Below are 56,171 nucleotides of genomic sequence, written 5' to 3' on the forward strand. Positions count from 1 at the left end.
CCCCCCCCCCCCCCCCCCCCCCCCCCCCCCCCCCGGCACGATCCGTGGTCGGGAGCCTGCACCGAATCAGCACACTGTCGTCACGACACGCCCACGAACCGGTGGTGGGATGGACGGATGAGCCAGCTCACGAGTGCGGACCGGATCGCCTACCTGGACACGGCCGCGACCACCCCGATCGGGCGTGACTACAAGAGGCGTGCCGTCGACGCGCTCGACCTACGGCCGGGGCACCGCGTGATGGACGTCGGCTGCGGGCCCGGCACTGACCTGAGGCGACTGGCCGACGTGGTCCGCGCCGACGGCCTGGTGGTCGGGGTCGACCGTGACCCGGGGATGCTCGCCGAGGCAGGTCGGCGGGTGGCCGGCCGGCCGGGGGTCGAGCTGCGTCTGGGCGACGTCCACGCGCTTCCGCTGGACGACGACAGCATGGACCGGGCCCGGATCGACCGGGTCCTGATGCATGTGGCGGATCCTGCGGCGGCGTTGGTGGAGGTGCGCCGGGTGCTGCGCCCGGCGGGTGTGCTGGTGGTGACCGAACCGGACTGGGACACCCTGGCCGTCGCCGACGAGGACGTGGCGACGAGCCGCCGTTTCGCCCGGTTCGTGGCCGGTCGGGTGCGGAATCCGACCATCGGGCGGGAGCTGGTCCGGTTGTCGGGGCGGGCCGGCCTGCGGGTGCGGTCGGTCGAGGCGATCGCCGTCGTCTTCGACGATTTCGACACGGCCGATCGGATCCTGGGGCTGCGGCGCAACTCCGCCCGTGCGGTGGCGGCCGGCGAGCTGACCGACGCGGACGTCCAGCCCTGGCTGCGACGTCTTACCGCCGGCCCGCTGTTGGCGAGCGTCACCCTCTACCTGGTCACGGCCGGGGCCTGAGGGCCCCGCCGGCACACGCCGGCTTTCGCCGGGAACCAGCCCGGACGTGCCGTCGAAGCTGGCAGGCTGGGCTGGCTGACCCGCGCCGACGACCACCGCCCGAAGTGGCGACGACGAGCGCCTCCCGGCCGCGAAGGAGTACCCGTGCCCGCTCAACCGGAGGACTTCGACCTGCTCGTCGTGGGCGGCGGCAAGGCCGGCAAGACGCTGAGCATGGACCTTGCCCGCGCCGGACGCCGGGTGGCGATGGTGGAGCGCGGCATGATCGGCGGGAGCTGCATCAACGTCGCGTGCATCCCCACCAAGGCGCTGGTGACGAGCGCGCGGGCGGCTCACCAGCTACGGCAGGCCGCCGCGCTCGGCCTCTCCGTCGACGGCGCCCGGGTCGACGTGGACCTGCTGCGGGCGCACAAGCAGGACGTGGTCGAGCAGATGGTGGCCGCCAACCGGCAACAGTTCCTCGACTCGGGTCTGCACCTGGTGATCGGCTCGGCCCGGTTCGTCGCCGCCCGGACCGTGCGGGTGACCCTTGCCGACGGGGGTGAACGGCTGCTGCGCGGCGCCGACGTGGTGATCAACACGGGCACCCGCCCGCATCTGCCGTCCGTGCCCGGGATGACCGAGGCGGGCGTGCTGACCAGCAACGACCTGCTCCGGCTGGAGCGACTGCCGGCACGGCTGGTGGTGCTCGGCGGCGGGACCGTCGGGGTCGAGTTCGCGCAGATGTTCGCCTCGTTCGGCAGCGCGGTGACGGTGGTCGAGGGCGGCCCGCAGCTGCTCAGCCGCGAGGACCCGGACGTCGCCGACGCGCTGATGCGGGTCTTCCTCGCCGACGGCATCGACGTCCGCGTCGGCGTGGCCGTCGCCCGGGTCGACCGGGACCCGGACGGGACGCTCCGGGTCGCCCTCGACGACGGCAGCGTGGTGACCGGTGACGAGGTCCTGGTGGCGGCCGGCCGGGCGCCGGTCACCGACGGGCTCGGGCTGGACGCGGCCGGCGTCCGGCTCGACGAGCGCGGCTTCGTGCTGGTCGACGAGTACCTGCGCACCAGCGCCGAACGGACCTGGGCGGCCGGGGACGTCGCGGGCAGCCCGCAGTTCACGCACGTCTCGCTCGACGACTACCGGATCATCCGGGCCAACCTGACCGGTGAGCGGCGCAGCACCTCCGGACGGCTCATCCCGTACACCGTCTTCACCACCCCGGAGCTGGCCCGGGTCGGTCTCAGCGAGAGCGACGCGCGCCGCGCCGGGTACGACCTCGAGGTGGCCCACCTTCCGGTCGCCGCGATCCCCCGCGCCCGCACGCTGCGTGACACCCGGGGCATGTGGAAGGCGGTGATCGACACGCGCACCGACCTGATCCTGGGTGCGTCGCTGCTCGGCCCGGAGTCGGGCGAGGTGATCACCTCGGTGCAGTTGGCCATGCTGGCGCGGATGCCGTGGACCGCGCTGCGGGACGCGATCATCACCCATCCGACCATGGCCGAGGGGCTCAACCTGCTCTTCGCCTCGCTCCAACCCCGACCGGTGCGCTGAGCACCGGTCAACCGGCGATCTCGGCGCGTACCCGTTGCTGGAAGGCGCGGGCCTCGGGGCCGGTGGGCGGCGGGCCGCCGTGCCGGGCGGCGATGGCCCGGCGGATCACCTCGGCCGGGTCGCCGCCGTCGACGAGCCGCTGACCGGCGGCCACCTTGGACAGCCAGACGCCGTCGCGGTGCCGTACCAGCGAGCGGCAGGCGCCGAGCACGGCGTCCTCGGCGCCGGGCGCGGGACCGTCGTCCGGCGGCGTCGGTAGGGCCAGCCACCAGGTCAGCGCCTCGACCAGCAGGCGACGCAGGTCGGTCGGGGCGAGGTCGGTGAAGACCTCCGCCGCCGGCGGACCGAGCAGCGACAATCCGCTCTGGTGCAGGATGCTGCGGTCCAGCCCGTACCAGAACCGGCCGTCGGCGCCCGGCCGGTCGGCCGGGTCGAGGGTACGGCGGAACGGCATCGCGCGGCCGGTGTTCAGCTCGACCTCGAAGCCGGGTTCGGGGCTGCCGGCCGCCGCCACGGCCCGCTGGTAGACGACCAGCTCCAACCCGCGCGCCGGGCAGGGCAGCGCCTCGTGTCGCAGTCGCGCCACCAGTGACCGCTTGACGACCTCGGTGAGCGGACCGGCGCAGACCAGCGCCACGTCCACGTCGCTGCGCCCGGCCTGGTACGCGCCGAGCCCCACCGAACCGGCCGCGTACGCGCCGACGAGATCGTCGCCGAGCACGTCCCGGGCGGTGTCCACGAGATCGTCGAGGTAGCGCTTCAGAGCAGAGTCCACGCCACCATCCTCGCCTGCGGGCGCGGACGGCAGACTGCCGGCCGGCGGACACCACATTGAGCGTGATGCCTCTGAGTCATCTTGATGACGCAGAGGCATCACGCTCAAGGGAGCGGGCGGCTCCGATCCGGCCGGAGCACGGGCCCGCGAGCGGCGGGCGACCAGCGACCGGCTTCGAGCTTTGACAACGGCCTAACCGGCGTAGAGCAGCAGCAGACCGGCGATGGTGTAGGCGACCATCAGCGCGAGCAGCGGGAGCTGACCGGCGACCGCCCGCGCCCGGGGGAACAGGTACAGGGCGCGGTCGTGGGCGAGCAGCGTGCCGAGCAGGTGCCCCACGATGATGACGGTGATCTGGAGGTTGGCCACCCCGGACGGGGTCACCAGCGCGGTCTGCGGTTCCCAGCCCGCGGTGCCGAAGACGTCCGCACCGGTGTCCCGGGGGTCGGACAGCAGGGCGAGGGTGCGTTGACCCTCCAGGATCAGCAGCGAGTAGTAATGCGCCACCACGTAGCCCACCGCGATGGGCACGATCGAGTGCGCGATCTCAGCCGCCACCCGCCACCCCGCGTCCGCGTCGCCGTCCGTCCGCCCGGTACGGCCGACCCGGGCCGCGACGCCGGTGGCGGCCAGGTACGCCACGGCGACGGCCCCGATGACCAGGACCAGTCCGGCGCTGCCGGTGACCACTGGCGGCAGCCCGTTCTCCTGGGCGAAGCGCAGCCAGGCCGGCGCGTTCGAAAGGCTGTCGAACATCGTGGAGCCAAGCAGCACGACCACCACGGCGACCAGGCCGGGGCGCGGCCGCAGCCCGGCGATGCCGTCGAGCGGGTTGCGCCACACCAGCACACCGTCGGCGGCCCGGCCGACCGGGGCGAGCTGACCGACGAGCCCGCTGTAGACCTCGAACGGGTCGGCCCGGTCGAACCAGCCCGCACCGAACAGCACGGCGCCGGCCAGCATCACCACGGCGTACCCGGCCAGCCACGCGGTGATGACCCGCAGGGTGGCCCGGTCCGGCGCGACAAGTTCGAGCCAGACGAAGCCGAAGAGGGTGAGCGCGGCGGGCCAGAGGCCCAGACCGGCCGGCAGTGCGCGGACCCCGCGCGTCGGGTCGCGCCGGGCCGCCAGCGCGCCGAGCAGATGGACGGTGCGCAGCGGGTTGACCGCCCGCCAGACGGGACCGAACAGCAGCGAGACGGGCACCAGGCCGACCCAGACGAGCACGTAGAGCACACCGGCCGTCGGGTTCTCCGGGGTGTCCGGACCGGCGAGCAGGCCCACGCAGAACCAGCCGGCCGCCAGCAGGCCCAGGCCGCGCAGCGCCCACCGGAACGCGGAGGCGTCGACGAGGCGGGCCAGCCGATCCGGCACCGGCCGACCACCTGCGGCGTCCCGGTCCAGGCGCGGCTCGCGCCAGAGCAGGCCCAGCGCGACGAACGTGACGACCAGGGTCAGGGCGGCGGCCACGACGAGCTCGGGCAGCGTGATCGGGAGGTCCTGCCGGCCGCCGACGCCGTGCGCCAGCGGCGTGGGTACGGCGGGCATCCCGGTCAGCGGACGACGAGCTGGAACAGCACCAGCTCGGTCTCGTGCGTCTCGACCTCGAACAGCCCGGTCTTGTCGGCCCGGAACTGCACCGAGCCCGGTGTGCCGGCGGGCAGCCGGGCGCCCAGGTCGTAGCCGTGTACGTGCAGCTCGTCGGCGACGTCCGAGGTGACCGTGATCCGCACCGACTGGCCCTTGGTCACGGTCACCCGGCCGGTCGGCGGGGTGATCCGTCGCTTGGCGACGGTCACGGTGATCTCCCGGTCGACCGTGGGCGTGCTGGCCGTGGCGGCCGGGGTGGGATCGCCGGTCGCGGTGGCCGCGGCCGAGGTGGTCGGCGCGGCGGCGGAGGTCGGGGCCGTCGAGGGGGTGGCCACGGACGGGTCGTCGTCCTGGCCGCAGCCGGTGGCGAGCAGGGCGGTGAGCAGACCGGTGACCAGCAGGGCGGCGGAGCGGGCGGTGGGGCGCGAACCGGGGACGGGCACGGGTGGACTCCGAACGACGCGAGGGGACGGGGTGTCGAGGTGATCGTCGGAGGGTGAACTCTACGTCTTGTTCGGCGACGGGGAAATGACCATGATGAACGAATGCGATCGAGGCTGGTCACTGTCGGTAACATCGCGCGTCGCGCCCTGGTGGGGGTGGCGGCGCTGGTGGTGGCGTCCCTGGCGCTGCCCACCGCCCCGGCGTCGGCGCACGGCCAGTTGGCGACCTCCACCCCGCTGACCGGCACGGTGGTGCGGCAGCCCCTGGAGCGGGTCGGGTTGTACTTCACCGAGAAACCCGCCGCCAACGCGCACTTCACCCTCACCGGTCCGGACGGGTCGCGGGTGGACAGCGGCTGGTCGTACGGCGAGCCGAAGCGGTTGGACAAGCCGGTCCAGGAGTACTTCATGGTCAACGGCACCTTCGAGCCACGGCTGTACCACACCGGTTTCCCCGCGATGGTGTCCGTCGCGCACTGGCCGGCGAAGGGCCGCTACACCGCCAGTTACCTCACGGTCGCGTCCGACGGCGAGGCGGTGCGCGGCACCGTCACCTTCGACTACCAGGGGCCGAGCACGGCGGCTCCGGCGGGTTGGACGGCGCCGACGAACGGTCCCGATCCCGCCCTGCTCGCCCAGGCCGAGGGCACCGCGTCGGCGTCCGCGGTGCCGGCTGCGACACTCGACCCGGCGATCACCCCCGCCGCCGCGCCGCCGGCGTCTCCACCGGAGCGTGGCATGCCGTCGTGGGTGATCCCCGCCGCCATCGTCGCCGTGGTGGGCACGCTCATCGTGGTGGCGGCCCGCCGTCGCCCGGCGGCGCGGCCGTCCACGGGCGCGACCCGCCAACGCGGCGGCGCGACACGTCCACAGGGCGGCGGCGCTCCCCGCCCGCGTGGCGGAGCGAACCGCCGGCCGGCCCGTCGCGGCCGCCGCTGAGACCCTGGTAGCCGGCCACATCCCCGGACATTCAGGGATCAGTGCCGCGAACTTTCGCAGAGACATCGGGAACTTTTGATGCATCGATGCAAAGGCATGGACACCTCGATCGAAACACCTTAATGTCTCGACCCATCAACCCGGTGTTTCCGGATCGTCACTCGTCGGCGTCGAGGACGTTACGGACCGGGCCGGCGGCCACCACCTCACCATGCTGCACGCCGGCCGTCGGTCACTCCTCATCCTCGTTGGAGGAACGATGGGTACACGGCTGCCTCGCCGATTCCGCAGTCCCGTCCTGGGCGCGCTCGCGCTCGTCCTCACCGTCGGCCTCTGGGCCGCCCCGGCCGACGCCGCTCCCGAACAGGAGCCGGGCGTCACCCTGCGCGTCTACGACGTCCAGGTGCCGCTCTCGGAGATCTGTACGCTCAAGCCGGCGCAGACGCCCAACGTGGACAAGCTCATGTCCACGATCAACTGGACGTCGGCGGCCGACTTCGGCTTCGACGACAACTTCGTCTCGCAGGTCCTCGGCAACATCACCGTCACCCAGGCCGGCAGCTACACCTTCCGGCTCAGCAGCGACGACGGGTCCAGGCTGACGATCGACAACACCGTCGTCGTGAACCACGACGGCCTGCACGGCGCCACCCCGCCCAAGGAGGGCACGGTCACCCTCGCCGCCGGCCTGCACCCGCTGCGCATCGACCACTTCGAGCGCGGTGGCGACCAGCAGATCACCCTCGAGTGGCGTACGCCCGGCTCGTCGTCCTTCGTGGTCGTACCGAACTCGGCGTTGAGCACCGACGCCGGTGTCGTACGGGTCACCGCGCCGGGGCGCAAGGAGTGCGAGGGCGTCAGCGACACGCCCGGCGACGGCCTGCCGCTGACCGGCGTGCACCCCGGTTACACGCTCACGAACCTGCGACCCGGCAGCTTCCAACCGAAGGTCACCGGGATGGACTGGCTGCCCGACGGGCGGCTTGTCATCTGCACCTGGGGTGGCAGCGACCAGTCCGGCACGTCCCAGGACGGCGAGGTGTACGTCATGGGCGGCACCGGCGGCACGACCGGTCCGGGCTCGGTGACCACCAAGAAGATCGCCGGCGGCCTCAAGGAGCCGATGGGGCTCAAGGTCGTCGACGGCGTGGTCTACGTGTCGGAGAAGCAGCGGTTGACCCGGCTCGTGGACACCAACGGCGACGAGGTGGCCGACCGTCTCGACACCGTCGCCACCTGGCCGTACGGCGGCAAGTTCCACGAGTTCGCGTTCGGCCTGCTCTACCGGGACGGGTTCTTCTACCTGAACCTGTCGGTGTCGATCGACTACGGTGGCGCGACCACCGTGCCGCAGCCGGCCGCCAACCGGGGCACCACCATCAAGGTCAACAAGGACACCGGCGCGGTCAGCTACGTCGCGGGCGGCCTGCGCACCCCGCACGGCATCGGCTGGGGCCCGGAGGGCGGCATCTTCGTCACCGACAACCAGGGCGGCTGGCTGCCCTCGTCCAAGCTGGTGCACATCAAGCAGGGCCGGTTCTTCAACCACTACACGACCCCGGTCGGCCCGTTCGACAGGGCCCTGGTCACCCCGCCGGTGCTGTGGATGCCGCAGAACGAGATCGCCAACTCCCCCAGCACGCCGCTCTACCTGACCAGCGGCCGCTACGCCGGCCAGTTCGTCATCGGCGACGTGACGTACGGCGGCCTGCAACGGGCCAGTGTGGAGAAGGTCAACGGCGAGTACCAGGGCGCGTTGTTCCGGCTCACCCAGGGCCTGGAGGCGGGCGTCTCCGAGGTCAACCTCGGCCCGGACGGCGCGATCTACGTCGGTGGGCTCGGCGCGGGCGGCAACTGGGGCCAGACCGGCAAGCTGACGTACGGGTTGCAGAAGCTCACCCCGAACAGCGCCAGCACCTTCGAGATGCTCGCGATGCGCGCCACCACGACCGGCTTCGAGGTGGAGTACACCCAGCCCGTCTCGGCGACGACCGCCGCCAACCTCGCGTCCCACTACAAGCTCAAGCAATGGCGGTACCAGCCGACGTCGGCCTACGGCGGGCCGAAGGTCGACGAGGAGACGTTGACCGTCACCTCGGCCACCCTGTCGGCGGACGGGAAGACGGTCAGCCTCGTGGTGGCGGGTCGTAAGGCCGGTCGGGTGGTGCACCTGCGCTCGCCGCGCCCGTTCACCTCCACCAGCGGCCAGTCACTGTGGAGCACCGAGGCGTGGTACACGCTCAACTCGATCCCGGGCAGCCCGCCACCGCCCGTCGGCGGCACCATCACCGGCGTCGGCGGCAAGTGTCTGGACGTCGACAACTCCGGTTTCGCCGACGGCACGAAGATCCAACTCTGGACCTGCAACGGCACCGCCGCGCAGTCCTGGACGCGGGTCGGCGACACGTACCGGGTGCTGGGCAAGTGCCTGGACGTGGACAACGCCGGTACCGCGAACGGCACGAAGATCCAGCTCTGGACCTGCAACGGCACCGGCGCGCAGATCTGGCAGCCGCAGAGCGACGGGTCGATCCGCAACCCGCAGTCCGGCAAGATCATGGAGGCCGCCGGCGGTAACACCGGCGACGGCACCCAGATCCAGCTCGGCACGTACGCGGGCGGCGCCCACCAGAAGTGGGTGGTCAGTAGCGGGGTAACCGGCTGACCTCGGACGAGGGGGCGTGGTCTGACCGGCGGGTCAGGCCACGCCCCGGGTGGTCAGGGGCCGTGCGGCAGCGGCTGCGCCAGCGCCCGCAGGTCCGCCGGGAGCTGGGACAGGGCATCGGAGAACTCCCGGTGCCCGACCACTCGGTGCATCGTCTCCAGGACCGCCCGTACGCCCCGCTCGGCTCCGGCCCGGTCCGTGCCGGCGCGGTCGGCGACGCGGCGCAGGAACTCGTCGTACCCGAATGTCTCGGGCGGTTCGGCGGCCTTGACCAGCAGCGGACTCAGCTCGTCGGCCACGTGCGGGGTGAGCGCGGTGGCCTCTCCCCCGCTGAGGCGCTCGGTGAGCGTCCGCAGCACGGCCTCGGTCAGCGGGCGTGCCTCGGCCGGCGGAATACCCGCCCGGGCCGCCACCTTGTCGACGAACGCCAGTTCGGCCATGGACCCGCCCCTTCCTCGCCGGAACGCGTGGCTACCCGGGCCGGCTGACGGCAAACCCGGACAGCCCCGAGTGGCGGTTCTGCCGGTTGCGCCGCGCCCCACCCGCCGCGTCTCGTACCGTGGGGTCGGACCGGGACCACGGTGGCCGCCCGACGGCGGCCCGTGCCGCAGGAGGAGCAGATGGCGGTCGACCTGCCCGACGTGATCGACCGGTACTTCCGGGCCGTCGGTGACGGCGACCTGGACGCGTTCGTGGCCTGCTTCGCGGACACCGCGAGCGTGGCCGACGAGGACCGGCTGTACGACGGCCGGCCTGCCATCCGCTCCTGGCGGCAGCGGACGATGGCGGAGTACTCGTACACCGCCGAACCGGTGCAGGTCACGCCCCAGGCCGGCGACTCGTACCTGGTCCGCACCCGGGTGTCGGGCGACTTCCCCGGCAGCCCGGCCGAGCTGCGGTACCGGTTCACCCTGCGCGACGACCTGATCGGCGCCCTGGACATCCGCCCGTAGCGACCGCCCGCGACCGCCAGGAGGAATGCCGTGCCGCGAGTCTGGCTCGTCACCGGCTGTTCGCGAGGGCTCGGCCGGGCGCTCGCCGAGGCGGTGCTGGCCGACGGCGACCAGCTCGTCGCCACCGCCCGCAATCCCGCGCAGCTCGCCGACCTCACCGACCGGTACGGCGACCAGGTCCGGGCGATCGCGCTCGACGTCACCGATCCGGCCGCCGCCCGGGCGGCCGTAGGCGCGGCGGTGGACGCGTTCGGCGCCCTGGACGTCCTGGTCAACAACGCCGGGTACGCCGACGTCGGTGCGATCGAGGACATGTCCGAGGACGCTTTCCGGGCGCAGATCGAGGCCAACTTCTTCGGCGTGGTCAACCTGACCCGCGCCGCCCTGCCGGTGTTGCGGGAGCAGGGGCGCGGGCACATCGTCCAGGTCTCCAGCGTCGGCGACCGGGTCGCCAGCACCGGCCTGGGCGCGTACCAGTCCGCCAAGTGGGCGGTCGCCGGCTTCTCGGCGGTACTCGCCACCGAGGTCTCCTCGTTCGGGATCCGGATCACCACGGTCGAACCCGGCGCGCTGCGCACCGACTGGGCGGGCGCCTCGATGAGCATGTTGCCGACCACCGAGGCGTACCGGCCGGTGATCGAGCCGGTCGTCGAGCGGATGCGCCGCACCAGCGGCAACCAGCCGGGCGATCCGGCCCGGGCGGCGCGGGCGATCATCGAGATCACCCTCGTCGAGGACCCGCCCGCACGGCTGCTCCTGGGCGCCGACGCCGTGGCGGCCGCCGCGACGGTCGCCGACGCGCTCGCCGCGTCGGACGCGCGGTGGCGCGAGCTGAGCGAGTCCGTCGCGTTCGACGCGGGTTCCTGACCCGTCGCCGCCGCACAGTGGCCGCGTCTTCTTGATCAACCACCGAACGGAGGACACGGCCGGTGGGCCGTCGGATGACATGATGTCCCGACAACGGCTGACGCGACGAGGAAGGGTGCTGCTGTCCGATGGCGCACTTCGAGGCCCGCACGTCCACGACACCCGGGCGGATCGTGGTCACGCTGACCGGTGAGTGCGACCTGGCGGCCCAGCCCGAGCTGACGACCGTGCTGTCCGCGGCGGTACGCGCCGCCCCGGTGGTGGTGGTCGACGTCGGCGGGCTGCGGTTCCTCGACTCCACCGGTCTGCACGGCCTGGTGACCGCCCACCAGGCGGCCCGCGCGACCGGCCGGCAGCTGTACGCGGTGAACGCCGCGGGCCCGGTCGCGGCCGTCCTCGACATCACCGGCGTCGGCAACCTGCTGCGTCCGTCCGCCGACGACCCGCGGCTGGCGGGCTGATGGCGGCCGACCGACGCGAGACCCACACGGTGGCCGAGGAGCCTCCGTCCACCCCCGGCACCGACACCATGGCGTACGAGGTGGCGGCCGACCTGCGGGCGTTGCGCGCGTTCGTCTGCGACGGCGCCACCGCGCGGGGCCTGTCGGCCGAGCGGGCCGAGCTGCTGGTGCTCGCGGTCAGCGAGCTGGCGACCAACACGTTGCAGCACACCACGGGCGGCGGCCGGGTGCGCCTCTGGGCCGAAGGTGACCAGGTGTTCTGCGACGTCGTCGACCAGGGACCGGCCCGGGTGCTCGGCCGGGACATGCCCGCCGCGAACGCGGTACGCGGTCGTGGGCTGGCCATCGTCGAGCAGGTCTGCGACGAGGTACGGGTGCTCACCACCGGTGCGGGCACGGTGGTCCGGATCCGGCTCTCGCGGTGAGCGGGGCGCGGCTCAGGGCAGTACGCGCACGGCCAGGGTGCAGGTGTCGTCGTCCGGGCTGGGCTGGTGCAGCAGGTTCCGCAGCCGGGTGAGGGTCTGCTCCCCCGGCGTCGCGCTGAGCGCGGACAGCGTGGCGCGTACCTGAGGTGACCGGTCCTGCTCGGGTTCCCGCCGTTCGACCAGCCCGTCGGTGTAGAACAGCACCAGGTCGTCGGGGCGCAGTCGCGGGGTGAGCACCGGGTACGTCGAGTCGGCGACGGCGCCCAGCAGCAGACCCGGCGGGCGTTCGAGCGGTTCGGTCCGACCGGCGCGGGACAACAGCGGCGCCAGGTGCCCGGCGCGGCCCCAGCAGAGCGTCCGGGCCGCCGGGTCGTACACGGCGACCACGGCGGTCGCGGTGATCGAGAGTTGGCCGCAGAGCCGGTTCAGGTGCCCGAGCAGCACCGACGGGTCCCCGATGCCGATCGACAGCCAGGACACCAGGGCGAAGCGCAGGTGCGCCATCCCGCTCGCCGCGTCCAGGCCGTGACCGGCGACGTCGCCGACGGCGAGCACGACGGTGCCGTCGGGCAATGCCTGCGCGTGGTACCAGTCGCCGCCGACCTGCGCGGTGCTCTCGGCGGGCAGGTAGTTGACCACCGCCTCGATGCCGGGCAGGGCGAACTTCTCCCGGGGCACCGGCTGGATGAGGTTCTGCAACTGCCCGGCGAGCCGGTGCTCGGCCAGCGCGGTCAGCTCCCGCGTCCGCAACTGGTCGCTGAGCCGTTCGATGGCGGTACGCGAGTCGACCCGGGCGGTCACGTCCTGCACCACGGCGTGGATCTTCAGCGGTACGCCGTTCGCGTCCCGGGAGACGTCCGAGAGGATCCGCAGGTGCCGCAGCCCGCTGGTCGTCCGGAACCGGACCGTCACGTCGGAGGACTCCCCGCTGTCCAACGTCTGCCACGCCGCCTCGCGCAGCATGTAGTCGTCGGGGAGCAGGGCGGCGGCCTGCTCGGCGCGGGACATCGGCCCGAGGGCGGGATCCCGCTCGAAGATGCGGTACATCCCCGGTGACCACTGGCTCACCCCGCTGGCCAGGTCGTACTCGGCCCAGCCGAGGCTGCCCAGCCGCTCGGTGCGGTCCAGGCGGCGACGGTCCTCGTCGAGCCGCTGCCAGGACACCAGCAGGCCGCCGAGGACGCGGTGCACCTCGACGTCGAACAGCGAGTCGGCGACGACACCGGTCCGTCGCTCCACGTACCGGAAGTCGGCCAGGCGGCCGGCCGACCCGGTATCGAAGACCTCTTCGTAGAGCTGCCACAGCGGCCCGCCGACCATGCTGGGGTACAACTCGCTGAGGCGGGCGCCCACCCGGTCGATGCCCCGACCGTAGATGTCCTGGCTCTGCCCACTGGTCGCCGCGATCCGCCAGTCGGCGACGGCCCGCTGGTCGTCGGGCACCGGCACCAGCCACGTGCACCCGGCCGGGACCACCGCGAGGATCTCCCGGACGACCGCTTCGACCGGTCGCGTCGCGTCGACGGCGTGCGTGCCCGGACGGTCCTGGTCCGCCATGGCACGAAGCCTAGTAGCAGCGCCTGCGGCTAGCCCATGGTGGCGCGGGCGGCGGTGTCGATGAGCTCGGCGACCGGGCCGGGTTGCGAGACCGCCACGGCGTGCGACGCGTCGACCTCGACCACGGTGGACCCGGCCCGCTGGGCCATGAACCGTTGCAGCTCCGGCGGGATGCCCTGGTCCTGGGTGCTGATCAGGGTCCACGACGGGATGCTCTTCCAGGCCGTTCTGGTCACGGACCCGGTCTGGGCCTGCTCCGATGCCGGTCGCTGGGTGACCGCCATCAGCTCGGCGAGGTCGGGGTCGACGTCGGCGGCGAACACGGCCGGGAACCTGTCCTGCTTGATGTACTGATCCATCGCCGTCCCACCGCCGGGTAGCGGGAAGGGCACCATCTTGACCGAGGTGACGAGTTGACTGCCCGGGTACTTCATGACCAGGTCGACCACGCTCTCGCCGACGTCCGGGCTGATGCTGGCGACGTACACCAGGGCCTTGACGTTCGCGGCACCGTCCGCGGCCTCGGTCATCACCGCTCCGCCGTACGAGTGCGCGACCATCACGACCGGACCGTCGACGCTGTCCACGACGGAGCGGGCGTAGGCCGCGTCCTCCTGCACCCCGCGCAGCGGGTTGGCCACCGCGATGGCCGGATAGCCCCGCCGCTTGAGGTGGGCGATCACCCCGTTCCAGCTCGACGAGTCGGCGAAAGCCCCGTGCACGAGCACCACGGTGGGAAGCCCGGACTGCTGGCCGGACGGGTCAGAAGCACTCATGCGATATCACCTTTCGCGGCATAGAGCCATTATTCGGTACGAATGAGGCTCCCGTCGGCGATTCCCGGGACGAGCGGGCGTGCCGCCACGCCGATGCGCCCCCGTCCGAACCGCGGGGACTGCCACAATGCGGTCAGTCCGGACGGGTGACGCCGGCGCGGAAGACCAGGAGGACGGCACCATGCCGGACAGCGCACGCGAGGCGGAGCTGCTCGACGCCGAACGCACCCTGCAGGCCGCCCAGCGGGCCGGCGACGTCGCGGCCCTGGACCAGTTGCTGGTCGACCAACTGATCGCGATCGGCCCCGACGGCCGCCGGTACACCAAGGCGGAGGACCTCGCCGCGCACCGGGACCGGACCTCGGTCGTCGAGGACCTGGTCGAGGAGGAGTTGGACCTGCTCGTCCTCGGGTCGACCGGCGTGACGTTCTGCCTGGCCCGGGTGGCCGGGACCTTCGACGGCACCCCCTTCGCCGCGCGCCTGCGCTACACCCGCACCTGGGTACACGACGACCCGCACGGTTGGCGCGTCCTCGCCGCGCACATCAGCCCGGCCTGAACGGCGGTCAGCTCACGGTGGCGTCGACCGGGCCGACGCGCAGCACGCCGTCGTGCAGGGGCGTGCAGCGGACGCCGCCCGTGGTCCGCAGCGCCTTCCACGCGCCCGGGCCGACCGTGACGTCCATCCAGGCGCACGGGCGGGCGGCCCGGTTCACCCGCAGGCCGACCGGACCGTCGCCGGAGTCGAGGACCAGCACCCGGCCGATCAGCTCGTCCACGGCCAGGCCGGTGGTGAGGATGTTGCGGCGGACCTGCGCCAGGCCGATGCCCGCCGGCAGCGACTCCTGGGCGATCACCGTGATGCTGGCGTCGCGGTGCGCCGGCTTGCCGAAGTAGCGGTCGCCGACGATGCCGAGGCCGGCCCGGATCTCGACGGTGTCCACCAGCTCTCCGGGTGGCGCGGGCGCCGGGCCGTCACTGGGTCGGCCCAGGAAGCGGTGCACGGGCGAGGCCAGCAACTCGACGATCTGCGCCATGGCACGGATTCTACGAACCGGACCGCGCCCGGCGGGCCGGCTCGGCCGGCGCAGTGGTGAGGGCCGGCTCGGCCGGCGTAGCCGTGGGGGACGGCGACCACCGCCCCCCACGAGCCTCAGGCCGGCGTACCCGTGACGGTGAGATGGCGCAGTCGGCCCACGTTGTCGAACGAGCCGAAGCCCACCCGACCCGAGCCGAAGGTGCTGTCCTTCGCGGTCAGCAGCGGGTCCCGGTGTCCGTCGACGTAGACGGCGATCTCACCGGTCGCCGGCAGGTGCACGACGCGTACCCGGTGCCAGGCGGCGTCGGTGATCGCCGGGTCGGCGCCCCGGGAGCGGCCGTTCCACTGGTGGTCGATGCGCTCGCGGTCGGCGTTGTTCACCTTGAAGATGCCGTTGTGCGGATAGATCGTGTTGTCGGTGGAGAGGTGGGCGTAGTAGAACTCGGTGTCCGAGCGCCAGCCGAACACGATGATCACGTCCCGGTTGCTGACGTCGACCGGGGTGTCGAGGCGTACCCGGGCGTCGACCTGCACCGACGACCAGGCCGGGCCGGCGGTCAGCACGGCGTACTCGAAGGGCCGACGCGGGCCCGGCCGGCTCTCGCCGGCCTCGGCGAGGATGACCTCGTCGCGGGTGAACTGCCACTTCGTGGGCGTCACCGGCGCCCAGTTCGCCGCGCCGGCGGTGTGCCGCAAGGTGGTGCGGCCGACGTCGCCGCCGGCGAACTCCCGGGTGCCGGTCACCTTCCAGATCGTGCCGTTGGCCTTGGCGACCAGGTACAGCTCGCCGGCCGCGTCGGTGCCGAAGCGCAGGTCGACCCGGTTGGGGTCGCCGGGTGCACCCGGCCCGGAGAGGTCCCGCATCCGCACCGGGGAGCCGGCGGCGTCGAAGAGCGCGAGCTGGTGGATCGGGGCGAGACCGTGACCCCGGCGCATCTCGCTGGCCTCGGTGTAGAGCACCCGGCCGTCGACCAGGTCACCGAAGACGTACTTGCCGCGCAGCGCCGGGACCGCGCGTCCGCGGTAGACGAAACCGCCGGCCACCGCGACGCCGACGTCCGCGGTGCAGTTCCAGTCCGCGGCCGGATCATGGTCGTACGCGGCGACCGGGTAGGTGTAGCCGAAGCGCTCGTCGTCGGCCGGCAGGGGGAACAGCCGGTCGCACGGGTTGGTGGCCGCCTTGTCGAACACGAACGAGCCCTCGCGCTCGCTCCAGCCGAAGTTGTCGCCCGCGCGGACCTCGTAGATCGCCTCGACGGCGTGTTCACCGATGTGCCCGAGGTACATCCGGCCGGTCGCCCGGTCCCAACTGAACCGGTGCGGGTCGCGGAAGCCCACGGCGTAGATCTCGCCGAGCGCCCCGTCCCGGTCGACGAACGGGTTGTCGACGGGGATGCCGTACCGGCCGTTGGCGGAGGTGGTGCCCCGGGGGTCGATGCGCAGCAGCTTGCCGTGCGGCAGGCCCAGGTTCTGCGGGTCGGTGTTGCGCACGCCCAGGCCACCGTCGCCGACGGCGAGGTAGAGCAGGCCGTAGTCACGGTCGTGGCGCTTCGCCGTGGGATTGAAGTTGATCTCCTGGATGCCGTGCACCTGTCCACCGAAGCCGATGCGCAGCACCTCACGTCGGGTGCCGGCGAAGGTGTCGGCGGCCGGGTCGGCGGCCGTCCACTCGGTGATGACGCCGTGGTAGATCGTGCCGGCCTGGGCGTAGTCGGGTGGGGTGGTCGCCGCCGACGCCAACTCGGTGTGGATGGTGTAGAACCGGCCGTTGACGCCGAACTCGGGGTGGAAGGCGACGTAGCCGAAGCCCTGGCCCAGCCCTCGTCCGGAGAAGAACTGCGGCGCGAACGTCGCGGCCATGTCCAGGTAGACGTGCGGCACGCCGTTTTCGACCAGGTAGAGGTTGCCGTTCAGGTCGGGCACCGCGCGCCGGCCGGAGCCGTCGGGCAGCTCCATGATGGTGTTGATCCGGGCGGTCCGCATGAGCCGCTGGTCGGTCGGCGCGGGGGTCGGGTACGACTGCGGGAAGGTCGCGTACCGGTCGAGGACCAGCCCGAGGCGGGACTGGCTCGGCATCGCGGGGATCGGGTCGTAGACCGCGCCGTCGGCCCGGGCGGGCAGGGCGAACAGGGTGGACAGCACCAGGACGAGGGCGGTGAGGCCGGCCCGCAGAGTGGGTCGGTGGTGGACGGTGCGCACGCGTGTCTCCTTCTCGGTGGGACGGTGCCGAGGGTGGTCAGCGGGCCAGGTGCCGGTACTGCCGGCGCACGTCGGACGCGGGGACGACGCTGTCGAGGAACAGCAGGCCGTCCATCCGGCAGTCGCAGGGGTTACGTTCTAGCGTGTTCTGCGGGAAGCTCCCGCCGATCTTGATGCCCCGGGGATCGGAGGCGGTGGTCAGGTGCGGGCCGGGCCCCGCCACCAGCCACGGGTCGTCGGCGCGGGTGTAGAAGCCCTCGACGGGTTCGCCGTCGCGGTAGAGGGCCAACGCGCCGGTGCCGAAGTCGAAGGTCGCGGCGAGGTGCACCCACTGCCCCGCCGGCAGCAGCTCGCGCCAGTCCTGCCGGGCCGCGAACGTCTGCGAGTTGCCCCCGTCGAGGCGGCGGCCGAGCGCGACGAGGCGCAGTTCGCCGTCGACGTCGATCAGCTCCAGCAGGGCCCGGACGCCGTGCCCGTCGGAGTCGCCGGTGAGCAGGCCGGCGAGGCCGATCGCGTTGTACCGGTCGGTCGGATCGGCGGTGGTGGAGTTGAGCGCCGGGAGGTCCATGTCCAGCTTGAACCAGCCCATGATGGTGGTGCCACCGGTGGCGCTGAACGCGCGCAGCGTCCGTACCCCGCTGGCCGACCAGGTGCCGGCCTTCCAGTCGTCGTTGCCGGCGACGGTCGGGGCGACCTGCCGGGTCTGCACGGCGTTGCCGCTGCCCCGGTACGCGTGGTCGGGCACCCGCATCGCCGCACCGCCGTTGACCAGCTCGATCTCGGTGCCGGAGCGGCCCTGGTCACGTTCGAGCGCCGGGTCACCCGGCACCGGATGGTCGAAGTCGTACGCGGCGACCAGGTGCGCCCGCAGCGCCGGGTGCACGTCGTGCGCGATGTTCCGGTCCGCCTGGGCCGGCGGTACGCCGAGGCCGGTCAGCACGCCGACCACCAGGAGCGAGACGGCGACGATTCGGGCTCTGGACATCGTTCACCTCGTTTCGCGGCACGCGCCGGTGACGGCTACGTAAGCGCTTACGTACCCTAGGCTTCGACGATCGTCACTGGCAATAGATCGGGTCCCATGGATGCCCCGAGGGAGGTGCGCATGCCCAGAGCCGGCCAGCGGCCGCGCCTCGTGGAGGTGGCCGAACGCGCGGGCGTCTCACTGGCCACCGCCTCCCGGGCCCTGGCCGGCCGCGACGGGGTCAGCACCGAGGTGGCCGACCGGATCCGGCTGATCGCCCAGGAGCTGGGCTACGTCGCCAACCCGTACGCCCGCACGCTGGCCGGGGGCGCCCGGTCCACCGTCGGACTCGTCGTCCACCAGGTCGACGACCCGTACTTCGCCGAGATCGCCGCCGGGGTGATCCAGCTCGCCGCCGAAGAGGGCCTGCTGGTGCAGATCTGCCAGTCCGGCCGGGACCCGGCCTACGAGCTGCGGCAACTGCGTCATCTGATCGCCCAGCGGGTCGGCGTCATCCTGATCAGCGGCTCGGGGTTCGACGACCCGGGGGTGGAGGCCGAGGCCCGCGCCGAACTGGCCGCCTTCCAGGAGCACGGTGGCCGGGTCGCCGCCATCGGGCGGCACGCGCTCGGCGTCGACGCCGTCCTGCCGGACAACGAGGCCGGTGGCCACGCGCTCGCCGCGCACCTGCTGGACCTCGGTCACCGGCACATCGCGGTCGCCGCCGGCAGCGCCGGCCTCACCACGGTCGCCGACCGGCTCGCCGGCGTGCGGTCCGCGCTGCGCGAGCGCGGACTGTCCCCCGCCGACCTGGCGGTCGTGCACGGTGACTTCACCCGGGACGGCGGGCGGGCCGCCACCGAACGGATCCTCAACGAACACCCGCGGACCACGGCGATCGTCGCGCTGAACGACGCCATGGCGATGGGCGTGCTGTCCACGCTGCGCTCGCGCCGGGTGCCGGTGCCGGCGCGGATCTCCGTGGTCGGCTTCGACGACGTCTCCGTCGCCGCCGACCTCGCGCCCAGCCTCACCACCATCCGGCTGCCGCTGACCGAGATGGGCCGCACCGCGCTCGTCCTGGCCCTCAGGCCCCGCGCGGCGCGACCCCGCCGCCGCGCCACCGGCCACCTGCTGGTGGTGCGCGACTCGACCGGTCCCGCGCCGACGACCTGACCGGTCGCCGCTCAGACCGCCAGGGCCGCCCGGACCTCCCGCTCCGCCGTGACTCCCCCGTCGCCGTGCGACGTGACCCGGCCGGATTCCAGGACGTGATAGCGGTTCGCCACCCGCAGCGCGAACCCGAGGTGCTGTTCGACGAGCAGCACGCTGAAGCCGGACTGCCGGGTCAGCTCGACGATCCGCTCCTGGATCTCGGCCACCACCGACGGCTGGATGCCCTCGGTCGGCTCGTCGAGCATGAGCAGCCGCGGCCGCGTGATCAACGCGCGGGCGAGGGCGAGTTGCTGCCGCTGGCCGCCGGAGAGCAGCCCGGCCCGCCGCCGCAGCAGCGGGCGCAGCGCCGGGAACAGGTCCAGCACCTCCGCGGTGGCCACCGCGCCGTCGCGCCGGCCGTCGGCGACCAGGCGCAGGTTCTCCGCCGCCGTCAGGTGCGGGAAGCACTGCTGGCCCTGCGGCACGTACGCCATCCCGCGCGCCACCCGCTCGTGCGGCGCGAGCCGGGTGACATCCTCGCCGTCCAACTCGACAGTGCCGGCGCTCGGGCGCAGCAGGCCCGCCGCGACCCGCAGCAGGGTGCTCTTGCCGGCGCCGTTGTGCCCGAGCACCGCGGCCACCCCGTCGGGCGGTACGGCGAGGTCCACCCCGTGCAGCACCCGGGACCGCCCGTAACCGGCGTGCACCCCACGCAGGGTCAGCATCATGCCTCCAGAGAACTGGGCACCGACCCGGCGTCGACCGGGTGGCCAAGGTAGACCTCCTGCACGCGCGGGTCCGCCTGGACCTGCGCCACCGTGCCCTCGCTGAGCACCTTCCCCGCGTGCAGCACGGTGACGCTGCGCGCGAAGCGGCGCAGGAAGTCCATGTCGTGCTCGATCACCACGACCGTGCGGTCGCGGCTCACCGTCTCCAACAGGGCGCCCGTGGCGTCGCGCTCCTCGTGGCTCATCCCGGCGACCGGCTCGTCGAGCAGCAGCAGCCGCGCGTCCTGCACCAGCAGCATGCCGATCTCCAACCACTGCTTCTGCCCGTGCGCGAGCGTGCCGGCGAGCTGGTCGGACCGGTCGGTCAACCCGATGGTCTCCAGCGCGGCGCCCACCTCGTCGGGGATGCCCCGCCGACGCCGGGCCAGGGTGGCCCAGCTCCGCCGGGCGCCCGCCGCGATGTCGAGGTTCTGCACCACCGACAGCTCCTCGAAGATCGTCGACGTCTGGAACGTCCGGCCGACACCGAGGCGGCTGATCCGGTGCACCGGTCGACCCAGCAGCTCCTGGTCGCCGAAGCAGACCGAGCCGGTGGCCCGCACCAGGCCGGTGATCGCGTCCACCAGGGTGGTCTTGCCCGCGCCGTTCGGCCCGATCAGGAACCGGATGTCCCCGGCGGGCACCTCCAGCGAGACGCCGTCGACCGCGGTGAACCCGTCGAAGCTGACCCGCACGTCCCGGACGGACAACCCGTCCAGTCGGTCCTCGCTCATGGGGCCGCCACCTCCGCCCGCTCGGCGCGTCGCCGGGCCAGCGCCGACCACCAGCGCCGGCTCGACGCGGGGTCCGCGTCGCGGCGGCGGGCCAGCGCCCAGAGCGACGCCAGGCCACCGGGAAGGAACGCCACCACCACCACGAAGAGCAACCCCTGGAGGTACGTCCAGGTGCCCGGGAACCGTTCGGAGAGGGCGGTACGCGCCCAGGCCACCGCGACCGCGCCGAGCACCGGCCCGAGCAGCGTGGCCCGACCGCCGACCGCGACCCCGATGACGAACTCGATCGACGGGACGATGCCGATGAGGGCGGGCGAGATGATGCCCACCGCCGGCACGAACAGCGCACCGGCCAGGCCCGCCATCCCGGCCGCCACCACGTACGCGACGAGCTTGACCGACGCCGGGTCGTAGCCGAGGAAGCGGACCCGCTCCTCGCTGTCGCGCACCGCCACCAGCAGCTCGCCGTAGCGGCTGTGGATGAGCTGGCGGGCCAGGGCGAGCAGCGCCAGCAGCACACCGGCGATGATGAAGTAGACCATCCGCTGGTTGACCGGGTCGTCGAGGTCGTACCCGAAGAAGCCCTGGATGTCGGTGAGACCGTTGGTGCCGCCCGTGGTTCCCTGCTGGCCGACCAGCAGGATCACCATGGCGGCGGCGAGGGCCTGGCTGAGGATGGCGAAGTACGCGCCCCGCACGCGGCGGCGGAACACCAGCGAGCCGAGCCCGAAGGCGACGGCCATCGGGAGCAGCACGGTGGCCGGCAGCGCGAACCACGGACTGGCGAACGGCCGCCACCACAGGGGTAGTTCGTCGAGCTGCCCGTACAGCTGCATGAAGTCGGGCATCCCACCGGGACCCGCGTCGGCGAGCTTGAGATGCATGGCCATCGCGTAGCCGCCGAGGCCGAAGAAGACGCCCTGACCGAGGGTGAGCATGCCGCCGCGCCCCCAGGCGATGCCGATGCCGACCGCCACCATGGCGACGCAGAGGTACTTGGCGAGCAGGGCCAGCCGGAAGTCCGACAACGCCAGCGGCGCGACGGCGAACAGCAGCGCCGCGCCGAACGCGAAGCCGGCCGCCGCGCGCAGCCGCGAACGGCCACCGGGCCGCTTCGGTGGCGGGGCGTCGGCCGGGGCCGGTGGTACGGCGGTGCTCGGCGGCGCGGGTGTCACGGCGGTCATGCGAGGCTCCTGGTCCGCAGGGTGAACAGGCCCTGTGGCCGCCACTGGAGGAACGCGACGATCGCCACGAACACGATCACCTTGGCGACGCTGAGGGTGGTGAGGTACTCCCCGGTGGCCTGGAGCACGCCGAGGGCGAAGGCGACGATCACGCTGCCCTTGAGCTGGCCGATCCCGCCGACCACGACGACCAGGAAGGCGTCGATGATCAGGTTGGTGCCCATGGTCGGGCCGATCGGGCCGAGCAGGGTGAGCGCCACCCCGGCGAGCCCGGCCAGGCCGGAGCCGATGAAGAACGTCGTCCGGTCGACCCGGGCGGTGGGGATGCCGGACACCGCGGCGAGGTCGCGGTTCTGCACCACCGCGCGGATCCGCCGTCCCAGCGGGGTGAGCCGCAGCGCCAGGGTCAGCGCGGCGACGGCGGCCAGGGCCAGGGCCAGGATGAACAGCCGGTTGTTGGCGACGGTCAGCCCGCCGGGCAACGCCACGTTGCCGGTGAGCAGGTCCGGCGCGCGGGTCTGCACGTTCGGGCTGCCGAACACGTCGCGGGCGAGCTGCTGCAACATCAGGGACACGCCCCAGGTGACCAGCAGGGTGTCCAGCGGGCGGGCGTAGAGCCGGCGGATCAGCAGGATCTCCAGCAGCACACCCATCGTGCCGGCGACCACGAACGCCACCGGCAACGCCACCAGCAGGGACACACCGGCCCCGGTGATGCTCTGTTGCAGCACGTACGTGGTGTAGGCGCCGGCCATGATGAACTCGCCGTGGGCCATGTTGATGACGTTCATCTGGCCGAAGGTCAGCGCCAGCCCGAGCGCGATGAGCAGCAGCACCGCGCCGATGCTGATGCCGGTGAAGAGTTGACCGAAGAGGACTGTCACGGTGGGTACTCCGTACTGCTGGTCGGGGGGCCCGGGCGGGGCGGGCGTCGTCGCGCCGCCCGCCCGGGCCGGCGTCGTCAGCTCAGGCCGCTCGCCCACGGGTAGGTCTTCAGGTACGGGTCCGGCGCGACCGGCTTGCCGGAGTTCCACACCTCGGTGATCAGACCGTCCGCGCCGATCTTCCCGATGCGGGCGGTCTTGGCGATGTGCTGGGTCTTGCCGTCGACGGTGACCAGGCCCTCCGGCGCGTCCAAGGTGATCCCGTCGGAGGCGGACCGGACCTTCTCGACGTCGAACGCGCCGGCCTTCTCGACCATCGCCTTCCACAGGTAGACGCTGACGTAGGCGGCCTCCATCGGGTCGCTCGTCGGCTTGTCCGCGCCGTACTTCGCCTTGTACGCGGCCACGAACTTGCTGTTCGCCGCGCCGGGCGTGGTCTGGTAGTAGTTCCAGGCGGTGAGCTGACCCTCCAGGTACTGGGTGCCGATGCCCTTGACCTCCTCCTCGGCGATGGACACCGACACCACCGGCATGGCGGCGGCGGTCAGCCCGGCCGACTTGTACTCCTTGAAGAAGGCCACGTTGCTGTCACCGTTGAGGGTGTTGAAGACGGCTTTCGCGCCGGAGGACTTGACCTTGTTGACGATCGTGCCGAATTCGGTGGAGCCGAGCGGCGCGTAATCCTCGCCGACCACGGTCATCCCGTTCGCCGCCGCGTACGCCTTGATGATTTTGTTGGCCGTCCGGGGGAACACGTAGTCACTGCCGACCAGGTAGACCGACTTCGTTCCCTGGGCCTTGAGGTAGTCGAGCCCCGGGACGATCTGCTGGTTGGTCGTCGCGCCCGTGTAGAAGATGTAGGGCGACTGCTCCAGACCCTCGTACTGCACCGGATAGAACAGCAGCGCCTTGTTCTTCTCGAACACCGGCTTGACCGCCTTGCGGCTGGCCGACGTCCAGCAGCCGAAGACGGCGGCGACCCGGTCCTCGGAGATGAGCTTCTCGGCCTTCTCGGCGAAGGTGGGCCAGTCCGAGGCGCCGTCCTCCCCGACCGGTTGGATCTTCTTACCGAGGACGCCGCCGGCCGCGTTGATCTCCTCGACGGCGAGCATGATCGAGTCGCGGACGGTGACCTCGCTGATCGCCATGGTGCCGGAGAGCGAGTTGAGCAGGCCCACCTTGACGGTGTCGCCGGAGACGTCGGCGGTGACGCCGGCGGCGCCGCCCTCGTCACTGGTCTTGCTGCCGCACGCGGTCATGGCGGCCGCGGCGACCAGGGTCATGGCACCCGCCAGGATGCGGCGGCCCCAAAGAAGTGACATCTAATCTCCCTGCGGTGCACTCAAGTTGCGAAAGGACGGTCGGTGCGGTCCGGTGGAGCTGACGTTGGCGATGTCGGGTGTCGACGGGTGGACGCCGGCTCCCGTCATCGCATCGGGTACGGGCACGCAAAGCGTCGACCGGCATGATTGCGTGAGTGTTTCCCAGTCCTTAATTGACTGTTTCCCCGGCACGTGGAGAGCGAGCACAGCACAATGGCCGACATCGTCTTCGCACGACGATGCCGGCAATCATTAATTAGCTGAAGAATAGGCCACCACAATGGTCGGCGGACAGATTTCCGCCGACGGTGGACACAATCGTGGCATCCGGCCCCGAGCCAGATACTTCACGCAGGAAGTATCTTAGGACCGGGCCGGGTGGACCTGTCAAGGGCCCGGACGGGCGGTCAGAGCTGGGCGAGCACGGTGAAGTCGAGACCGTCCGCCTCGGCGAGGTAAATCCGCTGGCGGACGTGCCGCCGACGCAGCCGCAGCCGACCGCGCGGCCCGTGGTACGCCACCGTGTCGGCGGCCGTCTCGATCGCCCGTACGTCGAGGGTGCGGGCCTGCGCGATCAGGGCGGCGAGCAGCATCACACCCTCGTAGCAGGACTCCCCCAGACTGCCCAGCGGCGGCGCCTCCACCCCGAACCGGCGGGCGAACTCGCCGTGGAAGTCGAGGTTCTCCTGGGTCACCAGGCCGGCGAAGAAGCCCGCGGTGCTGTAGAGCCGCCGCGTCGCGCCCGCACCGCTGGCCAGCAGCATGTTCTCGTCCATCAGGGTGCTCAACCGCAGGCAACGCTGGTCCATCCCGGCGCGGGCGAACGCCCGGTTGAAGCGCACCGCGTCCGCGCCGACGAGCAGCATCACCACCGCGTCGGCCTCGCTGCGCTCGATCTGGCGCAGCACGTCGTCGAAGTCGTGCGTCTCCAACGGCAGGAACGCCTGCCCCACCACCCGGCCGCCGCCGCGCACCGCGTACCGCTGGGTCGCCCGCGCGGTGCGCCGGGGCCACACGTAGTCGTTGCCGACCACGAACCAGCGCCGGACGCCCAGCTCACCCGCGAGCAGCCGGATCGCCGGCCACAGCTGGGCGTCCGGCGTCTCGCTGGTCAGGTAGACCCCCTCGGTACGCTCACCGCCCTCGTACAGGGCGGTGTAGACGTACGGCACGCGACGGGCGACCCGGGGCGCGAGCGCCTGCCGCACCGAGGAGATGTGCCAGCCGGTCACGCCCTGCACCGCGCCCACCGACACCAGCGCCTCGACCTCGGCGGCCACCTCGGCCGGCGGGGCGCCCCCGTCGACCGGCACCAGCCGCACCTCGCGGCCCAACACCCCGCCCTCGGCGTTGATCTCCTCGACCGCGAGCTGAGCGCAGAGTTCGCAGGTCGGGCCGAACATTCCCGCCGGCCCGCGCATCGGATACACCAGCGCGATGCTGACCACGGCCCGATCGACGGTGAGCCACGGCGGTGCCGGCGCGGACATGAGCACATGATTGCCCGGCCCACGACGCAAAACCAGACCTCACCACGGACCGGGACGACTCGCTACCATGACAGGGCCACCGGCCCAGGGAGTTCCATGTCAGACGTGCCCGGGGCGCCAGCCGACCTGCTGCGCTCGCTCACCCGCGCCGAACGGCTGCTCTCGCGCCGGATGGCCGCCGTACTGGCCGACGACGAGCTGACCACCGAGGCGTGGCGGGTGCTCTGCCTGCTCGCCGACGGCCAGGGTCACCCGATGAGCGAGGTGTCGGCCGAGGCGTCGCTGCCGCCGGGCACCCTCACCAAGCTGGTCGACCAACTCGTCGACCGTAACCTGGTGTTCCGCCGGATCGACGTGCTGGACCGTCGACGGATCCGAGCCCACCTGACGACCCGGGGCCGCCGCGAGCACGCCCGCATCGACGAGCGGGTCCGGGCCAGCCTCGCCGAGGCGGGCGTACCGGCCGACACCGCCCTGCTCGACCACCTCGCCGAACTGATCGCCCGCCTCGACCCGGCCGCCCGCCGGGACCACGCCGAGGCGGCCGGCCCGCGCCGCTGACGCCGCCCCGGATTCACTCCACCTTGGTGAGCAGCGGCTTGCCCTTCTCGACGACGTACGTGGCCAGCTCGACGGCCACCCCGTCGCCCACGTTGCGGGCCTGGTGGTGGACCCCGGACGGCACGGTCAGGGCGTCACCGACGTTGCACACCACCGGCGGCTGACCGTCGAGGGTGTACTCCAGCGACCCCTGGAGCACGCAGATGATCTCCTCGCCGGGGTGGAAGTGCTTGAACGGTGGTGAGTCCGGCGTGAACTCGACCCGGCTCTGGACGACCTCCCGGCCCTCGATGCTGAGGTCGTGCCGCTGCAGGTCGACCCGCCACAGCCCGGGGGCACCCTCGACGGCTGTCGGGCTGATGCCCTCGGGTCGGTCCTTGCCACTCATCACGGCCTCCTGGGGAGCCATCCGGCGACCGGCGATCGCACGTTTTCCGAGGATAGGAGCGTCCCGACCGCCGGGGCGGCGATTCCGCACAACGGGCCACGGTTCAGGCAGTGACCTCGGCGAGTGCCCCGTCGCCGAGGTGGGCGCGCAGCGTGTGCGCGTCGGGCGCGGTGGCGCTCCACAGCGTCGCCGGACCACCGGCCAGGGGCAGCCGCGCGAGCGTGCCTTCGACCATCGCCGGCTCGGCGGGGCGCGACGGGTCCACCACCAGCAGAGACCCGGTGGCCGGCGCGCCGCCGAGCACCGCCGGGCCGGCCCAGCCGGGCGCGCCCGGCCCCACGGCCAGCGACTGGCGCAGCAGCGGCCGGCCGTCGTAGTCGACCCGGGTGTGCACGACGGCGGCTCCGGGCGTCTCGCCGTACCGGCCGCAGATCACCTCGTCCCGCCAGGTCAGCCGCGCCCTTGCGGCCAGCTCGACCCGGGACTCGGCGAGGTGCGCGCAGCCGGCCGCCGCGACCAGTTGCTCGGGCAGCCAGTGCAGGACGCCACCGTCGTGCACCACGGCGCGTACGGCCATCCGCGACACCGCGCCGGGCCGCCCGGGCAGGGCGACCGAGGCGGCGACGCTGTGCACCCGCACCGCCGCACCCGGCCCCACGTCGACCTCCAGGCGCAGGTCGTCACCGGCGAGCGGGCCGGCCGCCCCGCCCACCACGTACACGGTCGCCATCCGGCCGTTCCCGGGCGTCTGGCGCAGCAGCAGCGGCGTCTCGCCGCGCAACTCGGCGAGGACCGTGCCGCCCCGGCCGTCGGCCCGGGCCACCACCCGGGCGACCGCGCGCATCAGGCCGAGCCAGCCGGTGCGGCGATCGGGTGCAGCGCGGCGTGGTGGGCCAGCTCGTGGCGGATCCAGTCGGCGACCCGGCCCGCCGTCGGGTCCCCGACGATCGACAGGAACACGGTCGGCAGGTCGCCGCGCCGGGCCCGCGCGTCCCGGTCCATCACGGCCAGGTCCGCGCCCACCATGGGCGCCAGATCGGTCTTGTTGATCACGAGCAGGTCGGCGGAGGTGACCCCGGGGCCGCCCTTGCGGGGTACCTTGTCCCCACCGGCCACGTCGACCACGAAGATCTGCCGGTCCACCAGGCCCCGGCTGAACGTGGCGGTCAGGTTGTCACCGCCGCTCTCGACCAGCACCAGGTCCAACGGGCCGACCGTCTCGGCCAGCTCGTCCACGGCGTCGAGGTTGGCCCCGATGTCGTCGCGGATGGCGGTGTGCGGGCAGCAGCCGGTCTCCACGGCACGGATCCGGGTGGGGTCCAGCACGCCGGCCCGCTTGAGGAAGTCGGCGTCCTCGGTGGTGTAGATGTCGTTGGTGACCACGCCGAGTCGCAGCTCCCCGGCGAACGCCCGGCACAGCGCCGCCACCAGGGCGGTCTTGCCGGACCCGACCGGCCCGCCGATGCCGACGCGCAGCGCCCGGCCGGCCCGCGCCAGTGGCGGATGCGGGTCCACGCCCGGCTCGGGGTGGGTGTGCGGAACGGTTTCGTCGTGCGGCGCGGGGGTCGGGTCGGCAGTGGGCACAGCGGTCGGCGAAACGGTGTCAGGACGCAAAGAGACGCACCTCCCAGGTGGCATGAGCTTCGGCGTAGATGTCGGCAAGGGGCGCGGCGGCCGCGGGCAGCCGCTCGGGTGGATCGTCGGCGGCCCGGGCCGCGTCGGCGGCGGTGCCGTCGCACAGCTCGGCGAGGCCGACCAGCAGGGCCTGCACCTGGTACGGGTCGAGGCCGAGCAGGCGTACGCCGGCACTGGCCACGCCGGTCACCGTCCCGTAGGCGGCGACCGTGGCGGTCTCGGCGCGGCTCAGGCCGGCGGCGGCGCAGAGCAGCCCGAGCACCAACGGCTGGTGTGTTCCCTGCGGTGTCGCGGGCAGGTCGTCGAACGGACCATCCGGCCAGATGGCCCGGCCGGCGCGCAGCAGGGCCCGGCCCTGTCGGCGGGACACCCCCCGCAGCGCCGGCGACGCGGTCCGCGCGTCCAGTTCCGCGTCGAGCCGCGCCAGCGCGCACCGGCGCGCCGCGGAGTCGGTCGGCACCTCCCCGCGTACCCCCGGATCTGTCGGCGTGGTCGCCCGCCGCGCCGGATGGCCGAGGCCGACCGGGCGCCCGACGGGCGCGGCGGCCGGCGTCACCGTCCGGTGCGCCGCCGCCGCGAACGCCGCGCCCACCAGACCGGCGGTGGCCAGCCGGCCGACGAGGAACGCCTCCAACGAGGCCAGGTCGGTGACCCGGCCGGCGGCGACGGCGGCCTCCAGGCCGCCGGAGTGCGCGTGCGCGCCGGCCGGGAAGCGACCGTCGGCGAGCAGCAGGAGCAGGCTCGACGTCGGCATCAGAACAGGAAGTACCGCTGGGCCATCGGCAGGCGGGGCACCGGGTCCGGTTCCACCACCTCCCCGTCGATCCGCACCGTGAAGGTGTCCGGGTCCACCTCGATCCGGGGCATCGCGTTGTTCTCCGGCAGGTCGGCCTTGCCCCGCGAGCGCACGTCGGCGACCGGCACCACCCGTCGCCGCACGTCCAGGCGCAGCCCGGCGTCGAGGGCGGCCGGCGCGACGAACGCCAGGCTGGTGGCCGCCGCCGCGACGCCGTACGCCCCGAACATCGGCCGCGGCAGCATCGGCTGCGGTGTCGGGATGGAGGCGTTGGCGTCCCCCATCTGGGCGTACGCGATCATCCCGCCCTTGAGCACCAGGTGCGGTCGTACGCCGAAGAACGCCGGGTCCCACAGCACCAGATCGGCGAGCTTGCCCGGCTCGACCGAGCCGATCTCGCCGTCCAGCCCGTTCGCCATCGCCGCGCAGATGGTGTACTTCGCCACGTACCGGCGGGCCCGGCGGTTGTCGGCCGCGCCGTCCCCGGGCAGCGCGCCCACCCGCTCCTTCATCACGTGCGCGCTCTGCCAGGTGCGCAGGATGACCTCACCCACCCGGCCCATGGCCTGCGCGTCGGAGCCGATGATGGAGATCGCGCCGAGGTCGTGCAGCAGGTCCTCGGCGGCCATGGTGGACGGTCTGATGCGGCTCTCGGCGAAGGCCAGGTCCTCCGGCACGGACGGGTTGAGATGGTGGCAGACCATCAGCATGTCCAGGTGCTCGGCGAGGGTGTTCGCGGTGTACGGCCGGGTCGGGTTCGTCGACGACGGCAGCACGTTCGGCTCGCTGGCCACCGTGATGATGTCCGGCGCGTGCCCGCCGCCCGCACCCTCGGTGTGGTACGAGTGGATGGCTCGGCCGCCGATCGCCCGCAGCGTGTCGGCCACGAAACCGGCCTCGTTCAGGGTGTCGGTGTGGATCGACACCTGCACGCCGGAGGCGTCCGCCACCCGCAGGCAGGCGTCGATGGCCGCCGGGGTGGTGCCCCAGTCCTCGTGCAGCTTGAACCCGCCCGCGCCGGCCCGTAGCTGCTCCCACAGCGCCTCTTCCGAGACGGTGTTGCCCTTGCCGAGCAGCAGGACGTTGACCGGCAGCGTGTCCAGCGCCTCGTGCATGCGGGCCAGGTGCCAGGCGTTCGGGGTGACGGTGGTGGCCCGGGTGCCCTCGGCGGGTCCGGTGCCGCCGCCGACGAGCGTGGTGACGCCGCTGGCCAGCGCCTCGGTGACGATCTCCGGGCAGATGAAGTGCACGTGGGTGTCGACGGCGCCGGCGGTGAGGATCCGACCGTTGCCGGCGATCACCTCGGTCGCCGGTCCGATGACCAGGTCGGGGTGGACACCGGGCATGGTGTCCGGGTTGCCGGCCCGGCCGAGGGCGACGATCCGCCCGTCACGCAGACCCACGTCGGCCTTGACCACACCCCAGTGATCGAGCACCACCGCGCCGGTGATGACGGTGTCGAGGGCCCCCTCGGCACGGGTGGCCCGGGACTGGCCCATCGACTCGCGGATGACCTTCCCACCGCCGAAGACCGCCTCGTCGCCGCCCACGCAGTGGTCGGTCTCCACCTCGATCAGCAGGCTGGTGTCGGCCAGCCGGATGCGGTCGCCGGTGGTGGGCCCGTACAGGTCGATGTAGCGGTCCCGCCGCACGGCGCTCACCGCGCCGGCCCGTCGGTCGTCGGCGCCTCGGTCGTCGGCGCCTCGGTCGTCGGCCCGTCGGTCGTCGGCGCGTCGGTCGTCGGCGCGGTCGGGGGCGCGGCGTCCAGCGGCCCGGCGCACTCGCCCCGCAGGCCCGGCACGACGCGCGCGCCGCCGAGCGGCACCAGGTCGACGCTGCGGCTCACGCCCGGTTCGAACCGGACCGAGGTACCCGCCGGGACGGCGAGACGCTGCCCCCAGGCGACGTCCCGGTCGAAGGCCAGGGCCGGATTCGCCTCGGCGAAGTGGTAGTGCGAGCCGACCTGCACCGGACGGTCGGCGGTGTTGACCACGACCAGCGTGGTCACCGGCCGACCCACGTTGATCTCCACCGGGCTCTCCGCCGGCAGGATCTCCCCGGGGATCACGGGATCGGGTGGTGCACCGTCACGAGCTTGGTGCCATCCGGGAACGTCGCCTCCACCTGCACCTCCCTCAGCAGCTCGGGGATGCCGTCCTGGACGTCGTCGCGGCCGAGCACGGTCCGGCCGGCCGACATGAGGTCGACCACCGACCGCCCGTCCCGGGCCCCTTCGAGCAGGAAGGCGGTGATGATCGCGACGGCTTCGGGATAGTTGAGTCGCAGGCCGCGCTCGCGGCGGCGGCGGGCGACATCGGCCGCGACGTGGACGAGCAGGCGGTCCTGCTCGTGCGGGCTGAGGAACACGGGATTCTCCGGTGGGGATCGGCGTGGCCGGCTCGCCGTCGGCTCCGCGCGGAACCACCCCGGGCAGCACCGCCCGGAGGTACGAGCTGGGATCACACGACCGCCGCGACGACCGTCGACGGGGTGGCCCGGGACTCCACCATCCCGGCCCGCACGACGGGCACCCGGCGGTGTCGGTCGGATGCGGACCGCACCGCCCACCGCTTGACCAGACCGTAGAGGATCGTTCCCGGCGGGGGCAACAGGGTGCCCGGGATGAGAGATCATGCCGGGCCGGCGTCGGGTCGGATAGCCGACTCGCCCGCGGGCCGGCGCACGGTTCGCGGCGGCGCGCGCACGAGCGCGTCGATGGGATCATGCGGTTGGATCCGTCCGTCCCGCGCCGTCGCGCGATATCCATAATGGAGGTACGTGGTGGGTGATTCCCCGGCGACCGGTGGCGACGACGACCGCCGACTGCGGACCCTCTTCGTGATCGGTGTGGCGGCCAACGTCATCGGCGTGGTGACCGCGGTGGAGAGCTGGCTGAAACGGGACGTCCTGTTGTTCGCCCTCACCCTGACGGCGGTCCTGGTGCTCGGCGCGTTCTGGCTGTGGTACCGACGGACCCGCGTGGCGATCGCCCTGCTGGCGCTGGGCTGCCTGCTGCTCGGCGGCGTCGTGGCGACCCAACTCCGCCACCCGTCGACGCCGGCACCCACCGCCGGCGCACCGTCGACGTCGCCGTCCACCGCCGGGGCGCCGACGGGCACGCCATCGGCCGCCGGGCCTCCGCCGACCACCGGTCCCGCCGCGCCGCCCGCGAGTCAGGCCGCCCCTGGTTCGAACCCGGACGCGCCCCGCACCCTCGTCGACCAGACCGTGGTGCTGCCCCGCGAGGCCGCCGTCGACGTCGACCGGCCGGGCCAGCAGGTCGTCCCGAAGCACTCCGACGGGGCCACGGACGGGCTGGACCTCTACCACGACTGGGGGCAGGTCCGGTCGGACAACGTCCAGGTCGCCAACGCCCCCAACGTCTACCCGTACTCCGGCGGCAACCCCGCTCAGGCGTACGCGGACTGCGTCGCGTCGGCCACCGGCACGGCACGGGACTCGTTCACGCCCGGCGCGAACTGGTGCTTCCGCACCTCCGAGGGCCGCCTAGGGTTCGCCACCATCACCAACGACTCCCGTACCGACAAGGCGTTCGTGGTCCACGTCGTGGTCTGGGACGCCACGGGCGCGTAGCCGGCGGTGACCCTCGGTCACCACGGTGGGGGCGGGTGCGATCGTAAGCGGTATACCGCAGAGTCATATTCATACCGCTGAGGTATGCCACTCACCAGCACATCGGCTCGGTTAACGCCGATGGGTGAAGGCACGCCCGGCGACGGCGAACAGCGACAGGCTGATCGTCGCGACGAACACACGCATCGTCGGGTCGAAGGTCAGCGCCGAACCGAGGTCACGGGAGACGTGCGTGCCGATGAAGGTCGGCACCGCGCTCCACACCGTGACGGCGAGCAACAGCAGGGCGGCGCTGGCGAGGACGGCGGCGAGCAGGCACTGGCGCACGTAACGCCCGGACTGCTTGCCGCGTGCCCACAGCCGGGCGATCGCCGATGTCGGCGGTCGACGCCAGCTGCCGTGCCGCACCCAGCGGTCCTCGTTCTCGTCGAGAGTGTGACGGTTGACGATCGCCTGTATCAGCAGGTACGTACGCAGCAGCAGGTGGAGCTTCGACGGAGCGTGGAACGCGAGCCCGCGTTGTAATTCCCGCGTCTCCGCCCGGATTCTGCCGGTCCACGCGCGCAACTGCCGATCGGTGACGTCGACACCGGTCCGGTTCACGCGAGGCCACGCGAACTCGAACCTGGTCGCGGCGCGGTCGAGGGCCTGCACGGCGCGGCGTCGGGACGATGGCGCGGCATCCGCCTCGACGCACTCGCCGAACTCCAGGAGCGCGGCGACCAGCGCCAGGTGCGGACGCGTCCAGAGGTCCCGTCTGATGCGCCACTCGGACGCGAGCGGCCACAAAGCGACGACGACCAGGCCGGCACCCGCGAACGCGAGCCCCACCAGGACGTCGTGCCAACGGGTCAGGTGAATCGCGGGAGTGGCCGACACCGCGACGCTCACCACGGCGACGGCGGCACCCCCGCTCGCCGTCACTCGGGTCGGAATGGCGAGGCGGACCACGACAAGCGCCGCCACGACACCGAGGAGGACGCTCGTGGCGGTGGCCGCCAGCCGGTGGGTTGGTGACCCGCCGACGATGCCGAACGCCGCGACGGCGGCCACACCCACGCCGACCAGGAGCGGTGGGAGCTGCGGCGTGCGTAACGGTTGCAGCGCGCGGTCCAGCCAGTCCAGCGTGCGTATGGCGTCCCGTAGGGTGGGCACTACCGATACCGGATCATCCTCGACGTGGCCCCAGAACGTGTCGTAGCCCGCGGGAAGACCCCTCTGCCGAAGCTCTTCGCGCTCGTTCTTGCGGTTGGCCAGCGCGGTCGCGTTGATCTGTTCACCGTGAATGATCCACCAGGGCAGCGGGTCAGCGCCATCGGCGTCCTCGCCCTCGTCCACCGGGCCGCTGTCGGGGCGCGGGCTGTCGGGCTCTTCGTCGACGAACGGCAGGGCGTCGATGAACACGTCGTCGTCAACGAACAACACGTCGTCGTCCAACAACGGGTCGTTGTTCAGCCGGACGTCGTCGCCCAGCAGGACCACGTCCAGCGGGACGTCGTCGTCGAACACGTCCCTCGGTGGCGCGCCGAACCGGGAGCGTGGAGGCGGCAGCGGCCGGCCGCCAGGTCGGGGCGGGTCGGCTGCCCGTTCGTCGTCCACGAGATCACCACCAGGTCGCGGATGTGCCTCCGTGGTAGCACGCCAGGACAAGTCGCAGGGCACCCGCCCGGGCATCCGTTACAACGGGCGGTCGCTCACCGGGCCGCGACCGGCTGCGGTGCCGGGCGAAGGGTCGACGTCCCGGCGAACGGGACGTCGACCTGGTCCGCCGCCGCGAGCTGCGCGTCGGGGTGTCGCCACAGGCCGCGCTCGCGCAGGATCGGCAGGACGCCCTCGCCGAACCAGTACGCCTCCTCCAGGTGCGGATAGCCGGAGAGGATGAACTCGTCGATGCCGAGTGCGTGGTATTCGGCGATCCGGTCGGCGATCTCGCGGTGGCTGCCCACCAGGGCGGTGCCGGCCCCACCGCGTACCAGGCCGACGCCGGCCCACAGGTTGGGTGCGACCTCCAGGCTGTCGCGGGAGCCGCCGTGCAGGTCGAGCATCCGCCGCTGCCCCTCCGACTCGCTGCGGCGCAGACCCTCCTGCACCGCCCGGATGTCGGCCTCGGCGATGCCGTCGAGCAGCCGACGGGCCTGCGCCCACGCCTCGTCGGCGGTGTCCCGGGCGATGACGTGTAGCCGGATGCCGAAGCGCAGCTCCCGACCGGCGTCGGCGGCGAGGGCCCGGACCCGGTTGAGCTTGTCGGCGACCTGGGCCGGCGGCTCGCCCCAGGTGAGGTAGACGTCGCTGTGCCGTACGGCCACCGGCAGGGCGGCGACCGACGAGCCACCGAAGTAGACCGGCGGCGTGGGGTCGGGGAGCCGGTGCAGTCGCGCCTGCTCGACGCGTACGTGCGTGCCGGTGTGGTCGACGGTCTCGCCCCGCCACAGCGCACGTGCGACGTGCAGGAACTCGTCGCACCGCGCGTACCGGGCGTCCTTGTCCAGGAAGTCGCCGTACGCCCGCTGCTCGCTCGACTCGCCGCCGGTGACCACGTTGAGCAGCAGCCGACCCCGGGACAGCCGCTGGAAGGTGGAGGCCATCTGGGCGGCCAGGGTGGGTGAGGTCAGGCCGGGGCGGAACGCCACCAGGAACTTGAGGCGTTCGGTGACCTCGCTGAGCATCGCGGTGGTGAGCCAGGCGTCCTCGCACCACGCGCCGGTCGGGGTGAGCGCACCGACGAAGCCGAGCTGCTCGGCGGTGCGGGCGATCTGCCCCAGGTAGGCCACGCTCGGCGGGCGGGCGCCCCCGGCCGCGCCGGTGGGTACGCCGTGTCCACCGCCGACGACGTCCCGGCTGTCGCCGTTGGTGGGCAGGAACCAGTGGAAGGTGAGGGTCATCGCGGCTCTTTCCGTGTGTGCGCGAGGCGCTCCTGAGGGGTGGGACGAACCCACCGACAGCCTACCCATAAAACCTATCGGGTTAGTAGGCTACCGCCCACGCCATCCCACGCCGGTCGACGCGGCCCGGCCCACCCGCTCAGCAAGGAGCCGTCATGCGTACCCCCTCACCCGCTCATCCCCCGCGTCGCCGCCTGCTCACCGCGGCGTTCACCGCCCTCGTGTTGCTCGCCGCGGGCGGCGTGAGCGCCTGCGGCGGGCCCGCCGACGCCGGCGACGACCGGGGCAAGCTGCGGATCGGCTACCAGCGCTTCGGCGGGCTCAGCCTGGTCAAGGCACGCGGCGCGGCCCCGGACGTCGAGTGGTCGCTGTTCGAGAGCGGGCCGGCGCTCACCGAGGCGCTCAAGGCCGGGTCGATCGACATCGGACAGGTGGGCGAGGCCCCGCCGGTCTTCGCCGCCGCCGGCAAGATCCCGTTCTCCATCATCGGCACCTCCGAGCCGATCCCGCAGGGCGAGGCCGTACTCGTCAAGGCGGACAGCGGCTACCGCAGCTTCGCCGACCTCAAGGGCAGGACGGTCGCCCTCAACAAGGGCTCCAACGTGCACTGGCTGCTGGTCCGACTGCTGGAGGCCAACAAGATGACGCTGCGCGACATCAACGTCAAGTACCTCAAGCCGGCAGAGGGACGCCCCGCCTTCGACAGCGGCCAGGTCGACGCCTGGGTGATCTGGGACCCGTACTTCGCCCTGGCCGAGCAGCCGGGCGTACGGGTGCTCGCCGACGCGACCGGCCTGGCCAGCAACCGTGAGTACGTGCTGGCCGCGCCGGACGCGGTCACCAGACGCACGGACGACGTCCGGGCGTTCCTCGCGACGTACCGCGAGGTGACCGACTGGGGTATCGCCAACCCGCAGGAGCGGGCCCGCACCCTGGCACCGGAGCTGAAGATCCCGGAGGACGTCACCAGCCGCGCCCTGGACCGCAGCGCCAAGCCACTCGCCCCGGTCAGCCCGGCCATCGGCGACGAACTCCAGGCAATCACCGACAGCTTCATCGCGCTGGACCTGATCCCGGGCCCGGTCGACATCAGGAGCCGGGTGGACGACCGTTTCAGCGCGGTGTTCCAGTGAGTCGTACCCCGCTGCTCGAAACGCCGCCGCGGGTCGCGGCGGAACCGACGCCCGCAGCCCGCCGCCCACGGCGGACGCTGCGGTGGCGAAGGATGGTCAGCCCGGTCGCGTTGGTGCTGGGCTGGGAACTGGCGGCCCGGACCGGCCTGCTGGCGCCGGAGAAGCTGCCCGCGCCCAGCGACGTCCTCGCGACCGGCTGGCGGCTGTCCCGCGACGGCACGCTCGCCGTGCACCTGGTGGACTCGCTCACCCGGGCCGGCGCGGGGCTGCTCATCGGTGGCGTGCTGGCGCTGGTCCTGGGCGCGGTGGCCGGGTTGTTGCGCCTCGGCGACGACCTGGTCGACCCGCCGGTGCAGATGGCCCGCATGCTGCCGCACCTGGGCCTGGTGCCGCTGCTGATCATCTGGGTCGGCATCGGCGAGTCACTGAAGATCAGCCTGGTGGCGCTGGGCGCGTTCTTCCCGGTCTACTTCAACACCTACGCCGGCATCCGGGACATCGACGAACGGCTGGTGGAGGCCGCCCGGGCCTGCGGGCTCGGGCCGGCCGCCCGGCTACGTCACGTGGTGCTGCCCGGAGCGCTGCCGTCGCTGTTTCTCGGCCTGCGCCTCGCGATCGGCGCGGCCTGGCTCAGCCTCGTCGTCGGCGAGCAGGTCAATGCCCAGACCGGCATCGGCTTCCTGATGATGGAGGCGCGGGAGTTCAGCCAGACCGACGTGGTGGTCCTCGGCCTGCTCGTCTACGCGCTGCTCGGGCTGATATCCGACCTTGCCCTACGCGTGGCGGAGAGGAGGATGTTGACATGGCGACGCGGACTGCGAGCCACCTGATCGGCGCGACCCCGGTGCTGACCGCCCACGCGATCCGCCGGTCCTTCGGGCCGACGGTCGTGCTGGCCGGCGTCGACCTGAGCATCGCCCGGGGCGAGGTCGTGGCCCTGCTCGGCGGCAGCGGTTCGGGCAAGAGCACCCTCCTGCGCATCCTCGCCGGCCTGGACGGCGAGGCGACCGGCGAGACCGTCGTGCACGGCACCGCCGCCGTGGTCTTCCAGGAGCACCGGCTCCTGCCCTGGAAGCGGGTGGCCGCCAACGTCGGGCTCGGCCTGTCCGGCCCGGACACCGCTGGCCGCATCGAGCGGGCGTTGACCGAGGTCGGGTTGGCCGAGCGGCACCGGGCCTGGCCGGCCGAGCTGTCCGGCGGGCAGGCGCAGCGGGTGGCGGTCGCCCGGGCGCTGGTGCGCGAACCGGACCTGCTGCTGCTCGACGAGCCGTTCGGCGCGCTGGACGCGCTCACCCGGCTACGCATGCAGGTGCTGCTGCGCCGGCTGCGCGCCGAGCACGGCTTCGCCGCCCTGCTCGTCACCCACGACGTGGAGGAGGCACTGCTGCTCGCCGACCGGATCCTGCTGCTCGACGAGGGCCGCATCGCCGCGGACCTCCCCGTCGACCTGGGCCCCACCCGTACGCCGGACGACCCGGGTTTCGGCGCGCTGCGCCGGCACCTGCTCGACCGCCTCGGTGTTCCCACCACCTGAGGAAGCGTCCCCACCACCTGATGCCACCTGACGAAGCGGAGATGCGATGACCCGCTGGACGCCCGACCCCACCTTCTACCCGTCACCCCGCGAGGCGGCGACCGCGCCGGCGGAGAAGCTCGCCTACGTGGCAGCCTTCGACCGTACGGCCAGCCGCCCGGACGCCATCGTGGTGCTCGACACCGACCCGGACTCCCCCGACTACGGCCGGGTGGTCGGCTGGACCGACCTGCCGCACCTCGGCGACGAGCTGCACCACTTCGGCTGGAACGCGTGCAGCAGCGCGCTCTGCCCGACCGCCCCGCACCCGCACGTCGAGCGGCGCTACCTGATCGTGCCGGGCCTGCGTTCCTCGCGCATCCACGTCGTCGACACCCAGCCCGATCCACGCCAGCCGCAGGTCGTCAAGGTGATCGGACCGGAGGAGTTGGCGAAGCGGGCCGGCTACTCCCGGCCGCACACCGTGCACTGTGGTCCGGACGGCATCTACCTGTCCGCGCTCGGCGGCGCGGACGGCGAGGAAGGGCCGGGTGGCGTCGCGATCCTCGACCACACCACCTTCGAGGTCCGCGGGGCGTGGGAGGCCGACCGGGGGCCGCAGTTCCTCGCGTACGACGTGTGGTGGCACCTCAACCAGGACGTGCTGGTCACCAGCGAGTGGGGCACCCCGGCGATGATCGAGGACGGCATCATCGGGGAGCTGCTGCTGGGTCGCCGCTACGGTCACGCCATCCACTTCTGGGATCTCGCCAAGCGCCGGCACGTCCAGCGGGTCGACCTCGGCGATCAGTACCAGATGCCACTGGAGCTGCGTCCGGCGCACGATCCGACGAAGTCGTACGGGTTCGTCGGGGTCGTGATCAGCGTCGAGGACCTGTCCGCCTCGGTCTGGCTGTGGCACCGCGACGGGGACGCCTGGGCGGTCACCAAGGTGATCGACATTCCGGCCGAGCCGGCCGACCCGGCGGACCTGCCCGACCTGCTCAAGCCGTTCGGGGCGGTGCCGCCGCTGGTGACCGACATCGACCTGTCCGTCGACGACCGCTTCCTGTACGTGTCGTGCTGGGGCACCGGGGAGCTGCGCCAGTACGACGTCAGCGACCCGCTGCACCCGGTGCAGACCGGCTCGGTGCACCTGGGCGGGATCGTCCGCCGTACGGCCCACCCGTCCGCGCCCGACGAGGCCCTGGCCGGCGGCCCGCAGATGGTGGAGGTGAGCCGGGACGGCCGGCGGGTCTACGTCAGCAACTCCCTCTACGGCGCGTGGGACGACCAGTTCTACCCCGACGGGGTCGGCGCGTGGCTGGCCAAGCTCGACGTGGACGTCGAGGCCGGCGGGCTCACCCCCGACGAGCGGTTCTTCCCGCACGGGGACGAGTTCCGGGGGCTGCGCGTGCACCAGACGCGCCTCCAGGGCGGGGACGCGTCCTCCGACTCGTACTGCTTCCCGTGACCGTCGGGACCCTGGCGACGCTCGCCGCGCTCGGGGCGTTCCATGGCCTGAACCCGGCGATGGGTTGGCTGTTCGCGGTGGCCCGGGGCCTTCAGGAGCGCAGCCGTTCGGCGCTGCTGCGCGCGTTGCCGCCGATCGCGGCGGGGCACCTGGCCTCGGTGGCGATCGTCGCGGCGCTGGTCACGGCGACCCGTTCGGTGACGACGAGCACGGTCCTGGCGGTGGTCGGCGGGGTGCTGCTGGTCGGCTTCGGACTGTGGCGGCTGCTCTCCGAGCGGCACTTCCGCTGGGCGGGCATGCGACTGTCGGCGGCACAGCTCGCCGGCTGGTCGTTCCTCATGTCATCGGCGCACGGCGCGGGGCTGATGCTGCTGCCGGTGCTGGTGGCCGAGCCGGTTCCCGGGGGCCATTCGGGGCACCTGGCGGCGGCGTCGGTGGGCGCGCTGCCCGGGTTGGCGGCCGCCGGGGTGCACACCGTGGCGATGTTCGGCACCGCCCTGGCCGTCGCGGTGCTGGTCTACGAGGTGCTCGGGGTGGGGGTGCTGCGCCGGGCCTGGTTCAACGTGGACCGACTGTGGGCCGGCGTGCTGGTCGCGGCGGGGCTGGTGACGCTGATCCGGGCGTGACCGCGCGGACGCCGACACCCGGCCCCGGTGCGAAACGCTGGGGCCGGGTGCCGGAGCGCCGACATGGCGCTGGCGTCCGATCGGCTACCGGTACGGGTCAGGCGCGGGCCTTCGCAGGCTGCTTCATGAAGTCCATGATCGCCTTGTTGACCTCGTCGGCGTGCGTCCACGGGATACCGTGCGGCGCGCCCTTGAGCGTGACGAGTGTGCCGGTCGGCATCATCGGGCCGAGCCGCTGACCGGTCACCGGGTACGGCAGCACCCGGTCCTGGTCACCCTGCACGATCAACACCGGAATGTCGATCTTCGGCAGGTCCGGCCGGAAGTCCTCCTGCCAGGCGTCCACACTGTCGTGGGTGGCCTTGGCGGAGGCCATCGCGCCGATCTGCCAGTGCGCCCGGTACGCCTCTTCACTGACCCGCTTGCCCATGTTCTGATCCGGGTTGAAGAAGGCGTCGCAGAAGGACGTCAGGTAGGCGAACCGGTCCTTGATGATGGCGTCCTGGAAGCCCTTGAAGAGATTCCGCTCGACGCCCTCGGGGTTGTCGTCGGCCTTGGCCAGCATCGGCTCGAGCGGGCTGAGCAGCACCGCCCGGCTGACCCGCTGGGAGCCGTAGTTGCCCAGGTAACGCACGACCTCACCGGTGCCCATCGAGTGCCCCACGAGGGTGACGTCACTCAGGTCCAGCTCGGTCATCAACACGTCCAGGTCGGCCGCGAACGTGTTGTAGTCGTACCCGAACGCCGGCTGCGCCGAGTTACCGTAACCGCGCCGATCGTAGGTGATCGTCCGGTATCCGGCATTCAGCAGCGCCCTGGTCTCCTTCTCCCAGGTCGCGCCGTTGAACGGGAAGCCGTGGATCAGCACCACCGGCTTACCGGAACCGTGGTCCTCGTAGTACAGGTCGATGGGCGCGGAGTTTTCCGTCCCCACGGTGATGAAAGGCATGTTTCGTCTCCTGCTCCGGTTTCGGTCTCTCGGACGCCCCGCGCTTTCCCGCCGGGTCAGCGGATATGCCGGCCCGGGGGCACGTCCCGTGGTAGCCACGGCAAGCGGAGCAGGACACGACCGAATCGGAGTATGCCGATCGGCCCGCCGACGCCTAGCCTCGATCCGTGAGCGTTTCGCCCCGGCTGCGGGCCGTCAGCGACCTGCACATCAGCTACGCGGACAACCGCGCCTTCGTCCAGGAGCTGCACCCGGACCACCCCGGCGACTGGTTGCTGGTGGCCGGTGACGTGGCCGAGAAGTTCGCCGACATCGAGTGGGCGCTCACGCTGCTGAGCAGCCGCTTCGCCACCGTCGTGTGGGCGCCCGGCAACCACGAGCTGTGGACGCCACCGGGCGAGCCGGAGCACCTGCGCGGCGAGACCCGCTACCGCGAGCTGGTGGCGATGTGCCGGCGCCTCGGCGTCGTCACGCCCGAGGACCCGTACCCGGTATGGGACGGCGAGGGCGGCCCCGCCACCATCGCCCCACTCTTCGTGCTCTACGACTACACGTTCCGGGTGCCCCAGGCCCGCACCAAAGAGGAGTCGCTGGCCCTGGCCCACGCGGCCGGCGTGGTCTGCACGGACGAGGCGTTGCTACACCCCCACCCGTACCCGAGCCGCGAGGCCTGGTGCGCCGCCCGCGTCACCGAGACCGAACGCCGCCTCACCGAACGCGACCCGGACCTGCCGACCGTGCTGGTCAACCACTATCCCCTCGTGCGTGAACCCACCGACATCCTGTGGTTCCCGGAGTTCGCCCAATGGTGCGGCACCGTCCGCACCCGCGACTGGCACCTGCGCTTCGGCGCGTCCACGATGGTCTACGGGCACCTGCACATTCCCCGCACGACCTTCTACGACGGCGTCCGCTTCGAGGAGGTCTCGCTCGGCTACCCCCGCGAGTGGCGGCGACGCGGCCCGGTCCCCAACCCGGTCCGCACCATCAACCCCGCCGACGACGTACGTCGTCGCGAGTCCGTCACCGGGTGAGCCCGACCAGCGTCGCCAGTCGCGCCACGCCGGCCGCCGCCGGCTTGGCACGGGCAACATCGGCGATGAGGGTACGCGCCAGAGACCGCCCCCGAACCTCACCCGGCGCGACACTGTCCGCGTCGACCAACGCACGCGCCGCCCCGCGCACGTCACCGGCAAGCAGGTAGATCCGCGCGGCGTCGAGCAGGTAGGCACCGCGATACTCGGCCGGCAATCGCCGCCACACCTCCCGCCGCACGATCGTCGTGTGCCGTTTGAGTGCGCCATCGACGTCACCGCGCTGCGCCGCGAGGAGCACCCGCGCCATGTCCACGGTGACCGGCCCGAAGCTGGTGCCGTGCGGTTCGTCGTACCCCCGGAGGTTCGCGGTGACGCCCGCGGCCCGGTCGATCAGGTCGGTGGCGCGGCGGTGCTCGCCGCAGCCGGCGGCGGCGAGGGCGGCCTGAACCAGCAACGTCCCACCCACCGCCCACGCGCGACGGTCACCCCGGCGTACGTGTTCGCCCCGGCCCCGGTGATCAAGAGGTTGGCGTCGGCCCTGATCTCCAAAAGTGCCGCAAACCTCTTGATCACCTTCGTCGGCTGACGAGGGAAGGACACGGTGTGCGGCGGCGAGGGTCGCCGACAGGGCCAGCCGGTCCCGGACCGACGCGCGTAGCGCCTGGGCCACCGCGATTGCCGCTGTCGCCACAAGGACCGGGTCGTCTTGGGCAGCGCCCATGGCGCGGTCGGCGGCCAGCCAGCCGAGGTCGGCCTCGCCGAGCTTGACCAGCAACAGCGCCGCGATCCGGTACGCCTGCACCAGCACCTCCGGCGACCGGGCGCCCTGGGCGGCGTCGAGGAGATGCGGCACCGCCCGCGCCAACTGCGGGTAGTGCGCGTGCTGGTAGGTCAACCAGGCGTGCCCGACCTGTCGCCTCAGCTCGTGCAGGTGTGGCGGGGTCGGTGGTGTGTCGTAGCGGGCGAGCGCGGCTCGGATGTCGTCCACTCCGGTCGGGGTGCTCGTCGGCGCGCTGGGCGGCTGGCCGAGCAGCACCTCCGGATCGACCCGAAGGACGCGGGAGAGTTCCTGGATCACCGAGTACCGGTCAAGGGGGCGAACGCCGCGCTCGATTTTGTCCACCCAGCTCTTCGACCTGCGGAGGCGGTCGGCAAGCATCTGCTGCGTCATCGACCGTCGGACCCGCCAACCGGCCACCCGCCGTCCGATGGGGAGATCATCGCTGCTCACGCCGCCACCGCCGGTCCGGGACCGCACGGGTCGTGTCGTCCACGGGTACGCGTTCCGCCTCGGCCTGGGCCAGGATGCGCTGCTTGGCCGCCTCCCGCTCGGCCGCCTCAGCCTGTTCACCCTTGCTCACCGTCTCGTCGCCGCGCCCATCGTGCCTGCCGCTCATTCCCCCACCTCACGGGTCGGGGCGCGACGTGCACATGACCGGATGGCCGCCGCGCCCGGCTCGCCGCGCCCGATCGGGCGACCATTCAGCGATGCCTAGGTGACAGCCTGTGACGATCATTGATTGCGATCCAGACGGATCGCGTCCGCTACTGTCCTTCGAGGTGTCCGCCTGGATCGGCGGACAGGCCAGCGGACAGCTCTAGGAACTCGTCAGCAGCGCTCGTCCTGCCGTCGACGGCGGCGATCATGTGACGCAGCTCGGCGACACGGTCAACAGCACGTTGCGACCGCGCTGAGCGCGCGAGAGCCACGGAACGTCCGGCCACGGCGATGGCCTGCTCAGCCTCTCCGGCTTGCAGCAGCGCTTGGGTGAGCCAACCGAGGTACAAGGAGGTCTCGCGGGGCGAGTCGTCGCCGTAACGACGGATGGCATCTTCCAAGATGGGCACCGCTCTGAGCGGTCGCCGCAATTCAGTCCACACACGTCCCGCCATGACCTGGACCTCGTCCTGGGTCAGCCAGTATGCCCAGGAAGGCGCATCGCCCAGGTTGACGTGCTGATAGACCTCGGCGACGTCGCCCAAGGCCCGCTCGGCGAGACTTGCCTCGCCCATGCGTGCGTGCGCCCAGGCGACGCGCTCAAGCAGCAGAGCTTGGCCGGTAGCCTCAGCCGCGTGCCGGCCTCCCACGTAGGCTGATCGAGCCAAGGTGACTGCCTCGCGTCGGTCACCAAGGTTCGCCTTAAGGTACGAGAGGCTGCTCAGGCAGTTGGCCGCACTGGCAGTGTCGCCACCAGCGTGTGCAGCCCGCATCCCGGTCAGGTAGTGATGGCGTGCCTCGAAGAGCCGACCAGCGTCCTCGGCGACGAAGCCCGCCAACTGACACAGGTCGGCGATGACAACGAGCAGCCTCCGACTCACGGCTTCCCGATAGCTACCCTCACGCAGAAGGTCGGCGGTGGCGGCCAACTCGGCGGAAACCATTGCGTAGGTCTCGGCGCCACCCACGTGGTCGTCCAGCCGTCGGAGCTGACGAACCCGGTCCTCGATCCGACCCACCGTCTCGTCCCCGACCCGCCGACCCCCGGTCAGCTCATATCGCTGTGGTGGCTCGGCGATCAACCACTGATGGGCCAATGCGGCGGCGTTCTCAGCCGTGGGCGTCTGCGTTACGAGCAGTTCAGCGAGCTGTTCCGCGTCGCATCGTAGCCATTGCGTTCCACCGACGCCCGCCGAACGCTCCTCGACAGCGGGGACCGCAAGGAGTGCAGCCAGCGTCCCGTCCGCCTCCAAGGCAGTGTCCAAGCGCTGGGCAGTGGTCAAGGCCGGCGTCTTCCGACCGCAAGCCAGGTCATGCAGGTAGCTCTTGCTGTAAAACGTCTGTCTTGCCAACGCGCGATAACTGATTCCACGACTCATGATCAGAGCACGGAGCTGATCGGCGAAAGACGAGGCGGATTCTGACATCACTGCTCCCGACGGGACTGCACGGGCAACGCCGATCTTGACAACTGCCACTTCGGACAGTACCTCCATTGTCGTCGCCCAAGCCACAGGAAACACACGCGAGTCATTACGGATGGATGAAAGCGCCCACTCAGGCCAAGTCACACGTTCATAATCCGGTGTACAGGTCGAATCGTCCGCCGCCCATCAGCTCAGAGCCTCGATCATGGCTCTGAGCTGCCCGTTCATCTGGTGCCGTTGGTTGACCTTGGTCATCGTTGGGTGGCGTTTGACAGCCTGGCCACGGCCTGGGACGGCCTGGAGACGGCCTGAGCGCCGGCTCAGTTGGCCTCGCGCCGGGCTGCGCCCGTGGGGGCTCTACGGGGCCGGGCGTGGGGTTCCGGGTAGGAGGCCGGCGGCGCTGGGGAGGGTCGGGCACGTCTGGCCGTGGAGCTGGTTACCGCGATGAAATGAGCCAGTGGCAAGCGAGTCCCGGGTTGGACTGGCGCGGCAGCCGGAAGCCCCGACCCCGCGACCAGTCCGACCCGGCGGCTTCCGTCACGGCCTTGCTGGGCTTGGTCCCTCTGGTTGATGGGGCGGTGTCCCGGCGGCTGTCGGCGGCTTGCCGCCCCTCACCGCGCGGAGCGCGGTGCCTTGTCGGTAATCTGACTAGGAAGTCGGCAATCCCTGACTTAGGGCTAGGGTTCTAAACCGCCAAATCGCATCGGCTGCACTTTGTATCAATGAATCGGAAAGATATGAACATTCTGTCGCAAGTGGTCCCGGGCCTGCGCGACACGCGTACGCCGTTCTCGGTTGGGCTGCTCTGGTCAGGCGCTTTATGGTTGATCTTTTTCCTGATCCCGGAACAGGACTGGCGCAACTCGCATATCAAGCCTGTTGTGGAGCCGCTCCAAGCTCTTCCCGATCAACTCTTGCTTGTTTTTGGCATCTTTTTGATCTACTTGTTGGGCGTCTTGCTGGAGATGCTTAGCAGGATTTTCTGGGGACTGTTCATGATCGCCCTAGCGCTCCTAAATGTAGCACTAGTATTTGCCGCTCTCCGCAGTGCCGCAGCGGCGCCTTCGCTGTTTCTTGTCATTCTTGGAGTGTTCGCAATATACGTAGCCTTAGCTGCGTCTAGAATGCGACGCAAGCTTCTAGACGAGCCGTATCGGAAAGTGCTGGAAGACACGGCTTTGCAGTCTATCGAGTCCATCGGTGGTCGCATAGCTGCTTTCTTTCGGCAGGTGCGAGAGATTGCCGAGCCCGACTATGGAAATTTTCAAGAACTGCTGAAGGCTGATCTTGAGTCGGCGTTTGGCGAGAACCCAGGAATTCTTGACAATGCCCTAAAGGTGATGACTTCAGAAACATTGAGCAAGGCTGCCGAGGCAGTACACCTTAGCAATCGGGAGGTGTATCCATTCGCGACCGAGGAGCAGAAACCGAGAATTGCGAAAGCCGACGACATATCTTTACTGAGTTTCTATATCCGCCGTGATGACAGCATTGCGAAGGTGGCGCGTGCGGCCATCGCTCAGAAGTTGAAAGAAGATTCGGTGGCACGGGTCGAATTTGCGGCTGCCGTGTTCAACTTGAAGGCTCTGCGGGACCGGCTCCGCGCGCGTATGGAGCAGGCAGAGGTAGTGTTGCGAGTAAACTACAAGGATCTTCATAATGAAATTGATCGCGTTAGGTCGGAGGGTGAGTTCCGTAAGGGTGTAGCCTGGCCCCTGGCGGCCTTCTCGATTGCAGCGGTTTTAACCACATATGACTTCCTCGGCTTCCGTGTGACGCCCGCTGCGGGACTAATTCTAGTCGTCGCCGCAGTCGGGGCGGGCGGGATGATTCACGCCGCTGGAGCGGAACGCACGCGACGTGCAAGTCAGTTGTTATACGCCTGCGTATTGCAAAATCTGGTAGGCGTGACGCGAGAGAAGCTTTACGGTGACGAGCTCTTCATTCCCCTGGAGCGGCCTCGGATTGAGCGAACGCCAGAAATCCGAAGAAGAATAAAAGAAATTCTACGGGAAGCGGCCCTGCAGAGATTGAATCAGGTAGCTTCGAGGCTTAGATCCAAGTCGCCACAGGCTGCCTCGGCGGCGCCGCCCCCGCAAGATTCGGGTTTAATCTCCCAGTTGCGAAAAGATGATGAAGGCGTCCCTCGCAAGCGTGCCTAGAGATGGTTGGCGGAGAGCTGCACTGTGAGCGACCTTCGCGCGATGCCCGCCGTCGATCTCGCTGAAGGCGACAAAGATAGTCATCGATCAAGGCTTTACTCAGGAGTCGCGCAAAGCCCTGGGCCAGCCGTTGAAGCGGAGGATGCGCGTTTGGCGATGTGCCTGATGGCAGGTGGTCCGCGGAGATCTACAACGCTGTGGTTCCTGACAAGGATCCGTAAAGCCGCGTGGGCCAGTGGACCGGATCGTCGTGGGTCGCCGTTGCGGGTGCGGACTCCCTTGGGCGGCGGCGCGAAGGTGCCGCGACTTCCGGCAGGACATGAATGTCAGGCACTACCAGTAGCACGCCTCTGGCCCTGTCCGCTGGACGGCGCGCATACGACACCGAACGGCCTGACGACGGCCTACAGCGGCCTTCGCTACGCTCCGCCCCTGGTCAGCGGGGGTGTGATGATCTTAATCCGGCGTACAGGTCGACTCGTCCGTCGCCCACCAGGCCAACCACCTGCGCACGGTGTTGACCTGATGTTTCTCGGGCGCACTTGGTCGCTCTAAGGCTTTCTGCGGCTAGCCAGGGGCCAGACCGCGCGCGGATGCGGGATAAAGGCATTCCAAGGTCCCATAGCCCCGGATAATGCAGGGCTCCTCGCTGGCAGCCGGATAGCGACCGCATCCATGCCTCGGCCGGCTCCACTCACACCGACGTAAAGCGCAGCCAGTCAACTGGCTAGCCCAACTCACCCCTTCGTCCCTTGGGCGGGTTGCCGCCGCTGGCAAGGCTGCTGCGATCAGGGTGGTACGGGAGTTCGACCTGTCGGACAGCTAGCTAGCACGGCCACCGGCCTAGCGAGACTCAATGACAGCTGGTGCGTGCGGCTTGCTGACGCAGCTACACGGAGGAAGGCTAGTCACTTGCGCTAACCTCCAGCACGCTCACCTTCTCGGGGATTCGGATTCGAGCAAGAGGGCCTTCGTAGTAGTCACTCCATAGAACAGTAAGCAACTTATCATCTGGCAACACGATTTCAGTAACCGAACTATAGTTGAATCTAGAGTTCCAGAGATTAACTACGGCTCTCATGCAATTAGCCCTGGCAAGCGTGACTCGACCGCCACGGAAGTCGACTCCCACAAAATCTAGAACTGTATCATCCATTGAGCAGCGGTCAAGAACAAGGACGCCGTCCCAGAATTCTGCCGAATTCAATTGAAGAGCGGCAACGGGATGCGGGTCCCAGACCATATCACGCTCTACCACCGGCAATTTCTCAAGCCCTCGAATCCACTGGGCTGTTTCTCGCTCGGCCCCCTCCCCCCTCAAGCCTTCGAAGTGAGCGTATTCAAAATCAACCGTAGATCCCTTGAATTTGACTCCAGCGAAATTTATCTCACTTGCCACAAACCGCGCCATCGCAAAGGTTACTTCCCCTCCTGCCAGTACGGCATTTTCAAGCGAAATGACACCGTTGTTGAATCTCGCTTCTCGGAAGGAAACCAAGCCCCCGTTCAAAAGGATGTGCTTCAAGGTAACCCAACAGCCATCTCGGCGCGAGCCACGAATCAGGTTGGACCGACCCTGCTCTACTCCTTCGGACACTCCTTCGAGGTGCTCGTAGTCGAGCGCCCCGAGGTAAACCTGGCCATCCTCAATGATCGCATCATCGAAGGTGAGCGGTGCCGGCTTCCGCCTGTCATCGGTCGCAATCGGGGATAGGCGGCCGAGGTTGAGCCTCGACCCGCTTATCCGACAACCTTCGAAGGAGATCTGCCCGGTTAGGATCATGCCATGGTTACAGACCAGGCCGCTACCGAGGAATTCGGCGTCCTCGAAGGAGAGCCTTCCTCGATCAACAAATACGCCCGAGATGTCGATTTCTCCAGCCGTAAACTGAGCTTGTCGGAAGTTTACCCCTCCTCCATCGAGGGCCAATCCCTTCAGACTTATCTGGCCGCCGAGAAGCTTAGCCCTTGAGAAGTCTAGGGTTGACCGCTCAAGCTTTATGTTGTCGAGATTCACCCCATCAAGATTGGCTCCACTCATATCAAACCGGAGCCCATCCCAGCGCTGAGGCGCATCTTCCAGTAGGTGCTCACGAATCACAGAGAATACCGTGCGGCGAACCTCGCGCTCTCCGGTATCTTCTATATCTGGCGCCACCGGCAGCCGGATATAGGCACAGAGAACATCGATGCACTGCTGGCGACCAAGTGACCAGTCCTCGGCGAGCGAGGCCAAAGAGTAGACGCCGCTAAGTCGGACGGCAGGGGATTCCTTGTTGCCGAGAAGAATAACAGCCTGGTGGAATCTTTCGTTCAGGCTGCGATACACCTCCCGCTGTTCGGCGCGGTCTCCGCGCCGATGCTCCCTCTCGTTCCGAAGATGTTCAGCCTCCGCCGCAAGTTGCTTTCTGAAGCCCACGACGAGAGCACCCGCCCCGCCGATCCCTCCGGCAACAGCTAGCGCTACTTTCGCTAGATCCAGGGCGTCTTTGGGCGACGTTGTAACGATCTTCGTCTGCGGATTCATCAAAATCAGCCAGCCGACAAAACCAACTAATCCTGCGACCGTCAGCGCAAGGAGCACAACAACGGATATGGCGGCGAAGAGGGGGACGCGTCCAACTCCGCGCGATCTTGCTGGCTCAGTCGCGCCTTCTACCATTCGCACTACCGTCCTGAAGGAGGCTCCGTCGTCAGAGTTCATCGGGCATCACGATGCCCGGCAGTCTAGGCTCTTGCGGCCCACTCCGCCTATGCCCGCTCGAAGCCATCCCGTCCGCCGCCGACCCACACCTCGGTGAAGCGGGCCAGGGCCAGGGTGCCAAGGTGGAGCGCTCTACTGGACGAGTCTCAATGGTGGCTGTCAAGCGGGGCTTGCGGGCGGGCAGGGTCTCCTCGTTCGGGCAGGCATGCTCCTGCCCAGGGTTCGGGATCGGGTCAAGGCTCGCCGTAGGCGACCGCGTAGCGGCTTGCCCTTGATCCGACCGGGGTTCTCGGGCAGCGCCTGTGGTGCCCGGCCGAGGAAACCCGTTGCGGTCTCTGAGGGAGGGTCGGGGTGCGGGGCAGCGCCCCGCTTCTTAAGGGCGCGGCAGCAGGAGCGGCCGCCGGTCGGCGTCCGGCGGCCGCCCCACGTCCGGTCAGCTCGCGTACACCTCAAGCGCCGCCAGCTGCCCGGCCGGCCACCCGGTGTTACCGGTAACCGTGACCCGCACGTAACGAGCCTGCGCCGCACCAAACGTCAACGACACCGAGTTGCCCGTCGAGGGGTCAAAGGTCCGCCCCGCCGAACCAACCAACGTCCCGAAGCTAGAACCGTCCGTGCTGCCGGTCACGGCGACCGTTTGCGTCCGCGCACCCCACGCCGATGACGGCGGCAGCTTCAACACCACCCGTCCGACCGTGCGAGTCGCGCCCAGATCGACCTGCACCCACTGGGGGAAGGCGTTGTTGGCGCTCTCCCAGTAGCTGTTGGCGTCGCCGTCGACCACGTTGCCCGAGCCGTAGCTCTGCACGTGGCTGCTCTCCGAGGTGGACCGGCCGCGGGCGAGGTCGGAGTTGGCGGCGGCGTCGGTGGTCACGGTGACGGCGTTCGACGCGCCCGAGGTGTTGCCGCCCGCGTCGCGGGCGACGACCGTGAAGGTGTACGAGGTGGACGCGTTGAGCCCACTCACGGTCGCGGTGGTGCCCGTGACGGTGGCGACGACCGTGCCGCCCTGGCGTACCTGGTAGCCGGTGACGCCCTTGTCGTCGGTCGACGCCGTCCAGGCCAGGGACACGCTGCTCGACGTCTTGGCGGTCACCGCGAGGCCACTCGGGGCGGTCGGCGGGTTGTCCGTGGTGCCGCTGGATCCGTACACCTCGACCTTGGCGAGCTGGCCCGCCGGCCAGCCGGTGTTACCGGCGATGCTCAGCCGGATGTGGCGGGCCGTGGTGGTCGTCAGCGTGCGGCTGACGGTGTTGCCGGTCGCCGGGTCGAAGGCGAACGCCGAGGCCCCGGCGATGGTCGAGAAGGAGCTGCCGTCGACGCTGCCCTGCACGGTGATGGTCTGGGTGCGCGCCTCCCAGCCGGCGGGGAGCCGCACCACGAGTCGGCTGACCTGCTGGCTGGCGCCGAGGTCGACCTGCCACCAGTGCGGGAACGCGCCGCCGCCGCTCTCCCAGTAGCTGCCGGCGTCGGCGTCCACCGCGTTCGAGGCTACGAACGGGCCGTTCTGGCTGCTGGCCGAGGCGGACCGGCCGGCCGCGAGGTCGCCGCTGGTCGGGGGCGGGGTGCCGACCATGGGCGGGGTGGGGCGGGTCGCAGTGAGGGCGAGCTGTCCCTTGAGCATCCGGCCGCCGTCGGCGGTGATCCGCAGGTAGTAGTCGGCCGAGCAGGCCACGCCGTCCTCGTCCAGGGCGCGGATGTTCGCGCCGGCGGGTGTGGTGGCCTGGGTCTCGGAGGTCTTGGCGATCTGGTTGCCCTCGTTGTACTCGTCGAACATGGACACGTAGAGGCCCTGGGATCCGAGTCGGACCATGTTGTAGATGTGCCGCCAGTAGAAGTCGCCGTGGCGGCGGTGCCCGCCGGCCAGGTCGCCGGGCATCACGCAGGGCAGGTAGTCGATGCCGCGCGCCGCGCAGTCGGCCATGTCGCCGATGTTGACGTTGTTGTAGTACGAGTCGAGCCCTTCGAGGGTGTCGGTCCGGTAGACCATCCACGGCGAGATGGCGTGGAAGGCGTGGTAGACGTCGAGGAAGCCGGAGCGGGAGTCGTTGATCCCCTGCCGCCACCACGTTGGCACGCCGCCGATGACGTAGCAGCCCTGCGCCTTGAACCAGTTGATGACCTCGAGGCAGGGCCCGGGGGTGAAGGGCCGGCTCGGCTCGCTGAAGCCGAAGCCCCAGATGCAGACGACCGGCTTGCCGTTCTGGCGGGCGTACGCGCTGGACGCGGTGTGCGTGGACATCTTGTTCAGCCAGTCGGTCTTGATGTCCGCCTGCATGGTGAGCCAGTCGGTGACGTCGTACATGATGTAGAACTTGCGGTTGTAGCGCTCGGCCGCGGCGCGGACCTTGAGCGTCATGGCGTCGCGGGTCGGCCCCTCGTCGCCGGTCGGGTTGAAGCGTTGCAGGGCGGCGGTGTCGCAGCCGTACTCCTGCATCCAGCGGAAGTGGGTGTCCACGGTCTGCTGGTCGTAGGAGGAGAAGAGGGTGGCCGGCGAGCCGTTGCCGAGGTTCGGGTACGCGGTGGGGTAGCTGCGCGTGTACTCGCGCATGTCCGGCCAGGACACAATCGTGGTGTTGCTGGGCGAGGGCGGCTGGAACCGGTCGCGGCTCCAGTGCCACCACCCCCCGATGGGCGCGGAGTCGCCGGGTGCGCTGAACCAGCCCTGGTAGCCGACGGTCACCTTGCCGACGACATCACCTACTGGGCTGGCGGCCTGGGCGGGGCTGGCGAGGAGCTTCGTGGTGGAGGCGGCGGCGAGGGCGGAGCCGGCCAACACGGACGTGACGAACCTGCGGCGGGTTACCGCCATGGGGACCACTCCTTCGGGACGGAAGGCATTGACGGCCATCGTGGCAGTTCCGAATACGATTCAGCAAGAGTGCGACTGATCGATGGAAAAAATCGTCAGGTCTCCGGAGGTGGCGCGCACCTGTCGTGTTTCATGCACTCAAAGCTCTACTTGGGTGTTTTGTACGTTTTATCCTTTTTTGATGGAGACAGCAGCTCGTTGGTTGGTGACCGGGGCGCACGGCATGCTGGGTCGCGACCTGGTCGACGCGCTCGGACGCCATCCCGGCGCGTCCGTGACCGTCGCCGACCACGCCACGCTCGACGTCACCGACCCGGCGGCGGTCATGCGCCTCGTGCCGGGCCACGACATCGTGGTCAACACGGCCGGCTGGACCAATGTGGACGCCGCAGAAGAGGCCGAGGACGACGCGACAGCCGTCAACGGCACGGCCGTGGCGCACCTGGCCCGGGCCTGCGCCGACTCCGGCGGCTGCCTGCTGCACATCTCGACCGACTACGTCTTCGGCGGGACCGCCCGCCGCCCCTACCGCGAGCACGACCGCACCGGTCCGGTGAACGCGTACGGCCGGAGCAAGCTCGCCGGCGAACACGCCCTGCTGCGGCTGCTGCCCGAGCAGGGCTACATCGTCCGGACCGCCTGGCTGTACGGCGAGCATGGGCGTAACTTCGTCGCCACCATGCTCGCCCAGGCCGCTGCGTCACCCGTGGTACGGGCGGTGGCGGACCACACCGGCCAGCCGACCTGGAGCCGGGCGCTGGCCCGGCAGTTGGTGGAGCTGGGCCAGGCGGCCCACGCCGGAGTGGCCCCGCCGGGGATCTACCACGGCACCAGCGCGGGCCACTCGACCTGGTACGACCTGACCCGGGCGCTGTTCGACCTGGCCGGACTGGGCCCGGAGCGGGTACGGCCGGTGCCGCACACGATGTTCCCCCGCCCCGCCCGGCGTCCCGCCTACGGCGTGCTGGGGCACGGACGGTGGCGGGTGGCCGGAGTGAGCCCGCAGGCGCCCTGGCGGGAGCAGCTCGAGGAGGCGTTGCGGACCCCCGCGTTCGCCGCTCTCGCCGAGACCGCCCGCGCCCGCTCACCGCGCCTCGAGACGTCGGGGCGGTAGCCCGCCTTTACTGGGTCGCCGCCACCGGGTCGAGGTCGCGCGCCTGGCTGAGGATCTGGCCGCCGTGGCGGCGACGGGCGTCGCGCACCGTCATCCGCACACCCTCGGTGAGACCGACCTTCGGGTACCACCCGAGCAGCTCGCGGGCCTTGCGGATGTCGAGCGCCATGGTGCGTACCTCCCCCGGCCAGGGCAGCGGCTCGTAGCGGGCCACGGCGTCGACCCCGCACGCGTCCCGGACGGCGGCGTACACCTCGTTGATGCTCGTCTGCCGGCCCGAGGCGATGTTGACCATCCCCGCCCCCGGTTGGTGGGAGGCGACCGCCACCGCCTCGGCCACGTCACTGACGTGGATGAAGTCCCGGGTCTGCGCGCCGTCGTCGTAGATCACCACCTGCCGACCCCGGACGAGGGCATCCGCCATGAGGGACACCACGCCGCAGTCGCCGCCCTCCTGCCGCGGGCCGTAGACATTGCCGAAGACCATCGAGGTGTACGCCAGGCCGTGCTGCCGCCCGTACCAGTCGAGGTAGTGCACACCGGCGGCCTTGCTGATGCCGTACGGGCTGACCGGCGCGATCGCGTGGTCCTCCCGGATCGGCAGCTCGTTGGCGGGTACCCGGCCGAAGATGGCGCTGCTGGCCGCGTTGATCACCAGCCGTACGCCGCTGCGGACGCAGGCGTCGAGCACGTTGACGGTGCCGAACACGTTCACGTCGGCGTCGTACAGGGGTGAGCGGCGGGCCGCCGGAACGCTGGGTTGCGCGGCCAGGTGCACCACCACCTCGGGCTGCCACTGGTGCACGATCTCCAGCCCTTCCGGGGTGCGGATGTCGCCGGTCACCACGTCGGCCTCGGTCAGCCCGCCGTACGCGGCGTCGGCGAGGTTCTCCAGCCTCCCGGTGGAGAAGTTGTCGAGGACGCGGACCTCGCTACCCATCAGCATCATCCGGGCGACCACGTGGCTGCCGATGAAGCCGGCGCCGCCGATCACCAGTACGCGCCGGGGCACCGGGATTGCCGCCGGTTCGGGACTGACGGCGATGTCGGGCAGGACCATCTGGAACTCCTCGGTACGACAGGGCCGTGGGCCGACGCCGGCGACCCAGGCTCGGGCCACCGGCGCTGGCCTGGAACGCCGGAAAGGGACGCTTTCCCCACCCAGATTGCCGCCATATCGGCACTCTCGTCCCCAGAATCCTTTTTTTGCCGTTTTGACCCTCTTGGGCTTTTTGTCCTTGACACTTGCTCCCGGGGTGCTGGCCGGCATGCCCTGCGAGTCCCTGACCGAGGAGGTCGACGCGTTGAGGAAGACCCGGGGCCCCATCGGTGCGGGCCACTCTCCGGCGTCGCTCGACCGCGCCGACGTCCCGGTCGGTGTCGGTACGACGCCGAAGTTCCCGGCGCGGGCCCACCAGGCGTCCGTCCACCGCGCCGAGCGGCGCGAGCGGACCCCGAGGCCCCAGGAGAGCAACCGGCGGGTACGCGTGGTGGTCATCGAGCCGGACGACACCGCCCCCGTGCCGGACCGGCTCGACGAGGAGTTCGACGTCGCCGCCCGGCTGCCGATGCCGCGCGCCGAGGACGTCGCCGCGGTCCTCACCCGTGTCCGCCCGCGACTCCTGCTGCTCAAGCACTCCCTGGAGAGCATCGACGAGCGCCTGATGACCAGTTGCCTGAGCGCCGGGGTCGAGATCCTGGTGCTGGCACGACCGGTCTACGGGCTGCTGCGCGCGCCGGCGATGGCCCGCTTCGGCGGGCTGCCCTGGATCCGCCTCGCCTCCGGCGCGGGCCGACCCCGGCACGAACGACTCAAGCGGGCCTTCGACCTCGCCGTGACCCTGCTCAGCGCCGTCGTGGTCGTCCCGCTGATCGCGCTGATCGCCGCCGTGGTCTCGTTCACCGGCCCGCCGTTCTACCTTCAGGACCGCGTCGGCGCGGGAGGCCGGCTGTTCCGGCTGGTCAAGTTCCGGACCATGCGGGTCGGCGCGGAACAGGCCACCGGTCCCGTCCTCGCCCAACCCGACGACGCCCGGATCACCCGCGTCGGCCGCTGGCTACGACGCTCCCGGCTCGACGAACTCCCCCAGCTCTGGAACGTCGTACGCGGCGAGATGAGCCTCGTCGGCCCGCGCCCCGAGCGTCCCGAGTTCATCGCCGGCTTCGACGGTCTGCCCCACTACGACCTGCGGCACCTGATCCGCCCCGGCCTGACCGGCATCGCGCAACTCACCGGCGGCTATGCGGCGACCGTGGAGGACAAGCTCCGCTGCGACCTGCTCTACCTCAACTGCCGGTCGATGCGGGTCGACCTGGCCC

General features: G+C 71.0%; 52 protein-coding genes (1 of these 52 running past the window's edge). 21 read left to right on the top strand and 31 right to left on the bottom strand.

The annotated features are described in order from the left end of the window. Positions 1-117: 117 nt before the first annotated feature. On the top strand, positions 118-879 hold the full coding sequence (locus tag AC3EN4_RS09405) for a methyltransferase domain-containing protein (protein WP_435205525.1): 762 nt from the start codon (positions 118-120) through the stop codon (positions 877-879). Between the two features lie 144 nt (positions 880-1,023). Next, positions 1,024-2,418: a dihydrolipoyl dehydrogenase family protein gene (locus AC3EN4_RS09410; RefSeq protein ID WP_435205526.1), complete on the top strand. Its 1,395-nt coding sequence runs from the start codon at positions 1,024-1,026 to the stop codon at positions 2,416-2,418. A 7-nt stretch (positions 2,419-2,425) separates the two neighbouring features. Here AC3EN4_RS09410 and AC3EN4_RS09415 read toward each other — a convergent pair whose 3' ends face one another. From AC3EN4_RS09415 to AC3EN4_RS09425, 3 genes are all read right to left on the bottom strand, one after another. Beyond that, the gene (locus AC3EN4_RS09415) at positions 2,426-3,193 is read right to left on the bottom strand and encodes a nucleotidyltransferase domain-containing protein (RefSeq protein ID WP_435205527.1); all 768 of its coding nucleotides are present in this window, start codon (positions 3,191-3,193) and stop codon (positions 2,426-2,428) included. Positions 3,194-3,385: 192 nt separating this feature from the next. Next, the gene (locus AC3EN4_RS09420) at positions 3,386-4,741 is read right to left on the bottom strand and encodes a hypothetical protein (protein ID WP_435205528.1); all 1,356 of its coding nucleotides are present in this window, start codon (positions 4,739-4,741) and stop codon (positions 3,386-3,388) included. A gap of 5 nt (positions 4,742-4,746) precedes the next feature. After that, positions 4,747-5,226: a cupredoxin domain-containing protein gene (locus tag AC3EN4_RS09425; RefSeq protein WP_435205529.1), complete on the bottom strand. Its 480-nt coding sequence runs from the start codon at positions 5,224-5,226 to the stop codon at positions 4,747-4,749. Positions 5,227-5,328: 102 nt separating this feature from the next. Here AC3EN4_RS09425 and AC3EN4_RS09430 point away from each other — a divergent pair, with 102 nt between their 5' ends. Both AC3EN4_RS09430 and AC3EN4_RS09435 read left to right on the top strand, forming a co-directional pair. After that, entirely contained in the window at positions 5,329-6,165 is an 837-nt protein-coding gene (locus AC3EN4_RS09430; RefSeq protein WP_435205530.1) for a copper resistance CopC family protein, read from the top strand. A 259-nt stretch (positions 6,166-6,424) separates the two neighbouring features. Then, positions 6,425-8,830 (top strand): ricin-type beta-trefoil lectin domain protein, encoded by a 2,406-nt coding sequence (locus tag AC3EN4_RS09435; protein WP_435205531.1) that lies wholly within the window; start codon positions 6,425-6,427, stop codon positions 8,828-8,830. A 53-nt stretch (positions 8,831-8,883) separates the two neighbouring features. Here AC3EN4_RS09435 and AC3EN4_RS09440 read toward each other — a convergent pair whose 3' ends face one another. After that, positions 8,884-9,270 (bottom strand): DUF2267 domain-containing protein, encoded by a 387-nt coding sequence (locus tag AC3EN4_RS09440; protein WP_435205532.1) that lies wholly within the window; start codon positions 9,268-9,270, stop codon positions 8,884-8,886. A gap of 180 nt (positions 9,271-9,450) precedes the next feature. Here AC3EN4_RS09440 and AC3EN4_RS09445 point away from each other — a divergent pair, with 180 nt between their 5' ends. The 4 genes from AC3EN4_RS09445 to AC3EN4_RS09460 all read left to right on the top strand — a co-directional run bounded on the left by AC3EN4_RS09445 (position 9,451) and on the right by AC3EN4_RS09460 (position 11,536). After that, the gene (locus tag AC3EN4_RS09445) at positions 9,451-9,783 is read left to right on the top strand and encodes a nuclear transport factor 2 family protein (protein WP_435205533.1); all 333 of its coding nucleotides are present in this window, start codon (positions 9,451-9,453) and stop codon (positions 9,781-9,783) included. 30 nt (positions 9,784-9,813) lie between these two features. After that, positions 9,814-10,650, top strand: a complete 837-nt coding sequence (locus AC3EN4_RS09450) for an oxidoreductase (protein ID WP_435205534.1) — start codon at positions 9,814-9,816, stop codon at positions 10,648-10,650. 128 nt (positions 10,651-10,778) lie between these two features. Next, a complete protein-coding gene (locus AC3EN4_RS09455; protein WP_435205535.1) occupies positions 10,779-11,111 on the top strand; it encodes an STAS domain-containing protein in 333 nt (110 codons plus the stop codon). Beyond that, positions 11,111-11,536 carry an ATP-binding protein gene (locus AC3EN4_RS09460; RefSeq protein ID WP_435205536.1) on the top strand — a complete coding sequence of 142 codons (426 nt, stop codon included), beginning with the start codon at positions 11,111-11,113 and terminating at the stop codon, positions 11,534-11,536. The genes AC3EN4_RS09455 and AC3EN4_RS09460 overlap by 1 nt, the downstream gene beginning before the upstream one ends. Positions 11,537-11,548: 12 nt before the next feature. Here AC3EN4_RS09460 and AC3EN4_RS09465 read toward each other — a convergent pair whose 3' ends face one another. Together AC3EN4_RS09465 and AC3EN4_RS09470 are read right to left on the bottom strand one after the other, a co-directional pair. Beyond that, positions 11,549-13,093, bottom strand: a complete 1,545-nt coding sequence (locus tag AC3EN4_RS09465; protein WP_435205537.1) for a PP2C family protein-serine/threonine phosphatase — start codon at positions 13,091-13,093, stop codon at positions 11,549-11,551. Positions 13,094-13,122: 29 nt separating this feature from the next. After that, on the bottom strand, positions 13,123-13,869 hold the full coding sequence (locus AC3EN4_RS09470) for an alpha/beta fold hydrolase (RefSeq protein WP_435205538.1): 747 nt from the start codon (positions 13,867-13,869) through the stop codon (positions 13,123-13,125). 127 nt (positions 13,870-13,996) lie between these two features. On the opposite strand from AC3EN4_RS09470, the gene AC3EN4_RS09475 reads away from it, so the two are divergent. Then, positions 13,997-14,428 (top strand): nuclear transport factor 2 family protein, encoded by a 432-nt coding sequence (locus AC3EN4_RS09475; RefSeq protein WP_435205539.1) that lies wholly within the window; start codon positions 13,997-13,999, stop codon positions 14,426-14,428. 7 nt (positions 14,429-14,435) lie between these two features. On the opposite strand, the gene AC3EN4_RS09480 is transcribed toward AC3EN4_RS09475, so the two are convergent. The 3 genes from AC3EN4_RS09480 to AC3EN4_RS09490 all read right to left on the bottom strand — a co-directional run bounded on the left by AC3EN4_RS09480 (position 14,436) and on the right by AC3EN4_RS09490 (position 18,092). Beyond that, positions 14,436-14,906: a molybdenum cofactor biosysynthesis protein gene (locus tag AC3EN4_RS09480; RefSeq protein ID WP_435205540.1), complete on the bottom strand. Its 471-nt coding sequence runs from the start codon at positions 14,904-14,906 to the stop codon at positions 14,436-14,438. A 116-nt stretch (positions 14,907-15,022) separates the two neighbouring features. Next, entirely contained in the window at positions 15,023-17,107 is a 2,085-nt protein-coding gene (locus tag AC3EN4_RS09485) for a PQQ-dependent sugar dehydrogenase (protein ID WP_435205542.1), read from the bottom strand. Between the two features lie 37 nt (positions 17,108-17,144). Next, positions 17,145-18,092, bottom strand: coding sequence for a LamG-like jellyroll fold domain-containing protein (locus AC3EN4_RS09490; protein WP_435205543.1), 948 nt, complete (start codon positions 18,090-18,092; stop codon positions 17,145-17,147). A 120-nt stretch (positions 18,093-18,212) separates the two neighbouring features. Here AC3EN4_RS09490 and AC3EN4_RS09495 point away from each other — a divergent pair, with 120 nt between their 5' ends. Beyond that, positions 18,213-19,247, top strand: coding sequence for a LacI family DNA-binding transcriptional regulator (locus tag AC3EN4_RS09495; RefSeq protein ID WP_435205544.1), 1,035 nt, complete (start codon positions 18,213-18,215; stop codon positions 19,245-19,247). A gap of 11 nt (positions 19,248-19,258) precedes the next feature. On the opposite strand, the gene urtE is transcribed toward AC3EN4_RS09495, so the two are convergent. The 6 genes from urtE to AC3EN4_RS09525 all read right to left on the bottom strand — a co-directional run bounded on the left by urtE (position 19,259) and on the right by AC3EN4_RS09525 (position 25,607). Then, entirely contained in the window at positions 19,259-19,954 is a 696-nt protein-coding gene (gene urtE, locus AC3EN4_RS09500) for an urea ABC transporter ATP-binding subunit UrtE (RefSeq protein WP_422735126.1), read from the bottom strand. Continuing rightward, positions 19,951-20,727 (bottom strand): urea ABC transporter ATP-binding protein UrtD, encoded by a 777-nt coding sequence (gene urtD / locus AC3EN4_RS09505; protein ID WP_435205545.1) that lies wholly within the window; start codon positions 20,725-20,727, stop codon positions 19,951-19,953. The genes urtE and urtD overlap by 4 nt, the downstream gene beginning before the upstream one ends. Beyond that, positions 20,724-21,911: an urea ABC transporter permease subunit UrtC gene (urtC, locus tag AC3EN4_RS09510; protein ID WP_435205546.1), complete on the bottom strand. Its 1,188-nt coding sequence runs from the start codon at positions 21,909-21,911 to the stop codon at positions 20,724-20,726. Before urtC ends, urtD begins: the two co-directional genes overlap by 4 nt. Continuing rightward, positions 21,908-22,894 carry an urea ABC transporter permease subunit UrtB gene (urtB, locus tag AC3EN4_RS09515; RefSeq protein ID WP_435205547.1) on the bottom strand — a complete coding sequence of 329 codons (987 nt, stop codon included), beginning with the start codon at positions 22,892-22,894 and terminating at the stop codon, positions 21,908-21,910. Before urtB ends, urtC begins: the two co-directional genes overlap by 4 nt. After that, positions 22,873-24,117, bottom strand: coding sequence for an urea ABC transporter substrate-binding protein (gene urtA, locus AC3EN4_RS09520; RefSeq protein ID WP_435205548.1), 1,245 nt, complete (start codon positions 24,115-24,117; stop codon positions 22,873-22,875). The genes urtB and urtA overlap by 22 nt, the downstream gene beginning before the upstream one ends. A 407-nt stretch (positions 24,118-24,524) precedes the next feature. Then, the gene (locus AC3EN4_RS09525; protein ID WP_435205549.1) at positions 24,525-25,607 is read right to left on the bottom strand and encodes a substrate-binding domain-containing protein; all 1,083 of its coding nucleotides are present in this window, start codon (positions 25,605-25,607) and stop codon (positions 24,525-24,527) included. Between the two features lie 96 nt (positions 25,608-25,703). Here AC3EN4_RS09525 and AC3EN4_RS09530 point away from each other — a divergent pair, with 96 nt between their 5' ends. Further along, the gene (locus tag AC3EN4_RS09530) at positions 25,704-26,168 is read left to right on the top strand and encodes a MarR family winged helix-turn-helix transcriptional regulator (protein ID WP_435205550.1); all 465 of its coding nucleotides are present in this window, start codon (positions 25,704-25,706) and stop codon (positions 26,166-26,168) included. Positions 26,169-26,181: 13 nt separating this feature from the next. On the opposite strand, the gene AC3EN4_RS09535 is transcribed toward AC3EN4_RS09530, so the two are convergent. The 7 genes from AC3EN4_RS09535 to AC3EN4_RS09565 form a co-directional block, all read right to left on the bottom strand. Continuing rightward, positions 26,182-26,556, bottom strand: coding sequence for a cupin domain-containing protein (locus AC3EN4_RS09535; RefSeq protein WP_435205551.1), 375 nt, complete (start codon positions 26,554-26,556; stop codon positions 26,182-26,184). A 103-nt stretch (positions 26,557-26,659) separates the two neighbouring features. Further along, positions 26,660-27,400 (bottom strand): urease accessory protein UreD, encoded by a 741-nt coding sequence (locus AC3EN4_RS09540; RefSeq protein ID WP_435205552.1) that lies wholly within the window; start codon positions 27,398-27,400, stop codon positions 26,660-26,662. Next, a complete protein-coding gene (gene ureG / locus AC3EN4_RS09545; protein ID WP_435205553.1) occupies positions 27,400-28,170 on the bottom strand; it encodes an urease accessory protein UreG in 771 nt (256 codons plus the stop codon). Before ureG ends, AC3EN4_RS09540 begins: the two co-directional genes overlap by 1 nt. Then, on the bottom strand, positions 28,160-28,945 hold the full coding sequence (locus tag AC3EN4_RS09550; RefSeq protein WP_435205554.1) for an urease accessory protein UreF: 786 nt from the start codon (positions 28,943-28,945) through the stop codon (positions 28,160-28,162). Before AC3EN4_RS09550 ends, ureG begins: the two co-directional genes overlap by 11 nt. Further along, positions 28,945-30,648 (bottom strand): urease subunit alpha, encoded by a 1,704-nt coding sequence (locus tag AC3EN4_RS09555; protein WP_422735137.1) that lies wholly within the window; start codon positions 30,646-30,648, stop codon positions 28,945-28,947. The genes AC3EN4_RS09550 and AC3EN4_RS09555 overlap by 1 nt, the downstream gene beginning before the upstream one ends. After that, a complete protein-coding gene (locus AC3EN4_RS09560) occupies positions 30,645-31,055 on the bottom strand; it encodes an urease subunit beta (protein ID WP_435205555.1) in 411 nt (136 codons plus the stop codon). Before AC3EN4_RS09560 ends, AC3EN4_RS09555 begins: the two co-directional genes overlap by 4 nt. Further along, positions 31,052-31,354 carry an urease subunit gamma gene (locus tag AC3EN4_RS09565; protein WP_222957358.1) on the bottom strand — a complete coding sequence of 101 codons (303 nt, stop codon included), beginning with the start codon at positions 31,352-31,354 and terminating at the stop codon, positions 31,052-31,054. Before AC3EN4_RS09565 ends, AC3EN4_RS09560 begins: the two co-directional genes overlap by 4 nt. Before the next feature lie 414 nt (positions 31,355-31,768). Between AC3EN4_RS09565 and AC3EN4_RS09570 the strand changes: the two genes are divergently transcribed. Beyond that, positions 31,769-32,581, top strand: a complete 813-nt coding sequence (locus AC3EN4_RS09570) for a hypothetical protein (protein ID WP_435205556.1) — start codon at positions 31,769-31,771, stop codon at positions 32,579-32,581. A gap of 111 nt (positions 32,582-32,692) precedes the next feature. On the opposite strand, the gene AC3EN4_RS09575 is transcribed toward AC3EN4_RS09570, so the two are convergent. Together AC3EN4_RS09575 and AC3EN4_RS09580 are read right to left on the bottom strand one after the other, a co-directional pair. Continuing rightward, a complete protein-coding gene (locus AC3EN4_RS09575) occupies positions 32,693-34,018 on the bottom strand; it encodes a basic helix-loop-helix domain-containing protein (protein WP_435205557.1) in 1,326 nt (441 codons plus the stop codon). 257 nt (positions 34,019-34,275) lie between these two features. Continuing rightward, positions 34,276-35,463, bottom strand: coding sequence for an LLM class flavin-dependent oxidoreductase (locus AC3EN4_RS09580; protein WP_435205558.1), 1,188 nt, complete (start codon positions 35,461-35,463; stop codon positions 34,276-34,278). Positions 35,464-35,618: 155 nt separating this feature from the next. Between AC3EN4_RS09580 and AC3EN4_RS09585 the strand changes: the two genes are divergently transcribed. The 5 genes from AC3EN4_RS09585 to AC3EN4_RS09605 are packed head-to-tail and all read left to right on the top strand — an operon-like array spanning position 35,619 to position 40,209. Next, complete coding sequence (locus AC3EN4_RS09585) at positions 35,619-36,596, top strand: aliphatic sulfonate ABC transporter substrate-binding protein (RefSeq protein WP_435205559.1); 978 nt, start codon at positions 35,619-35,621, stop codon at positions 36,594-36,596. Next, the gene (locus AC3EN4_RS09590) at positions 36,593-37,426 is read left to right on the top strand and encodes an ABC transporter permease (protein ID WP_488179820.1); all 834 of its coding nucleotides are present in this window, start codon (positions 36,593-36,595) and stop codon (positions 37,424-37,426) included. Before AC3EN4_RS09585 ends, AC3EN4_RS09590 begins: the two co-directional genes overlap by 4 nt. Beyond that, positions 37,399-38,130, top strand: coding sequence for an ABC transporter ATP-binding protein (locus tag AC3EN4_RS09595; RefSeq protein WP_435205560.1), 732 nt, complete (start codon positions 37,399-37,401; stop codon positions 38,128-38,130). Before AC3EN4_RS09590 ends, AC3EN4_RS09595 begins: the two co-directional genes overlap by 28 nt. Before the next feature lie 46 nt (positions 38,131-38,176). Next, entirely contained in the window at positions 38,177-39,583 is a 1,407-nt protein-coding gene (locus tag AC3EN4_RS09600; protein WP_435205561.1) for a selenium-binding family protein, read from the top strand. Further along, positions 39,580-40,209 (top strand): hypothetical protein, encoded by a 630-nt coding sequence (locus tag AC3EN4_RS09605; protein WP_435205562.1) that lies wholly within the window; start codon positions 39,580-39,582, stop codon positions 40,207-40,209. The genes AC3EN4_RS09600 and AC3EN4_RS09605 overlap by 4 nt, the downstream gene beginning before the upstream one ends. A gap of 97 nt (positions 40,210-40,306) precedes the next feature. Here AC3EN4_RS09605 and AC3EN4_RS09610 read toward each other — a convergent pair whose 3' ends face one another. Then, positions 40,307-41,158, bottom strand: coding sequence for an alpha/beta fold hydrolase (locus AC3EN4_RS09610; protein WP_435205563.1), 852 nt, complete (start codon positions 41,156-41,158; stop codon positions 40,307-40,309). A 167-nt stretch (positions 41,159-41,325) separates the two neighbouring features. On the opposite strand from AC3EN4_RS09610, the gene AC3EN4_RS09615 reads away from it, so the two are divergent. Continuing rightward, on the top strand, positions 41,326-42,192 hold the full coding sequence (locus AC3EN4_RS09615) for a metallophosphoesterase family protein (RefSeq protein ID WP_435205564.1): 867 nt from the start codon (positions 41,326-41,328) through the stop codon (positions 42,190-42,192). On the opposite strand, the gene AC3EN4_RS09620 is transcribed toward AC3EN4_RS09615, so the two are convergent. The 3 genes from AC3EN4_RS09620 to AC3EN4_RS09630 all read right to left on the bottom strand — a co-directional run bounded on the left by AC3EN4_RS09620 (position 42,182) and on the right by AC3EN4_RS09630 (position 45,060). Further along, positions 42,182-43,426 carry a helix-turn-helix domain-containing protein gene (locus tag AC3EN4_RS09620; RefSeq protein WP_435205565.1) on the bottom strand — a complete coding sequence of 415 codons (1,245 nt, stop codon included), beginning with the start codon at positions 43,424-43,426 and terminating at the stop codon, positions 42,182-42,184. The two genes, AC3EN4_RS09615 and AC3EN4_RS09620, sit on opposite strands and share 11 nt — an antisense overlap. Further along, positions 43,413-43,592 (bottom strand): hypothetical protein, encoded by a 180-nt coding sequence (locus AC3EN4_RS09625; RefSeq protein ID WP_435205566.1) that lies wholly within the window; start codon positions 43,590-43,592, stop codon positions 43,413-43,415. The genes AC3EN4_RS09620 and AC3EN4_RS09625 overlap by 14 nt, the downstream gene beginning before the upstream one ends. 148 nt (positions 43,593-43,740) lie before the next feature. After that, positions 43,741-45,060 (bottom strand): helix-turn-helix domain-containing protein, encoded by a 1,320-nt coding sequence (locus AC3EN4_RS09630; protein WP_435205567.1) that lies wholly within the window; start codon positions 45,058-45,060, stop codon positions 43,741-43,743. A 722-nt stretch (positions 45,061-45,782) separates the two neighbouring features. Between AC3EN4_RS09630 and AC3EN4_RS09635 the strand changes: the two genes are divergently transcribed. Then, positions 45,783-47,222: a hypothetical protein gene (locus AC3EN4_RS09635; protein WP_435205568.1), complete on the top strand. Its 1,440-nt coding sequence runs from the start codon at positions 45,783-45,785 to the stop codon at positions 47,220-47,222. 904 nt (positions 47,223-48,126) lie between these two features. On the opposite strand, the gene AC3EN4_RS09640 is transcribed toward AC3EN4_RS09635, so the two are convergent. Continuing rightward, on the bottom strand, positions 48,127-49,926 hold the full coding sequence (locus AC3EN4_RS09640) for a hypothetical protein (protein ID WP_435205569.1): 1,800 nt from the start codon (positions 49,924-49,926) through the stop codon (positions 48,127-48,129). 433 nt (positions 49,927-50,359) lie between these two features. After that, positions 50,360-52,738: a glycoside hydrolase family 99 protein gene (locus AC3EN4_RS09645; RefSeq protein WP_435205570.1), complete on the bottom strand. Its 2,379-nt coding sequence runs from the start codon at positions 52,736-52,738 to the stop codon at positions 50,360-50,362. A gap of 181 nt (positions 52,739-52,919) precedes the next feature. On the opposite strand from AC3EN4_RS09645, the gene rfbD reads away from it, so the two are divergent. After that, positions 52,920-53,852 (top strand): dTDP-4-dehydrorhamnose reductase, encoded by a 933-nt coding sequence (gene rfbD, locus AC3EN4_RS09650; RefSeq protein WP_435205571.1) that lies wholly within the window; start codon positions 52,920-52,922, stop codon positions 53,850-53,852. Between the two features lie 7 nt (positions 53,853-53,859). Here rfbD and AC3EN4_RS09655 read toward each other — a convergent pair whose 3' ends face one another. Then, entirely contained in the window at positions 53,860-54,912 is a 1,053-nt protein-coding gene (locus AC3EN4_RS09655) for an NAD-dependent epimerase/dehydratase family protein (protein ID WP_435205572.1), read from the bottom strand. A 178-nt stretch (positions 54,913-55,090) separates the two neighbouring features. Between AC3EN4_RS09655 and AC3EN4_RS09660 the strand changes: the two genes are divergently transcribed. Next, positions 55,091-56,171 carry the 5' portion of a sugar transferase gene (locus AC3EN4_RS09660; protein ID WP_435205573.1) on the top strand. The gene runs 50 nt beyond the window's last position, so the window shows 1,081 of its 1,131 coding nt (coding positions 1-1,081); its start codon is at positions 55,091-55,093; the stop codon falls past the right edge of the window.

The sequence above is a fragment of the Micromonospora sp. bgisy143 genome (assembly GCF_057708145.1).

What these genes read in the sequence shown, in the direction of transcription:
- AC3EN4_RS09645 (WP_435205570.1), bottom strand. Translation starts at nt 52,738, where the DNA reads ATGGCGGTAACCCGCCGCAGGTTCGTCACGTCCGTGTTGGCCGGCTCC.
- AC3EN4_RS09465 (WP_435205537.1), bottom strand. Translation starts at nt 13,093, where the DNA reads ATGGCGGACCAGGACCGTCCGGGCACGCACGCCGTCGACGCGACGCGA.
- AC3EN4_RS09625 (WP_435205566.1), bottom strand. Translation starts at nt 43,592, where the DNA reads ATGAGCGGCAGGCACGATGGGCGCGGCGACGAGACGGTGAGCAAGGGT.
- AC3EN4_RS09640 (WP_435205569.1), bottom strand. Translation starts at nt 49,926, where the DNA reads ATGAACTCTGACGACGGAGCCTCCTTCAGGACGGTAGTGCGAATGGTA.
- AC3EN4_RS09595 (WP_435205560.1), top strand. Translation starts at nt 37,399, where the DNA reads ATGGCGACGCGGACTGCGAGCCACCTGATCGGCGCGACCCCGGTGCTG.
- AC3EN4_RS09585 (WP_435205559.1), top strand. Translation starts at nt 35,619, where the DNA reads ATGCGTACCCCCTCACCCGCTCATCCCCCGCGTCGCCGCCTGCTCACC.
- AC3EN4_RS09475 (WP_435205539.1), top strand. Translation starts at nt 13,997, where the DNA reads ATGCGGTCAGTCCGGACGGGTGACGCCGGCGCGGAAGACCAGGAGGAC.
- urtA (WP_435205548.1), bottom strand. Translation starts at nt 24,117, where the DNA reads ATGTCACTTCTTTGGGGCCGCCGCATCCTGGCGGGTGCCATGACCCTG.
- AC3EN4_RS09535 (WP_435205551.1), bottom strand. Translation starts at nt 26,556, where the DNA reads ATGAGTGGCAAGGACCGACCCGAGGGCATCAGCCCGACAGCCGTCGAG.
- AC3EN4_RS09610 (WP_435205563.1), bottom strand. Translation starts at nt 41,158, where the DNA reads ATGCCTTTCATCACCGTGGGGACGGAAAACTCCGCGCCCATCGACCTG.
- AC3EN4_RS09580 (WP_435205558.1), bottom strand. Translation starts at nt 35,463, where the DNA reads ATGACCCTCACCTTCCACTGGTTCCTGCCCACCAACGGCGACAGCCGG.
- AC3EN4_RS09430 (WP_435205530.1), top strand. Translation starts at nt 5,329, where the DNA reads ATGCGATCGAGGCTGGTCACTGTCGGTAACATCGCGCGTCGCGCCCTG.
- AC3EN4_RS09635 (WP_435205568.1), top strand. Translation starts at nt 45,783, where the DNA reads ATGAATCGGAAAGATATGAACATTCTGTCGCAAGTGGTCCCGGGCCTG.
- AC3EN4_RS09445 (WP_435205533.1), top strand. Translation starts at nt 9,451, where the DNA reads ATGGCGGTCGACCTGCCCGACGTGATCGACCGGTACTTCCGGGCCGTC.
- AC3EN4_RS09470 (WP_435205538.1), bottom strand. Translation starts at nt 13,869, where the DNA reads ATGAGTGCTTCTGACCCGTCCGGCCAGCAGTCCGGGCTTCCCACCGTG.
- AC3EN4_RS09440 (WP_435205532.1), bottom strand. Translation starts at nt 9,270, where the DNA reads ATGGCCGAACTGGCGTTCGTCGACAAGGTGGCGGCCCGGGCGGGTATT.
- AC3EN4_RS09525 (WP_435205549.1), bottom strand. Translation starts at nt 25,607, where the DNA reads ATGTCCGCGCCGGCACCGCCGTGGCTCACCGTCGATCGGGCCGTGGTC.
- AC3EN4_RS09420 (WP_435205528.1), bottom strand. Translation starts at nt 4,741, where the DNA reads ATGCCCGCCGTACCCACGCCGCTGGCGCACGGCGTCGGCGGCCGGCAG.
- AC3EN4_RS09460 (WP_435205536.1), top strand. Translation starts at nt 11,111, where the DNA reads ATGGCGGCCGACCGACGCGAGACCCACACGGTGGCCGAGGAGCCTCCG.
- AC3EN4_RS09630 (WP_435205567.1), bottom strand. Translation starts at nt 45,060, where the DNA reads ATGTCAGAATCCGCCTCGTCTTTCGCCGATCAGCTCCGTGCTCTGATC.
- urtD (WP_435205545.1), bottom strand. Translation starts at nt 20,727, where the DNA reads ATGAGCGAGGACCGACTGGACGGGTTGTCCGTCCGGGACGTGCGGGTC.
- AC3EN4_RS09530 (WP_435205550.1), top strand. Translation starts at nt 25,704, where the DNA reads ATGTCAGACGTGCCCGGGGCGCCAGCCGACCTGCTGCGCTCGCTCACC.
- urtC (WP_435205546.1), bottom strand. Translation starts at nt 21,911, where the DNA reads ATGACCGCCGTGACACCCGCGCCGCCGAGCACCGCCGTACCACCGGCC.
- AC3EN4_RS09490 (WP_435205543.1), bottom strand. Translation starts at nt 18,092, where the DNA reads ATGTCCAGAGCCCGAATCGTCGCCGTCTCGCTCCTGGTGGTCGGCGTG.
- AC3EN4_RS09655 (WP_435205572.1), bottom strand. Translation starts at nt 54,912, where the DNA reads ATGGTCCTGCCCGACATCGCCGTCAGTCCCGAACCGGCGGCAATCCCG.
- urtE (WP_422735126.1), bottom strand. Translation starts at nt 19,954, where the DNA reads ATGATGCTGACCCTGCGTGGGGTGCACGCCGGTTACGGGCGGTCCCGG.
- AC3EN4_RS09540 (WP_435205552.1), bottom strand. Translation starts at nt 27,400, where the DNA reads ATGCGCGCGGTCGCCCGGGTGGTGGCCCGGGCCGACGGCCGGGGCGGC.
- AC3EN4_RS09455 (WP_435205535.1), top strand. Translation starts at nt 10,779, where the DNA reads ATGGCGCACTTCGAGGCCCGCACGTCCACGACACCCGGGCGGATCGTG.
- AC3EN4_RS09600 (WP_435205561.1), top strand. Translation starts at nt 38,177, where the DNA reads ATGACCCGCTGGACGCCCGACCCCACCTTCTACCCGTCACCCCGCGAG.
- AC3EN4_RS09480 (WP_435205540.1), bottom strand. Translation starts at nt 14,906, where the DNA reads ATGGCGCAGATCGTCGAGTTGCTGGCCTCGCCCGTGCACCGCTTCCTG.
- AC3EN4_RS09495 (WP_435205544.1), top strand. Translation starts at nt 18,213, where the DNA reads ATGCCCAGAGCCGGCCAGCGGCCGCGCCTCGTGGAGGTGGCCGAACGC.
- rfbD (WP_435205571.1), top strand. Translation starts at nt 52,920, where the DNA reads ATGGAGACAGCAGCTCGTTGGTTGGTGACCGGGGCGCACGGCATGCTG.
- AC3EN4_RS09405 (WP_435205525.1), top strand. Translation starts at nt 118, where the DNA reads ATGAGCCAGCTCACGAGTGCGGACCGGATCGCCTACCTGGACACGGCC.
- AC3EN4_RS09435 (WP_435205531.1), top strand. Translation starts at nt 6,425, where the DNA reads ATGGGTACACGGCTGCCTCGCCGATTCCGCAGTCCCGTCCTGGGCGCG.
- AC3EN4_RS09550 (WP_435205554.1), bottom strand. Translation starts at nt 28,945, where the DNA reads ATGCCGACGTCGAGCCTGCTCCTGCTGCTCGCCGACGGTCGCTTCCCG.